The following is a 56,529-nucleotide window of genomic DNA, read 5'->3' as shown; positions in this document are numbered from 1 at the left end:
GAACTCGACGTCCTCCGGCGACTCGGCGAACCACAGGTCAGGGTCGGTACGACAGGGGATCTTGGCTTCGTCGATCAGGTCCATGATCGTCTTCGCCCCCATCTGCTTTCTCCTTCGATCGATCTTGATCTTTAGTCGGGCACCTCATAGGTGGTCGGAGGATCACGGACAAACAAGAAGGCCGCGGATCCTGTGTGCGGATCCGCGGCCTGGGGGCTGCTATGTGCCGGTCAGGTTATGACCGGAGCATCCCTCCAGGGTTGCGGACCGCACAGTCCACCCTTGGTGAGCTGGTTGGCCGGCAGTTCGATACGTCCTTCGTAGACAGGAGCGCCTGGTGCTGCGGCCACACCGACGTGGGCGCGCGCGTAGAAGGCGGAGGCCTGGCTACGGGCAGACTTCTCCTGCCGCAGCCTGGCGGGCCCATCGGCGAGCCTCACCAAGTCACGGCATGCGAAGGCGAGCCACTGCGTGGCCGACATCTGAATGCTGATCACCTGGACTCACCTTCTCTCTCTGGATCGTCGGAACAGACCTGTCCGACTCGCTTGACCATGACCCTAAACCGGGAAGCCGGGAAGGGGCAACATATTTTCTACCTGCGATTTCGCCTATTTCGTGAGGCGAATCATGGCTTCCTGGACGACCGAGACCACGAGGTCACCCGACGCGGTGTACATCTCACCCCGAGCGAGCCCCCGGGCCCCCGCCGACCACGGTGACTCCTGAGCATAGAGCAGCCAGTCGTCGGCCCTGAAGGGGCGGTGGAACCACATGGCGTGGTCGAGCGAGGCGCCCATGACGTTCGAGGCGCCCCAGGCCATGCCGTGGGCCAGCAGTATCGTGTCGACCAGCGTGAAGTCGGAGGCGTACGCGGCCAGCACCACGTGCAGGAGCGGGTCGTCGGGCAGGTCGGCGTGGTAGCGGAACCACACGTTGGTCTGCGCGCTGCGCAGCTCGGGGTTCTGGAACGCCTCCCACGTGAGCGGCGAGGCGTAGCGCGCGTCCACCGGCCGGGGGCGGGTGAACCACTCGCGCAGCTCCGGGTGGTCGCCGACGAGCTCGTACATCCGGTCCTGGAACGTCGGCAGCGTCTCCGGATCGGGCACCGAGGGCATCACCGAGGCCTGGTGCGAGACCCCCTCCTCGAAGACGTGGAAGGAGGCGGACATCGTGAAGATGGCCTTGCCGTGCTGGACGGCCACCACGCGCCGGGTGGTGAACGACCGCCCGTCGCGCAGCCGCTCGACGTTGTAGACGATCGGGATGGACGGGTCACCGGGGCGGATGAAGTAGGCGTGCAGCGAGTGCACGTTCCGGTCCTTGGGGACCGTGCGGCCGGCCGCCACCAGGGCCTGCGCCGCCACCTGGCCGCCGAAGACACGCTGGATGCGCTCTTCCGGACTCCTGCCGCGGAAGATGTCGAGCTCGATCTGCTCCAGGTCGAGCAGATCCAGGAGCTCCTTGAGCGCCGAGTTCACGTGTCCGTCCCCCTCGTGGTCACCGGTCCTCGGGACACGTTTCCCCTCATGGTTACCGGTCCCTGGGACAAGTTTGGCGTGTCGTCCATTCCACCCCATGAGGGGGTCTGGTCTGTCCGATGATGCCCCCGCCGGGTTTCGACTCCGTTACGAACCCCTGCACAGCGACAGGACGGCCTCGCCGTACCGGTCGAGCTTGACCCGGCCGACCCCGGCGATCGACAGCAGCTCCTGCTCGGTGACCGGCGCGCGCTCGGCGATGGCCTGCAGCGTCACGTCGGTGAAGATGACGTACGGCGGCACCTTGCCCTCCTTGGCCGTGGCCGTGCGCCACGACTTCAGGCGTTCGAGCAGCGCCTCGTCGTAGTCGGCCGGGCAGGTCGAGCAGCGGCCCAGCTTCTGCTCGGCGGCGTTCACCAGCGTCTTCGCGCACACGCGGCAGCTCACCGGCGCGGCCACCTGGCGGCGCTCGCGGGCGGACGGCGCCAGGCGCGGCGGGGACGAGGCGCGGCCGGTGAGGCCGTCGAGGAAGCGGGACGGGCGGCGGCTCTTGCGGCCTCCCGCCGCGCGGGCCAGCGCCCAGGAGATCGACAGGTGCTCCCTGGCACGCGTGATGCCGACGTAGAGCAGGCGGCGCTCCTCCTCGATCTGCTCGGGGGACTCCGCGTAGATGATGGGCAGCATGCCGTCGGTGACCCCGACGAGGAAGACGGCGTCCCACTCCAGGCCCTTGGCGGCGTGCAGCGAGGCCAGCGTGACGCCCTCGACGGGAGGCGCGTGCTGCTCGGAGGCGCGGCGCTCCAGCTCGGCGACGAACGCGGCCAGGTCGGCCCCCTCCGCCGCCATGTCCTCGGCCAGGTCGGCCAGCGCCTTGAGCGACTCCCACTTCTCCCTGGCCTTGCCTCCGCCGGGAGGCGCGGGCGTCAGGCCGACGCCGCCCAGGATGTGGTGGACCTCGGAGGCGAGGGGCTCGCCCGAGGCGGAACGGGCGGCGCCGCGCAGCAGCACGATCGCCTGGCGGATCTCGGGGCGCTCGAAGAACCGCTCGGCGCCGCGCAGCACGTACGGGATCTCCGCCTTGGTCAGGGCCTCCTCGTACGACTCCGACTGGGAGTTGACCCGGAACAGCACGGCGATCTCGCGCGACGGGACCCCCTTGTCGAGCAGCTTCCTGATGCTCCTGGCCACTCCGGCGGCCTCGGCGGGCTCGTCGTCGTACTCGTTGAAGCCGGGCTTCGGCCCGTCGGGCCGCTGGGCGACCAGCTCCAGGCGGTGCGGCGAGCGGCCCTTGGCGATCACCAGGTTGGCCAGGTCGACGACCTGCGGGGTGGAGCGGTAGTCGCGCACGAGCTTGATGACGGACGCCTTGGGATGCTCCACCCCGAACCCGGTCAGGTAGCGCGGGCTGGCGCCGGTGAAGGAGTAGATCGTCTGGTTGGGGTCGCCGACCACGCAGAGGTCGTCGCGGCCACCCAGCCAGGTGTCGAGCAGCAGCTTCTGCAGCGGGTTGACGTCCTGGTACTCGTCGACCACGAAGTAGCGGTACTGCTGGCGGATCTGCGCCGCCACCTCCTGGTGCTCGGTCATCACGGCCGCGGTCAGCTCCAGGATGGTCTCGAAGTCGACCAGGTGGCGCTCGCGCCTGATCCGCTCGTACGCCTCGTAGACGCGGCTGAGCTGCTCGGCCGGGACCGGCGGCGTACGGTGGTGCTTCGCGGCGGCGGCCACGTAGTCCTCAGGGCCGATCTGCGTGACCTTGGCCCACTCCACCTCGGAGGCGATGTCGCGCAGCTCCGAGCGCTCGGGGGTGAGCCGGAGGCTGCGGCACGCCTCGCCGAGGACGGGCAGCTTGGACTCGATGACCGACGGGGCCGCGCCGCCGATCACGCGCGGCCAGAAGAAGGTGAGCTGGCGCAGCGCCGCGGCGTGGAACGTGCGGGCCTGCACCCCGGGCGCGCCGAGCGCGCGCAGGCGCTGGCGCAGCTCTCCGGCCGCCCGCGTGGTGAACGTCACAGCCAGGACGCTCTGCGCGTCGACCACCCCGCTGCGCACCGCGTACGCGATGCGGTGGGTGATCGCCCTGGTCTTGCCCGTCCCCGCGCCGGCCAGCACGCACACCGGCCCGCGCACGGCCTCGGCGACAGCGCGCTGCTCGGGGTCGAGTCCGATCAGTACGTCGTCCGCGTCGTTCACCTGTGTATCCTCCCAGCCGCTGGCGGAGAACCACTTTATTCTGGCAACATGCGGGGCCGAACTATGTTCGTAAGCTAGTCGTCAACAAGATGCAAAGAACTGGTCTTTTCCCCCACAATGGGGCCCGACCATTGCATGGGGGAAAGGAAGGCCGTGCGAACTGCGGTTTCCGTGAGCGCTCTCGCGCTCGCTGCCGTCGCGCTCACACCCGTCGCCGCGAGCGCGTCCATGGAGCCGACCCCAGCTCCCACGGTGGACAACCCGGTCGACGCCGAGGGCATCGGCGGGTTGTCGGTGGAGACCGTCCAGTACGGCTCGCACAAGCGCCAGAGCATGGACATCTGGTGGACTCCCGACGGCCAGCAGCGGCCGGGGATCTTCCTCATCCACGGCGGCTGGTGGTCCAGCGGTGACAAGAAGTACATGAGGGAGATCACCCGCAGCTACGCCGAGCTGGGCTACACCGTCTTCAACCTCAACTACCGCCTGTCGGGCGACGCGGCTTGGCCCGCGCAGCGCACCGACGCGCTGGCCGCCATCGCCGCCGCGCGCAGGCACGCCGACCGGTACGCCTTCGACCCGAACAACTACGTCCTCATGGGATTCTCCGCCGGCGGGCACATCGCCGCGGCCGTGGGCACGTACGGCGACGGCATCGGCGGGCTCAAGGGCGTGGTGGGGCTCTCGCCGATCATCTCGCCGCTGCGCGCGTACTCCGACGGCGAGAAGGCCACCGACCCCAACAAGCGCAAGCTCCGCACGGCCGCGATCAAGCTGGCCGGCGGCTGCGCGCCCAAGGGCAAGTGCTCGCGGGTGTGGGCGAGCATGGAGGTGGCCTGGCACGCCAGTCGCAAGGACGCCCCGATGCTGACCATCCACTCCGAGAACGAGTTCGTGCCGCCGGTGCAGAGCCAGTTGCTCAGGCAGATGCTCGGGCAGGTGGGGGTGGAGGTGTCGGTGTTCACGCAGCCGGGCACGAACCACAGCTCGCCGCTCTACCGGGAGCCGGGAGTGGCCGAGCGGGTGCAGGCGTGGATCGCCGCCCGAATCGGGTAATCCGGGATTAGACGGGCACCGCGCGTTGTTGCACGGATCGCCTGTTTCCTGACCCTGGAGGGATCTCCCAAGATGGCGCTCACGGTCTACAGCACCACGTGGTGCGGCCCTTGCAAGCGGCTCAAGGCCCAGCTCACCCGCGAGGGCATCAGCTTCGACGACGTCGACATCGAGCGTGACCCGTCGGCGGCGGAGTTCGTGATGAGCGTCAACAACGGCAACCAGGTCGTGCCGACCGTCGTCATCGAGACCCCCAAGGGGCGCGTCGTGCGGACGAACCCCTCGGCCCTTGAGGTCAAGGCCCTGCTCGGAGCCTGACGGCTCACCAGTCGCCGGTCAGCTCGCCGCCGTACCAGGTCTCGATGAGGCGGCGGGCGATCGAGACAGGCGGCGGCAGGCGCAGCTCGCCCGACTCCAGCGCCCGCGCCAGCTCCTGCCTGGAGAACCAGTGCGCCTCGGCGATCTCCTCGGCGTCGGGTGTGAGCGCGGTGGTCACGGCCTCGGCGAAGAAGCCCAGCATGAGGCTGCGCGGGAACGGCCAGGGCTGGCTGCCGAGGTAGCGCGGGCCGGTGACGGCGATGCCGACCTCCTCGGCCACCTCGCGCACGACGGCTGCCTCCAGCGACTCCCCCGGCTCCACGAATCCGGCCAGGATCGACAGCCGCCCCTCCGGCCACTGCGGCCCGCGGGCCAGCAGGCAGCGGTCGGCCTCGTCGCGGATCAGCATGATCACCGCGGGGTCGACCCGCGGGAAGTGCTGGCTGGAGTCCTTCGGGCAGACCCGGATGTGACCGCCTGCCTGCACGACGGTGTGCGCGCCGCAGCGCGGGCAGAACTCGTGGGTGGAGTGCCACGCCTCCAGCGCGACGGCGTAGACCAGCAGGCCCGCGTCGCGGTCGCCGAGCAGGCCGCCGACCTGGCGCAACCCCGCGGCCACCGGCTCGCCCTCGGGGGTGTCGAGCAGGGACATCGGGATCGTCACGCGCCCGTTGACGTCGCCGTGCGGGATGCCGGGCAGCGGCGCTGCCACGGCGAAGTAGGCGACGCCGTCCTCGACGCCCAGGAGGTAGCGCTGCCCGGGCGGCGCGTCGGCGGGCGTGAACAGCACCGCCTGCACGTCGTCGCCCAGCCGCCGCACCAGCGTGTGACCGTCGTCGATCACCAGCACCTTGGTCGCGGGATCCGCCCAGGCCCGCTCCAGCCACCCATCGTCGGCGCGCAGGGCCGACGATCGGTCGATGGTCCCCCGCGCAAGCAGTAGCGGGCCGATGAGTTGCTCTTCCGCGGTCTCCACTGGTGCCGCCCCCTCCCGAGTCCCATGTCATCCTATGACCTCGCAGTTAGCCGGTGTTTACGGTATCCGCGCACCGTAGTGATCTCTGTGGGGCTAAGATTCGACGGGTTAGGTTAGCCTTACCTGATTCTTCGGGGGTGCCTTCGCGTTGCGGCTCTACCTGACCGCGCTCAAACCAACCGATTCCGTGACGGACGGCTTCCTGCCGGCGGCGCGGGCGCTGGGATGCGAGGTGACGATCCTCACCGACCGGCCGGAGCGACATCCGTCCGCGGTGTTGTGCGACGTACGGGACCCGCGCGCGCTGATCGACACGATCGAGCACCTCGGCAGGCCGGACGCGATCTTCTCCAACTCCGACCACCTGCAGACCGAGACCGCGCTGGCCGCGGCCTACTTCGGGCTGCCGGGCAAGGACTGGCGGGCGTGCGCCGCGGCGAAGAACAAGTTCCTGATGCGGCGCAGGCTGATGCAGGCGGGCGTCGAGCAGGTCTTCTCCGTACGGCTCGGGCCCGGCGACCCGGTGCCCGCGCAGGTGCCGTACCCCGTGGTGCTCAAGCCCCGCGAGGGGGTGGCCAGCGAGGACGTCATGCTGGTCGAGAGCGGCCTGGAGCGGGCCGTGGCCGAGGTCAGGCGGCGGCGGCCCGGCGAGGCGCTGGTCGTGGAGGAGTACCTCGAAGGGCCGCTGCGGACGCTGGAGACGCTGGGGGACGCGGACGGGCCGCGGGTGCTCGGCGGCTTCGGGACGACGCTGGGGGCGTTGCCGCACTTCGTCGAGGAGCGGCTCGACTGGGATCCTTCCGATGACTCCCAGGCGCACGTGCTGGCGGCGTTGCGGGCGCTGGGGGTCGGGTTCGGGGCCTGTCACACCGAGTACGCGGTCACCGCCGGCGGGCCGCGGATCGTCGAGGTGAACTACCGGGTGATCGGTGATCACTGCGACTTCCTGCTGGGGGACGTGCTCGGGGTGCCGGTGTTCGAGTGGATCCTGGGGGTGCATCTCGGAGGATCGGTGCCGGCCGTTCCGGAGACGTCCCGGTTCGGCACCGCGGTCAGCCTGGTCGCGGACCGGGCCGGAGTCGTCAGGGACGCGCCGGGGCACGAGTCCGTGGCCGCCGGTGACGTACGGCTGTGGCATCGTCCGCTGCGGGCCGTCGGCGAGGTCGTCGCGCTGACCAGGACGAACCGCGACTACCTGGGTGTGATCAGGGCCGTGGGTCCCAGCCGGGAGCGGGTGGAGGCCGTCGTGGAGGAGTACCGGGTCTCGCGGCCGTGGGTGGTCGAATGAGGTCGCGGGAGGCCTACCTGGCCGCTCGCGTGCTGAACGCCCTGCTGCGCGAGGACTACGGCGGGCTGGCCTCCCGCGTCACCCGGACCAAGGACGGGGTGGGGCTGCTGCTCGCCGACGGGCGGTGGGTGCGGCTCTCACCGGGGGTGTTGTTCCAGGACTTCGTGGTGGCCGCCGACGAGCGGCTGGGGCTGGAGCAGGTGCTGGAGACGCTGGTCGAGGTCTCGGCGCCGGAGGACTCCGAAGGGGTGGCGGCCTTCTTCGAGGAGTGCGTGGCCGCGCTGGCGGCGCTGGAGCTGCACGACGAGCGGGCGCACGAGGCGCCGCGGCCCTCCTACGAGACGGTGGCCGCTTCCGTGGATCATCCGGTCTATCCGACGTCGCGGGCTCGGGTGGGGCTGTCGGAGGGCGAGCTGCTGGCCTACGCGCCGGAGTTCGGGCCCTCGTTCGAGCTGCGGTGGGCGGCGGTACCGCGCCGCGCGCTCGCCCCGGGCTCCGCCGCGGCCCTTCCCGCCGACGTGGCGCCGGGTCTTCCCGTGGGGAGCGACGAGGTGCTGTTCCCCGTGCATCCGCTGAGCGTGGACGAGGTGCGGAAGATCGACGGGGCGCGGGTGCTGGACGAGGCGGCCCTGACCGTACGGCCGACGCTGTCCATGCGGACCGTGGAGGCCGGCCCGCGCCTTCACGTGAAGCTGCCGCTGCCGATCAGCACCCTGGGCGCCAGGAACCGGCGCTCGATCAAGCCGGGCACGCTCGCCGACGGCGCCAGGGCCGAGCTGCTGCTGCGGGAGCTGGCCGGCCCCGACGTGGTGCTCGCCGACGAGCAGGCGTGGGCGCACGCCGGGCACGAGTACCTCGCCTGGATGGTGCGGCGGCTGCCCGAGGGCCGGATCGTGCCGGTCGCCGCGCTGGCCGCCCCCGGCGTCCTGGGCGAGCTGGGCGACGTGCTGCCCGGCTACCTGCGGCTGCTGCTGCGGTGGAACGTGCGGCTGTTCGTCCGCTACGGCGTCGCGCTGGAGGCCCACCAGCAGAACCTGGCGCTGCTCTTCCAGGGCGACCGGCTCAAGCTGCTGGTCAAGGACAACGACGGGCTGCTGGCCTCCCCGTCGAGGCTGCGGGCCGCCGGCGTCGCGGTGCCGGAGTTCGCCGACGAGCGCATGCTGAACGACGACCCCCACGCCCTGGCCGACGTCTTCGTGACCATCACGCTGCACCTGGCGGCGGCCGCCGTGGCGTTCGGCGCGCTGCCGCACGACCGGGCCGCCGCGCTCCTGAGGGACACGCTGGCCGGGGCGCTCGACGAGTACGGCGACGACCCCATGGCCAGGCTCCTGCGCGCCAGGACGCTCGACGCGGCCAGGCTGACCGGCAAGTCCATGATCACCGCTGGCACGCTCGTCTCGAAACAACGTTCCGGGGCGCGCGACGTCAACAAGTTCTACGGCACCAGCGGGCCGAACTACCTGAGGAGAGCCTGAACATGCACGGACTGGCCATCGACGCGCCTTCCGGCCCTGCCGAGCAGGCGACGCTGGCGGCCCTGCTGCGCTGCTGCGTGCGGGAGGTGGCCGGGCCGCGCGGCCTGGTGTGGCCGGCTCCGCCGTACCTGCTGCTGCGGGTGGCGGGCACGCTGCTGCGGGCCCGCACCCACGGCGGGGCGGCGCTGCGCTTCGACGGCCCCGCCGAGAGGCTGGAGGCGGGCGCGTGGCGGCCGCTGGCGGCCGACGAGCTGGTCCGGCTGATCGAGGCCGAGTTGCAGGGGCACGACGGGCCTCATGAGCACAACGGGGAGTTCGCCGAGCAGGTGGCGGCCAGCAGGGACGCGGTGGCGGCCATCCTGCGGGCCAGGGCCGCCGCCGTGCCGCCCGCCGATCCGTGGCTGGCCTCGGAGCAGGCGCTCGTGTACGGACATCCGTTCCACCCCAGCCCCAAGGCGCGGGGCGGGGACGGCTGGCTGGCGTACGCGCCCGAGACGCACGCGCGGTTCCCCGTCAGGCTCCTCGGCGTGCCGGAGGACGCGCTGGCCGAGGGCGGCGACGCGTCGGTGCTGGACACCATGGGGCGCGCGCCCGGCGGCTACCGGGTGCTGCCGGCGCATCCGTGGCAGCTCCGGTTGCTGGGGCCGGTGCTCGGGACCGAGCTGATCGACCTGGGGCCAGGGCCGGCGGTGGTGCCGACCTCGTCGGTGCGGACGGTGTACGTGCCGGACGCGGAGGTCTGCCTGAAGTTCTCCCTGGACGTGCGGATCACCAACTGCGTACGGAAGAACGCCTGGTACGAGCTGGCCGGAGCCGTGGAGCTGACCCAGCGGCTCGCGCCGATCTTCGACCGGGTCTCGGCGGGCCACCCCGCGACCCGCTGGCTCCCCGAGCCGGGATACCGCTCGGCCGCGCTCGGCGCCAGGCTGCACGAGGGGCTGGGCGTGATCGTCCGGCGGAGCCCCTGGGCCGCCTGCTCCCCCGGCGTCACGCCGATCCTGGCCGGCGCCCTGGCCCTCGACGCGAAGGCGGCCGACCCGGTCGCGTGGTGGCACTCGTACGTGAAGGTCGTCGCGCTGCCGGTCCTGGAGCTGTACTTCGCGCACGGCGTGGTGCTGGAGCCGCACCTGCAGAACGTCCTGGTGGGCCTGGACGGCGACGGCATGCCCGCGGAAGCCGTCTTCCGCGACCTGGAGGGCACCAAGCTCGTCGCGGGCCGCCACGACCTCGGCGGGCTGCACCCGGAGGTGGCGCGCGCGCTCACCTACGACGCCGAGCGCGGCTGGGCCCGCGTGGTCTACTGCCTGCTGGTCAACCACCTCACCGAGATCGCCGCCACGCTCGCGGGCACGGACGACCACCTGCTGCGCGAGCTGTGGCGCGGCGCCAGGAGCCAGCTCGACCGGCAGGCGGCGGGCCTGGGGTGGCCGCTGCCGCTGTCGGACCTGCTCGCAGGCGCTCCGCTGCCCGCCAAGGCGAACCTGGGCGTGCGCTGGGCCAGGGCGGCCGACCGCGCCGCCGGTTACGTCCCGATCGCGAACCCACTCGCATGATCGGCTCCCGCGTCCTGACGGCCGCCGAGGCCCTGCCCGAGGCGCCCGCCTACCTCTACGACCTGCCCGCGCTGGACGAGCACGTCGCCTCCGTCCGGCGCGCGCTGGGCGGCGTCGAGCTGTACTACGCGGTCAAGGCCAACCCCGACGCCGAGGTGCTGCGGGTGCTGGCCGGGCACGTGGACGGGTTCGAGGTGTCGTCGGCGGGCGAGCACGCGCACGTCACCGGCCTGTTCCCGGACGCGCGGGTGGCGCTGGGCGGGCCCGGGAAGACCGACGCCGAGCTGCGCCTGCCGCACCACCGCCTGCACGTCGAGTCCCCGAACGAGCTGCGCCGCCTGCTCGGCACCGGGCTGGAGGCGGACGTGCTGCTCCGGCTCAACCCTGACCTGCCGGTCGAGGGGGCGGCGCTGACGATGAGCGGGCCGTTCGGGATGGACGAGGACGGCGTGGCGGCGTGCCTGCCGCTGTTCGGCGACCGCGTACGGCTGCGCGGCCTGCACACCCACCTGGCCAGCGGGCTCGACGCCGGGCAGTTGCTGGGGCTGGCGCGGCGATTGCTGGACAACGCCTACGACGAGGTCAACCTCGGTGGCGGGATGGCGGTGTCGTACGAGTCGCCCGGGTCCCGCTTCGACTGGGAGGCGTACGGGAAGGGGCTGGCCGCGCTCGGGCGGGGCAGGCGGCTGCGGATCGAGCCTGGCCGGGCGCTGACCGTCTACTGCGGCTACTACGTGACCAGGGTCGTGGACGTGAAGCGGGTGCGCGGGCAGGCGTACGCGATCCTGCTGGGCGGCACCCACCACCTGCGTACGCCGGCGACCAGGGGGCACGACCAGCCGTTCACCGTCCTGCCGGCGGGCAGGCCGGACGTGGCGGACGAACCGGTCACGCTCGTCGGCCAGCTATGCACCCCGAAAGACGTCTTCGCCCGAAATATCGTGACCTCGGTGGGCGTGGGAGACACCGTGGTGTTCGAGATGGCCGGAGCCTACGCCTGGAACATCTCGCACCACGACTTCCTCATGCATCCGAAGCCGGCTTTCCACCATCTACGAGCCTGACGCTCTCGATCAGCGCCACCAGCCCATCGGCGTCGAGCAGGTCGACCGGGCGCACGGTGCGGTTGGCCCGGACGTAGTGGAAGGCCGCCCCGACCTCCTCCAGCGGCACCTCCGCCAGGTGTGACCAGGCCAGCCGGTAGGCGGCGAGCTGCACGGAGGCGGCCCTGGCGGCCTTCTTGCCCCTCGGCGGCTGCCCGGTCTTCCAGTCGACGACCTCGTAGCCGCCGCCCGGCCGCTCGAAGACGGCGTCCATGCGCCCGCGCACCAGCCGATCGGCGATCATGGTCTCGAACGGCACCTCCAGGTCCACCGGCCGCCGGTCGGCCCACTCGCTCTGCTCGAACCGCTCCTGCAGCTCCGCCAGCCGCACGTCGGCCTCTTCGAGCTCCTCGTCGTACAGCTCCAGGTCGTCGATCAGCCGCTGCTGGTCCCACCGCGTCTCCAGCCACTTGTGGAAGGAGGTGCCCCGGCGGGCCAGCGGCGCGGGCTTCTTCGGCACGGGGCGGCGGATCCTGCGGGCCAGCTCGCGCGGGTCGGCGGCCAGCGTGACCAGCGACGACACGGTCAGCTTCACCGGCAGCTCCACCGTGGTGGACGCCCTGCGCCGGTGCAGCTCCCGCTCGCGCAGCAGCAGGTCCGTGTCACGCTGCCAGGCCCTCAGCCGCTCCTCCTCGAACGCCTTGACGGGCTCGTCCTCGTACGGCCCCAGCGTGCCCGCCAGCGCGTCCTCGACCAGGCGGGCGCCGTCGAGCACCGACTCGTAGCGCAGCCCCTCGGGCTCGACCGGCCAGGTGGCCGCGGCGGGCTCGGCCAGCAGCGGGTTGGTGGCCCCCTCTTCGAGGTCGTCGGCCCAGAACGAGATCCGGTCGGCGGTGTCGCGGATCTCCAGCAGGAAGTCGGACGGCTCCAGCGGCTTGGTCGCGCTGCCCCAGCGGTAACCCGAGGCGATCAGGTGGTAGTGGGCGCGCGTCACGGCCACGTACGCGAGCCTGCGCTCCTCCATGAGATCCCGCTCGCGGCAGTGCTCGTCGAAGGCCGCCAGCTCCTCCTTGCTCAGCCCGCCCAGCCGGGGCAGGTCGGCCGCGTCGCCGCGCAGCGCGTACGGGAGCTTGCGCGGGTTCTCCGTCCACCGGCTGTTCATCACCGGCGTGGCGGGGAAGATGCTGCCGGTCGCGATCGTGCCCTTCGAGCTCACGAGCTGCGACAGGCCGGGCACCACCACGACCGGCCACTCCAGGCCCTTCGAGGCGTGCACGGTCATCAGCTTGACGCTGTTGCTCTCGCCGACCCGGCCCGCCTCCAGGCCGAACTCCTCGCTCTCCGCCGCCTGGAGGTAGGCCAGGAACGCCCCCAGCGTCGGGTCCTCCGCGTCGCCCGCGAACCGGGACGCCGCGTCGAGGAACGCGTCGAGGTCGGCCCGCGCCGCGAACGCCCCCACCGTGCCGCTGCGCGCCGCCACCTCGATGTCCAGGCCGAGCCTGCGCTCCACCTCGCTGATCAGGTCGGGCAGCGGCTGCGCGGTGTGCGCGCGCAGGTGCCGCAGCTCCTGGGCGAGCGCCACCAGCCTGGTGCGGGCCAGCGGCGAGAACGGCTCCAGCCACTCCTCCCTGTCGGGCAGCTCGTCCAGCGCGTCGACCAGGCTGCCGCGCTCCTCGGCCAGGTCGGCAACCACCTGGTCGAGCGGGTCGTCCTCGCGGTGGCTCTCGCTCAGCTCGCGGGCCAGCGTGCGGGCGTGCTCGCCCAGCACCCGCAGGTCGGCGGGGCCGATCCGCCAGCGGGGCCCGGCCAGCAGCCTGGCCAGCGCGTCGCCCGCCGTGGGGTCGTACAGGACGCGGAGGGTGGCCACGATGTCGTTCACCTCGGGCACGGTCAGCAGGCCGCCCAGGCCCACCACCTCGACCGGGATGTCGCGCTCCTCCAGCGCCCTGCGGATCGCGGGGAACTGCGAGCGCTTGCGGGCCAGGATGGCGACGTCCTGGGGCTGCACGGCGAGCGTCTTCTTGCGCTCCTTCTCGCCCCAGGGCAGGCCGTCGGGGGCCGTCTCCTGGCCGAGGAGCCGGAAGACGCCCTCGGCGATCCACTTGGCCTCGTCCTCAGCGGTCTCGTGGAACGCGCAGGTGACGCGGCCCCGCTCGATCCGGTTCGCGCCGGGGACCAGCACGGGCACCTCGCGGGCCTCCATGCGCAGCGGGAGCTGTACGCGGGCCGCGACGTCGAGCACGCGGTCGCCGTTGCGGAAGCTGACGCTGAGCTGGCGGACCGGGGCCGGGTCGCCGGTGGCCGTGCGGAAGTCCTTCGGGAAGCGGCGCAGGTTGCCCGCGGAGGCGCCGCGCCAGCCGTAGATCGACTGGCACGGGTCGCCCACGGCGGTGACCGGGTGACCCCCGCCGTAGAGCGAGCGCAGCAGGACGAGCTGGGCGTGGCTGGTGTCCTGGTACTCGTCGAGCAGGACCACCGAGTAGCGGCCCCGCTCGATCTCGCCGACCTCCTTGTGGTTGGCGGCGATCCTGGCGGCCAGCGACATCTGGTCGCCGTAGTCGATGACCTCCCGGCCGCGCTTGAGCCGCTCGTACCGCTCGACCAGGGGCAGGAGCTGCTCCCTGGCCGCGTGCACGCTCAACGGCTTGCGCTGGGCCAGGGTCGTCCTGCCGGGGAGCACGGCGTGCCTGGCCTCCAGCCACTCCCCCACGCGCCGCACGTCGGCGGGCGAGCGCAGGTGCTCCGACAGCTCGCCCGCCAGCTCCAGCAGGGCGGCCGTGACCGAGGGCGGGCCCAGCTCGATCCTGTCCATCGGCCCGTCGTACATCGCCACCACCCGCGAGGCGAGCTGCCACGACACGGCGGGCGTCACCAGGCGCATGGTGGGCTCCAGGCCCTCGCGCAGCGCGTGGTCGGTGACCAGGCGGGCGGCGTAGGCGTGGTAGGTGGACACGGTGGGCTCGTTGTCGAGCGCGCCCGGCTCGACCAGCCCGGCCTCGGCCAGGCCGTTGAGCCGCTCCCGCACCCGGGTGGCCAGCTCCGCGGCGGCCTTGCGGGTGAACGTCAGGCCCAGCACGTTCTCGGGCTTGACCAGGCCGTTGGCGACCAGCCAGACCACCCGCCCGGCCATGGTCTCGCTCTTGCCCGAGCCGGCGCCCGCCATGACGACCATCGGCTCCAGCGGCGCCTCGATGACCGTCGCCTGCTCGGGGGTGGGCGGGAGGATGCCGAGCTTGCCGGCGAGTTCGACGGGGGTCAGCACACCTGGCCCCCGTTGTCGTTGACCGGGCAGCTCGCCCTGGCCGCGCAGGTGCGGCAGCCGTCGTTGACCTTGGCCTGGAAGAACGGGCCGGACATGCCGATCGCCACGGTGTCGACCAGGTCCTTGGCCCAGCCCGGGTCCTTGTCGTCGCCCAGCGCGCCCTGTGACTGCTCCAGCGCGTCGTTCTTGCCCGCCGCCTTGCCGAGCTGCACCAGCGCGGCCCCGCCCGGCTCCGTCATGCCGTGCCGGGCGAACGCGCCCAGCAGCGCGGCGAGCTGGTAGACGCCGAGCTGCGGATGGCGGTCGAGGTCGCCCGCCTTGGGCTTGGAGCCGCCCGTCTTGAGGTCGATGATCACCGCGCGGTTGTCGGAGTCGCGCTCCACCCGGTCGACGCGGCCCTTGATCTGGACGCCCTCCGACACCATCGCCGTGAACGCCTCCTCCAGGGCCACCAGCTCGCGCGGGTTCTCCTTGTGCCAGCGCAGGAACTTGCCGATCATCTGCTCGGCCACCTGGCGCTGCTTGCGGTTGTACCAGACGCCGCCGAAGTCGAGGTCGTTCCAGATCTGGTCGAGGCGGTCGCCCAGCAGGTCCTCGCTGGGCAGGTCGGTGGACGCCAGGACGGCCAGGGCGTGGATGATGTTGCCCAGGCCCTGGGCGGTGCTGGTGCCGGCCGCGCCGACCGCCGTCTCCAGCAGCCAGCGCAGGCCGCACTTGGTGAAGCTCTCGACCGCCGACGGCGAGATGCTGACGACGCCGTCCGGCCAGCTCAGCGGGCGGTCGTCGGAGATCGGGGTGAGCGCGTACCAGTCGTTGGGGTGGGCGCCCTGCACCCCGGCGGCGGCCAGGCGGGCGAGCTGCCGCGCCGCCTCGTGCCGCACCCGGCGCGGCTTGGTCGGGTCGGTCACCGCGCTGCGCAGGTCGGCCACCAGGGCGGACATGTTGAGCCAGCGGGCCCGGTCGTCGACCGTGGCCGACTCCACCGCGCCCGGCATCAGCTCCGACAGGAACCTGGACGGGCGCTCGTCGGTGTCCTCGCCCCCCACGGCCGTGACCACCAGCCTGCGCCTGGCCCTGGTGGCGGCCACGTAGAAGAGCCTGCGCTCCTCGGCCAGCATCTTGGAGACGAGCGAGGTCCTGTTCGGCTCGCCGCCCTCGACCACGTCGATGAGGTCCTCGGTGCCCAGCAGCGAGCCGCGCAGGCGCAGGTCAGGCCAGACGCCCTCCTGGACGCCCGCCACGACCACGACGTCCCATTCGAGGCCCTTGGAGCGGTGGGCGGTCAGCACGCGCACGGCGTCGCCGTCGGGGGCGCGGTCGGCCAGCGTGTCGCCGGGGATCTCCTGGGCCGCCAGGTCGTCGATGAACACCTCGGGGCCCGCCATGGGCATCCGGTCCACGAACCTGGCCGCGTGGTCGAACAGCGCCACCACGGCGTCGAGGTCGCGGTCGGCCTGCGCGCCCCTGGGGCCGCCCGACAGGCTCTGCTCGCTCCAGCGGGGGGCCAGGCCGCTCGCGTCCCAGATCGTCCACAGGAGGTCCTCCGCGGTGCCGTCGAGGTGCACGGCCTCGCGGGCGGCGGCCAGGAGCCTGGCCACGCGCTCGGCGGGGAGCGCCACGTGCGGCTCGACGCGGGTCAGCTCACGGATGTCCTTGATCGCGGCGACGAGCAGCTCGCCGGACGAGCGTGCCTTGAACGGCAGCCCCTCGACCTCCTCGACGGTCTCCACCGCCACGTCACCCTCGCCCCGCTCCTCCACACGCTCTTCCGCACGTTCGCCGGCCGCCTCCTCGGCGGGACCTCCGGGCTCAGCGGCCTCGGCGGCCTCGGCGGAATCGCCCGGGTCGCCGGGGTCGCCGGGGTCGCCGGGGTCGCCGGGGTCGCCCGCCTCACCGGCGGCCACCCCCATGGCCTCGTTCTCGGCGATCTTGAGGGCGCGGCGGAGGCGGCGTACGCCGATCATGTCCGTGCCCCCGAGCGGCCCCGTCAGCAGCTCCTCGGCCGTGCCCTCGTCGAGCTCGGACGGATCCAGCGCCACCCGCAACATCGTGAGCAGCGGGCGCACACCCGGCTCCTGCGCGATCGGCACCTCGTCACCGGCGATCATCGTCGGCACGCCGGCGTTGGTCAGCGCCCGCCGCAGCAGCGGCACCTGCCGCCTGGCCGAGCGGACCAGCACCGCCATCCGGTGCCACGGCACGCCGTCGATCAGGTGGGCGCGGCGCAGCGTGTCGGCCACGATCGCGGCCTCCTGGCTGGTGCTGTCGGCCAGCAGCACCCGCGCCTCGCCCGGCTCGGCGTCCGGCGGCGCGGCGAGGTCACGGTGACCATGCCGATGATCGGGCCGATGATCGGGCCGATGATCGGGCCGATGATCGGGCCGATGATCAGGCCAGTCCTCGGGATCCCGGCCGGGCTCCTGGGTCGGCGCGGGCGCGACGGGCAGCTTGGCGGCCACCCGGCGGGAGGCCTCCAGCAGGTCGGCCCCGCTCCTGCGGCACACGCGCAGCGCCAGCACCGGCGCCTCGCGGCCGTCGAGCGTCTTGAACCGCTCGGGGAACTTCATGATGCCCTGCACGTCGGCGCCCCTGAACCCGTAGATCGACTGGTCGGGGTCGCCCACCGCGACCAGGTCGCGGCCGTCGCCGGCGAGCTGCGCCAGCAGCAGCTCCTGCGCCGGGTCGGTGTCCTGGTACTCGTCGACGAACACGACGTCGTGCGCCGCCCGCTCGCGCTCGCGGATCTCGGGCCTGGCCAGCAGCGCGGTGGCGGCGCCGACCAGGTCGGCGTAGTCGTAGGTCTCCTCCGGGGCCAGGTCGAACCTGTCCTGGTAACGCTCGGAGAAGCGCCCGGCCGCGGCCCAGTCGGGGCGCCCGTGCAGCCGGCCGAGCGCGATCAGCCGCTCGGCGTCGAGGCCGCGCTCGCTCGCGCGGGACAGGAAGTCGCGCAGCTCCTCGGCGAAGCCACGCGTCTTGAGCGGCTCGCGCAGCGACTGGGGCCAGTCGGGGGCGCCGTACTCCAGCTCGCCGTGGAGCAGCCGCCGGATCTCCAGGAGCTGCTCGGGCCCGGTGAGCAGTCGAGGCGGCGCCTTGCCCGCCAGCACGCACTCGCGGCGCAGCAGCGCGTACGCGTAGGAGTGGAAGGTCATGGCCAGCGGCGTGCGCGTGGTGCGGCGCAGCCGGGCGGTGACGCGGCGGCGCAGCTCCTCGGCGGCCTTGCGGCTGAAGGTGAGGATCAGCACGCGCTCGGGGTCGACGCCGCGCCGCTCGATCCTGTCGACCACGCTCTCCACGATCGTGGTCGTCTTGCCGGTGCCGGGACCTGCGAGAACGAGCAGCGGGCCGCTCCGATGCCCGACCACGGCACGCTGATGCTCATCGAGCACAGGAGGAACATCGGGCCCCCCGCTGCCGCGCCGCACCAACCGCCAGGTCTGAGCACTCACAGCACTAGATTCCACCAGACCACAGGGGTAGATCGTGCCGACTTGCCCGGTCTCCCCTAGCGATCCGCCTACCGTATCGAGGCAAAAGTCGGATTTTCTTGCGACACGCCGGGCACTTTGTTCGCCAGGAGCTTCACGGATACCGCGATATATCTTGACTTATCCATGACGCGACATATCGTGACTGTCATGACAAAGGGCTACAGAGGCATGAGCATGGAGGGCCCGATCGCCCGCTGGTACGACGCCGGCAACAGCAGGGCCGCCTCCCGCCACGACGAGCAGGTCGCCCAGGTACGCCGGTACGCCTCCAAGGGCGCCAGGATCCTGGAGGTGGGCCCCGGCCCCGGCTACCTGTCGATCGCCCTGGCCAGGACGGGCGACTACACGGTCACCGGGCTCGACATCAGCGAGACGTTCATCGCGATCGCCCGCGGCAAGGCCCTCGACGCCGGCGTGCCGGTCGACTTCCGGCTCGGGAACGCCGCGGCCATGCCGTTCGACGACGACGCCTTCGACGTCCTCGTCTGCTTCGCCGCGTTCAAGAACTTCGCCGATCCGGCGGGGGCGCTGCGCGAGATGCGGCGGGTGCTCCGGCCCGGCGGGACCGGGCTGATCGTCGACCTGCGCAGGGACGTGTCCAAGCAGGCCGTCGACGAGGACGTGGCGCGGATGCGGATGGGCCTGGTGTCCAGGGTGTTCACCAGGTTCGCGCTGCGGTCGTTCCTGCCCCGGCGGGCGTACACGAAGGCGGAGTTCGAGGGGCTGGTCCCGGGGGCGGGGTTCGGCTCGTACGAGATCAGGCAGACGCCGCTGACGCTGGAGGTCGAGCTGCGGAAGTGACTTCGGCGGTTCGGGCACGTACGGAGCGTACGGACTTGTAACGTTGGGTCAACATTCCCTCGTGCGGGGGTCGATCGCATGCGCTGGCAGGTCCACTCCGAGAAGTCCGTCTACCTCGATCAGTGGCTCGACGTGCGGGTCGCGGACGTGGAGCTGCCCGACGGGCGCCACCTCGACCATCGCCTCGTCCGCACGGCCCCGGGTGCGGGAGCCGTCGTCACCGACGACAAGGACCGGGTGCTGCTGATCTGGCGGCATCGCTTCATCACCGACAGCTGGGCGTGGGAGATCCCGCTCGGGCAGGTGGACGAGGGCGAGATGCCGATGGCCGCGGCAGCGCGGGAGGTCGAGGAGGAGACCGGCTGGCGTCCGGGGGCCCTGCGGCCGCTGGTGGCGGTGCAGCCCAGCAACGGGTTCTCCGACGGGCTCAACCACGTCTACCGGGCCGACTCCGCCACCCGCGTCGGGGCGCCGTCGCATCCGTGGGAGGCGGAGCGCGTGGAGTGGGTGCCGCTGGCCAACGTCCGCAAGCTGATCGCCAGTGGCGACATCGTCTGCGGGACCAGCATCTCGGCGCTGCTGTACGCGTACACCGAGAGCCTGCCGGACGACATCGTGCTCAGGACCTCGGACCTGAGCTTCCTCTACGACTACGACCCCAAGAAGACCTACCCGCTGCCGGGAAACCTGCCCGACCTCTTCTGACCTCGCGGCGGGCACGCGAGGTCAGGAGAAGAGGCGGTCCACCACGCGGGCCGTGGCCTTGCCGTCGTCCCTGGGCGCGAACGTGGCGCGGAAGGCGTCGTAGCGGTCGGCGTGGGCCGCCGCCACCTCGTCGATCGAGCGCAGCGCCTCCACCACCTCGGCCGACGTCGACAGCAGCGGCCCGGGCGCCTGCTCGGGCAGGTCGATGTAGAGACCGCGCTTGGAGGCGTACTTGGCCAGGTCGTAGCCGTACAGCACGATCGGCTTGCCGGTGCTCGCGAAGTCGAACATGACCGAGGAGTAGTCGGTCACCAGGACGTCGGCCACCAGGAGCAGGTCAGTGATGTCGGGATAGGTGGTGACATCGCGGGCGATGTCGGGGACGGCGGGCATGGCCTGCATCGGGTGAGCGCGTACCAGGATCTCGTGGTCGGCGCCCAGCGCCTCGCGGGCCTTGGCGAGGTCCAGCTTCACCATGGCGTTCTTGCGGTCGTAGTCGCGCCACGTGGGCGCGTACAGGACCACGCGCTTGCCCGCGGCCAGCCCCAGCCGCTCGCGCACCGCCGCCGCGAGGGCGTCGCGGTCGGGCGAGTTGAGCACGTCGTTGCGGGGCAGGCCGCTCTCCAGGATCTCGCCCTTGTAGCCGAACGCCTTGCGCAGCACCGGCGTCGCCCAGGGCGACTGCGACAGCAGCAGGTCCCAGCCGCGCACCTCGGCCGCCTGGCGGTGCCAGATGGGCGGGCGGGGGTCGCGCTGCATGTGGGGCTGGTCGTTCCCGATGAGCTTGGCGGGTGTGCCGTGCCAGGTCTGCAGCACCACCTGGTCCTCGCGCGCCCGGAACCAGGCGGGCAGGAAGGAGTTGGTGACGATGTGGCGGGAACGCGCCAGCGCCTCGTGGTGCTCGCGGCTGCCCGCGCGCACGACGGTGGCGCCGCCGGGCGGCACGAAGGCGCCGTCCTTGACGATCCAGATGTGCTCGCGGTCGTCGCCCCTGCGCAGCCGCTCCTCGTAGATGGCGCGGACGCTGTCGGAGAAGTGGCGGCCGTCGTTGACGACGTAGACGGTGCTGTCTCGCAGCGGCTCGCTGCGCTGGGCCGGGTAGAAGACGCGGCGCAGGACGTGCGTGCCGGCGACGCCGCGCTCCTCGGCGGGCCTGGACTCCTCCACGGTGATCACCGGCACGTCGAAGCGGGTCGAGATCATGCGGAAGACGTGGCCGCCGAGCGTGCGCGGGTCCTCGTCGAGGCCGGCCAGGGCCGCGTGGTCCATGCGCAGCGGGACGATCTCGCCGGACGGGTGGCGCAGCGACATGTTCCACGTGCCGGAGGCCAGCGGCACGGCCTCGCCGAAGCGGTCCATGGACGCGGGCTCCACGCGGACGGAGAACTCCTCGCCGGACCGCTCCATCGGCAGCAGGTACGACAGCCCGGACCGGTGGCGCAGCGTGAGCGTGCGCGGGCCGGGGGCGTCGGGATAGTGGCCGCGCAGGAGCAGCGCCTGGCCCTCCCAGACCGCCGAGGTGATCACCGGGCGGATGCGGTGGGCGGAGACGACGACGCGGTCGCGGCGGTCGCCGAGCACGGTGATCTCGCGATCGCCCACCGGCGTGCGGGTCTCGACCAGGTCGGCCAGCATGACGGAGGCCGCCGGGTCGCCCTTGGGCTCGACCCAGAGCCGCCGGCCGTCCTTCTCCTGCAGCAGGGCCGGCACGGCCAGGCCGACCACGACCTGGGTGCCGTCGCCGGACGGCGTGAACTCGGCGGCGATGCGGTGGCCGCCCAGCCGGGCGTGCCCCTTGGTGACCTGCCTGTCGGGCAGGGAGATCCTCAGCTCCAGCCGGTCGCCGTCGAGCGTCACGCCGGTCAGCTCGGCCCTGTTGGGCTGCAGCACGAGCTGCAGCGCCCGGTCGGAGGTCCAGACGGGCCTGACCCACCAGCCGGGCTTCAGCCTGAGCCCGGCGGGCCGCTCCGGACGGCCGATCGAGGAGCCGCGCAGCAGGCCCGTGGCCCGCGCGCCCCGGCTCCAGAACACGATCTCGGCCCGCCACGTCGTGGCGTCGGGCACGGAGGGGCGGTGCCGCATGCGGCGGCGCACGCCGGACACCACGCCGCGCACCGCGCCGCGCCAGCGCAGCGGCCACGGGCTCAGCTCGGCGGCGAAGCCGGACCAGTCGTAGTTGCAGCCGGGCTCGCGCGCGCCGTGCGTGGCCTCCGGGGCCAGGACGCGGCGGGTGCGCAGGCGGATCGGCGGCAGCCAGCGCGGCCCGCGCAGCACCACCGTGGCCCGGTTGAACCTGCGGCTGCGCACCGACAGGCCGGCGAGGTAGGCGAAGCCGCTCACGCGCAGCTTGCCGCCGGCCCAGACGATGTCATCGATGTGGGTGACCGGCACCAGGTCGGAGCGGCGCAGGCGGTAGAGGTCGGGCGGCAGCTCGTCACGGAAGGGCAGGTCGGCGTACCAGCTCAGGCCCTTGCGGATGCGCTTGGACGGCTCGGCCGCCGCGGTGACCACCTTGGCGAGCGTCTCGCCCTCGACGAGCTCCTCGTCGGGACGGTGCTCGATCAGGTGGCAGATGACGCGGCGGGCGACCGGAAGGTCACGTTTGACGCGCGCGTCCACGCCTTTGAGGTAGGGACGGACGAGGTCGAGCATTTCCCGCCGCCGCGCCGCGCCGCGCTTGACCGCGAGGTCGATGCGGGCCCCGAGCGGGCCGCTGAGCACCTCGTTGTCGAACGCCGCGTCGCGACCGCCGGGGCCGACCGCTCGCATGACCGCGTCGAAGGGCTCGCCACGATCGCAGAGATCCTGGACAGCCTTCAGGCGGTCGGCGAGCGAATCGCCGCCCTGGCTCTGGGCTGTGACGCCGGTTGCCATAGGGGAGGCACCGCCTTTCGGGCCGCCATCAGTGTTCTGCCCATGGTAATGGGAGTCACATGTCACAGAATCGCCCGTTCAGCGAAACCGCAGGTCAGGTGGGTTACTGAAAATCGGCTGAACGCCCGTCCCAGCGGGCCCGGCGCATGTCCGCCCGCTCGCCGCGCAGCGGGGTGCCCTCCTCGCGCCAGTGGGCCAGGCATCGTTGCAGGTGGTCGGGGGCGGCGGCGGTGCCGTCGGCGTGGACGACGCGCCACCACGGCACGCCGCCACCCCACGTGCTCATGACCTTGCCGACCTGGCGGGGGCCGCCCTCGCCGAGATACTCGGCGATGTCGCCGTACGCCATGACCTTGCCGGGCGGGATGCGTTCGACCAGGTCGAGCACCCGCTCGACGAACGGGTTCACGGGCTCCATGCGGCGGGACCGGCGTCGATGATCTCCTCGAACTTGCCGATCTCGACCACGCCTCCGGCCGCCGAGACCTCGATGACTCCCTCGTTCAGCAGGTACTCCTCGCCGTCCTCGCCCATCAGCCGGCCGCCGAGCGCGGTGGACAGGCGCAGGAGCTGGGCGACCTGCCAGTCGGAGCCCGGCTCGCCGACGAGCTGGCCCTGCCAGCTCGCCACGGCGTGCACGCCGCCCGCGTGGCCGATCACGATCTCGTCGGATCCGCGCAGCTCGAAACCGGCCGGCGCGATGGCCTCCGCGAGCTCCGCGAAGGCGAGTGGTGACTCACGCACCACCCGCAGCTCGTATCCCATGGAGCGGGACCATAGCGGATCTTCCTCCTCAACGAGAATCGCACTCGGTCACCTCCCCTCTCGCCGGTCGGCACGGCCCTTCCGCACACTCGTGGCGGTCACTCCTGCTTGCGCTGGTTGAGCACCACGATCGCGCCGCAGAAGGCGACCAGCGCGATCAGCACGCCGCCCCCGTACAACCACAGCCGCAGCGGGTCCGCCCCCGGCCGCGTCGGCACGGGAGAGTCCTCGCCTCGCCCGAAGTGCTCCATGCCGGGCACGACGCTGCGCTTGGCGCCGGTCAGCCGCTCGGCGGCGTTCAGCGCGGCGGCGGCGTCCACGACCCCGAAGCCGGTCTGGTCGTCGTACCCGGCGGCCGGCCGTCCCCTGGCGCCGGCCACCAGGGCCTGGGCGACCTGCTCTGGCCGCAGGCCCGGGTGGCGCGACTTGATCAGCGCGGCCACGCCCGCCACGAGCGCGGCGGCCGAGCTGGTGCCCTCCGACAGCTCGTAGCCGCCCTCGCGCTTGACCACGGGCACCTCGACGCCGGGCGCGGAGACCATGACGGACATGTTGTCGCTGCTGAACGTGGCCCGCCTGCCCTGCTTGTCGGTGGCCGCCACGCCGATGACGCCCGGGTAGCCCGCCGGGAAGCTCCAGTAGGAGGTGCCCTTCTCCTTGGCGTACGGGGTCTGGCCGTCGTTGCCCACGGCGGCGACGAGCACGACGCCCTTGCCGAGCGCGTACGAGACGGCCTCGCGCTCCGACCGCAGCGGCCCGTAGGAGCCGATCGACATGCTGACGACCTGGGCGCCGTGGTTGGCGGCGTACCGCAGCGCGCGGGCGAGCGGGCTCTCGGCCGTCGTCCCCTCGCCCTCGACCGGCGGCACGGCGAAGCCGGGCTCGTCGTCGATGACCATCGGCAGCGACAGGATGCGCGCTCCGGGCGCGACGCCGATGAAGCCGTCGTCCGCGCCGGAGCCGGCGATGAGCCCGGCCATGGCGGTGCCGTGCCTGCCGGGCGGCAGCTCGCGCTCGATCGTGCCGGAGGTCATGTCGGGGCCGCTGTCCACCCGCCCCTTGAGCTCCTTGACCCCGGTGTCCACGGCGCTGTCGACGACGGCGACGGTGACGCCCTCGCCCTTGGTGACGGACCAGGCCTGCTCGACGTTGAGCGCGTCGAGGACCCACTGCTGCTGGTCCCTGACGGGGTCGGCGGTGGTGGCCCCCGAGAACGCGAGTATCGCGGCCGCGAGCACGCGTACGGCGGTCAGCACACGTTCCCCTGGGTGCAGGGCGGCACCTTGGGCGGGTCCGCCAGGAAGTAGGCGATCTGGTTGCCGATGGACTTGGCGGCCGGCCACAGCTCGCTGTGCAGGATCTCCTCCGGCGGGACCGCGGCCCTGGTGCGCCCGTCGGCGTAACCGCCCGTCGAGAACACGATGTACGGCCCCGCGCCCACCCAGCCGGTGCGCTGGCGCTGGTCGGGGCCGAAGCGCTCGCTCACCGTGCCGGGGAAGGCCACGGGCAGCACGCCCACGCGGTCGTCCTGGGTGAGCTCCTCGCCGGCCGAAATCCGCGACGCCTCGTCCTTCAGCACGGCCACGCCGACGGTGAACACGAAGGAGGCCGTCTGGTCCATGTACGTGGCCCGCAGCATCGTGACGCAGCCGTGGCTCTGGAGAACCCCGGCCACGGCGACGTCCGCGGCCTTGCCGCAGTCGGTCTCGGGGGCGATGCCGACCCGCCTGGCGTACTGCTGGGCGCGGTCGAGCCCGAGGTACTTCACCTCTTCGGGGAAGACCCCTGTGGCGGGCCACGCCTGCCACCGGCGGGCGATCTCCTCCTGCTTGTACTGGTCCTGCTCGTCGGACGTCAGCGGTCGCGAGCGCGTCTCGGTGAACAGCCCTACGGTGCCGAGCAGCACGACGACGGCCGAGACGGCGATGATGACGCCGAGCAGCGCCACGAAGACGCGCCGGTAACGGATGCCCTGCCGCAGGACGAGCAGCTCGGCCCGTTCCCTGGCGGCCGTGCGCCTGCGCGAGTCCGCCGCCGGCCACGAGCGCACGCGTGACCGGCGGCCGGTGGGGGCGCCGAGCGGATTGTTCCGCTCCGGCGCGGCTTCTCCCCCGGCGCGCGGCAGCCCTGTCGTCGACCTACGTGCCTTCACCACCGCCTCGTTCCCGCATCGGCTTCGTGTCTATTTCGTCCCCCTAAGGTGGGAGATCATGCCTCTTGTGAGATGTGTGCCCGGCGTACGCGCCTGACCAGGATGAATATGACCGCCAGGGCCGCCAGCGCGCCGGCGGCGGCTCCGGCGGCGATCGCCGCGTACACCGTGACCCGCTGCTCGTCCCTGACGACGACCCGCACCGGACCCGCCGGTCCGCCCGCCACCGGGCGGGACGGGTCCTGGGCCTCGGCGCCCGTGGCGGTCTCGGTGTGGCGGGCCAGCAGGGAGGCCTCGGTCAGCGCCCTTGCGGCGTTGACGACGCCGAATCCGGTCCCGGTGTCGTAGCCGCCGGGTGGCCGGTCGGTGGCGCCGGCGGCCAGGGCCCGCGCCACGAGCGGCGGCGACATGTCCGGATATCTAGCCTTAATGAGGGCGGCGACCCCCGACACCAGCGCGGTCGCCTGGGAGGTGCCCCTGCCGACCCAGTACTCGCCGCCGGGGCCCGCGCCCATGATGTCCACGCCGGGCGCGGCCACCAGCACCGAGGCGTTCCAGTTGGAGAACGAGGCCCGCCGCAGCCGCCGGTCGGTCGCTCCGACCGAGACCACCCCGGGGAAGGCCGCCGGGTAGGAGTAGGGAGCGAAGTCGGCCTCGACCTGCCGGTCTCCGTCGTTGCCCGCGGCGGCGACGAGCACGACGCCCTTGGAGATGGCGTAGCGGACGGCCGCCCGCTCCTCCCGGGTCGCCAGCTCCTTGGAGATCGACATGTTGATCACGTCCGCCCCCTCGTCCACCGCGTAGCGGATGCCCCGGGCCACCACGTTCTCGAAGCGCTCGGCCGAGTTGAACTCGCGGAAACCCGGCTCCTCGTCCTCGAGGATGACCCTTACAGACAGTACGTCCGCATCGGGCGCGACGCCGATGATCCCCCGTTTTCTTCCGGGCCCGTGGCCGTGGCCGGCGATCAGCGAAGCCATGTACGTGCCGTGCAACCTGCTGGGAGGCGTGCCGGGCGGGTTCGCGCCCTCGGTGAAATCCCTGCCCTCGCGGACCGAGCCGGCCAGATCGCGATGGCCCGGATCGACGCCGGAGTCGAGCACGGCCACCGTCACGCCGGCGCCCGTGCTGGAGCGCCAGGCCTGGGTCAGCGCCAGCGTCTCGATCACCGCCTCCTGCCCGCCGCGAACGTCGTCGGCCCGCGCGGGAGGCGCCGTGAACAGCAGCACCCCGGTCACCGCGACCGCCATCCAACGCCTGCCCGCTTTCAGCACCGCCACTCCTGGGAGCCGCAGTCGGGCATCCTGGGCGTGCTCAGATCGGTCAGCACGCGCTCGGACAGCTCGGTGGCGAAGGCGAAGATGGCCGGCCGCTGCTCGCCCACCGCCTCCGCGGGCCTGCCGTCCACCTGCCCGGCGGTGGTCAGGACGAGGTACGGCCCCGCCTGCCGTACGGACCCCGCCTGGCGCACGCCCGGCGTGAACCGGTCGGAGAGCGTGCCGCGGAAGGCCAGCGGCCGCAGGCCGGGGGCGGGTTTGCCGGTGTCGGCGAAGGCGGACCTGGCGCGCACGGCGCCCAGCTCGTCGCGCAGGGCGACCACGCCGACCGTGACGAGCACGCCGCGCAGGGCATCGATGTACGTGGCCCGCAGCACGCCGCGGCAGCCCGCCTTGCGCAGGGCCCTGACCGCCTTGGTGTCCACGGAGTCGCCGCAGGAGGTGCGCGGCGAGATGCCGATCCTGCTGGCACGTTCCTGCCCGCCCTGCTCGGCGGAGTACGGCAATGTGGCGGGGAAGATACGGCCCGTGGGCCAGGTGCGCCAGCGGTCGGCGACCTCCCGCTCCGCCGCGGCCCGCAGCTCGGCGGTCGTGGGGCCGCGGGTCAGCTCCGTGCCCGCCGCGCTGCCCGCCACCCCGGCGGCCACCGCGCAGATCAGCGTCAGCGCGGAGGCCACCACGAGTGTCGGCCACGGGCGGGCGGAATTCACGGCATCGACCTTAACCGGGACGCCCCGGCGCAAACTCCTTAATAGCTGGGCAGGCTCGGATCGACGGTCTTGACCCAGCTCAGCACGCCGCCGCCGACGTGGACGGCGTCGGAGAAGCCCGCGCTCTTGACGACCGCGAGAGCCTCGGCGGAACGGGCGCCGGACTTGCAGTGGAGCACGATCTTCTTGTCCTGCGGCAGCTTCTCCAGGGCCGAGCCGTTCAGGAACTCGCCCTTCGGGATCAGCGTGGCGCCGGGGATCGAGACGATCTCGTACTCGTTGATCTCACGGACGTCGACGACGTAGATGTTCTCGCCGCGGTCCATCATGCCCTTGAGCTCGAGCGCGGTGATCGTGGAGCCGCTGGCCGCCTCGGCGGCCTCGTCGGAGATCGCGCCGCAGAACGCCTCGTAGTCGTCGAGCAGCTCGGTGACCGTCGGGTTCTTGCCGCACAGCACGCACTCGGGGTCCTTGCGGACCTTGACGTCGCGGTACTTCATCTCCAGGGCGTCGTAGATCATCAGGCGGCCGACCAGCGGGTCTCCGATGCCGGTGAGCAGCTTGATGGCCTCGTTCACCTGGATCGAGCCGATGGACGCGCACAGCACGCCCAGCACGCCGCCCTCGGCGCACGACGGCACCATGCCGGGAGGCGGGGGCTCCGGGTAGAGGCAGCGGTAGCACGGGCCGTGCTCGGCCCAGAAGACGCTCGCCTGGCCGTCGAAGCGGTAGATCGAGCCCCAGACGTACGGCTTGCCGAGCAGCACGGCCGCGTCGTTCACCATGTAACGCGTGGCGAAGTTGTCGGTGCCGTCGACGATGAGGTCGTAGCCGGAGAAGATCTCCATGACGTTCTCGGTGGTCAGCGCCGTGTTGTGGATCACGACGTCGACCAGCGGGTTGATCTCACGGACCGACGCCGCGGCGCTCTCGGCCTTCAGCCTGCCCACGTCGGACTGGCCGTGGATGATCTGGCGCTGCAGGTTGGACTCATCGACCACGTCGAAGTCGATGATGCCGAGGGTGCCAACGCCCGCCGCCGCGAGGTACATCAGCGCGGGCGAGCCCAGGCCCCCGGCGCCCACACACAGCACCTTGGCGTTCTTCAGCCGCTTCTGCCCCGCCATGCCCACGTCGGGAATGATCAGGTGGCGTGAGTAGCGGCGCACTTCGTCGACGGTCAGCTCATCGGCCGGCTCGACCAGCGGTGGCAACGACACTTTTCTACGCTCCCATTTCAGGGGGTCTTATCTCACAGTGAAACCTAGCTGGGCAGTGGGGCATTCCCCAATCGAGTCTCACCGATCAGACGGCGTGCTTCCGCCGCCACGACCTGCGGCATCTCCATCATCGCCACGTGCCCCGCTGTCGGCAGCAGCACAAGCCTGACCTGCCGGAACGTACGGTACGCCTTCCTGGCCATGGCCGGGCGCACCAGGCGGTCGTGGCGGCCGTGAATGATCAGGGTGCGTGCCTGGATCTTCGCCGCCTGGTCCCAGAGCGTGTGCCTGCGGCGGAAGTACTCGGCCACGATGCCTCGGGCCGAGGCGACCATGGCCTTTCCCGCGTACGGGAGGTCGTCGCGCCTGCGCTGCTCCTCGATGGCGTCGCGCAGGCGCAACGGGTGCACGGCGTCCATGTTGGCCCAGACCACGGCCATGGAGGCGGTGATGCGCTGCTCCGCGGGGACCAGGGTCAGCCTGGCCGCCACCCACTCGCCCAGCAGGGGGATCGCGGCCGCGGCCACGCGGAGGGGGCCGTACCTGGGCAGCAGGTCGGGCAGGGCCGGGGAGACGAGAGTGAGCGAGCGGACCAGCTCCGGCCGGGTGGCGGCGACCTTGACGGCGACGGCGCCGCCGAGCGAGTTGCCGAACAGGTGGGCCGGGCCCGTGTGCTCCAGCAGCCCGATCACGGCCCTGGCGTGGCCCTCGATCGTGTAGTCGCCGTCGGCGGGCGCGGGTGAGAAGCCGGCGCCCGGCAGGTCGAGGGCATGGCCGGTGACGAGGTCCTTGAGCTCGCCCATGAGGTCGGTCCAGTTGGTGGCGGAACCTGCCAGCCCGTGCACGAACACCGCCTGCTCGGCGGGGCCGGCCGGGGTGGACCGGACGTGCACCGAGCCGATCATTCGCCCTGGCCAGTGTGGGATCGGCGCCGCGGTCATCTCGTCTCCTCCTTGTCGCTCTTCGAACGTCTCTTCCCGTTCATCAACGATAACCATCGCCCCCAGACGGGGTCTGGATTCCGTACAGAGCGGTTATTTACCGGAGGTTTCTGGCAGCACGGGAGATACGTCTCACACGTGCACAGGGGGTACCGCCATGCTCACGTCCCGTATCGTCGCCGCACTCGTGGCCGCGGCGCTCGCGGCGGGCGGCCTCGTGGCCGTCTCCGCGCCCGCGAGCGCCGGGGACCGCCGCGGGTGCACGTACCGCGTCGTGCGGGTCAAGACCCGGCTCAACGTCCGGGTGGAGCCGGGAGGGCGGATCGTGGACAAGCTGTATCCGGGCGACCGTACGTGGGGCGGGTGCGCGAAGTCCGGGAGGTGGCGGCGGATCCACGGGACGGAGATCGGCCGCAAAGGGTTCGCCTTCGGGCACTACCTGAAGAAGATCGGCAGGCGGTAGCCGCCCGGTTCGGGATACGACATCCCAAAGAGTGGGGCAAATGCCACACTTGATCGTTTATCGACATCACTCTGGGAAATCAATACGGCACTCAGCGTGACAGATTCGCTCGTCCGTCCGCCATGGCGGGCGAGCCGGCGACTCGTCACGTGAATGCGGCAGGCGGGCACAGGGGCAGCTCATTTCGCCCCGGCAATTGTGCCGGCCACAGCAATGACGGCGAGAATTCCGGCATTTCCTTTCGCCGTGCGAATTTCACGCCGGAGCGCCGCGCCACCGCATGCGCGGCACATCACCACCTTCATCACCGCCGCCGGTAGCACATGGACACGGCCGGCGAGTCGCTCGTCGCCACGCGCGCTCGCCACTCCAAATGCGACGCAATCGGACATATCCTCTCATTTCATTTGATAAATGTTTAATGCGAGCAATAAGATTGTTAATGTAGAGCAAAATGGAGTCGTATCTGTTTGCCCGTGCACCGCCCCGGAAATGACTTTCGGTGGATGAGCCTTCAGCAGCCGTCCAAGATCTGTTTCCTGGCAATGCCGGAAACGCCGAGAACGGGGCAATCGATCCTTTAGGGGGAAACACAATGCCCAAGCTCAAGAGTGTTATCGCAGGCCTCGCCATCAGCACGGCGCTGACCGGCGGCATGGTGGGCGCGGGCGCGGCGACGACCGCGGCCAGCGCGACCACCCAGTTCAGCACCGGCACGTCCATCCGCACGGACGACGGCTGGGGCTGGGGCCGTCGTCACCACCACCACCACCGCCACCACAACCACCGCTGCGGCAGGGGTCACCACGGCGGCGGCGGCTGGGGCTGGGGCTGGGGCGGCCGGCGCCACCACCGTGGCCAGGTCTGCATCGTCATCCGCAACCACAACCACAACGACAACGGCGCCCGCCACCACCACAACAACCACAACGACGGCGAGCGCTGGTAATTGACCGTGCGTCAATGACGCAAGGAGTTCTCGGGGGCGGCCTGATTAACCGTCGCGGCTGGGCCTGAGGTTCATTTCTCCTCGTCTCCACGGCAAACTTGGTGAGGGCTCTCCCGGCATCAGCCGGGGGGCCCTCGCTGCGTCGCGTCCCGGTCCGGTTTCGGGCCGGGATTTCGGCGTCTGCCGGCGGCTCGGCGAGGCATGCCTTATGCGACGGCCTTGCGTTGGACAAAAACGGACAATTCCGGTTTGTCGCCCTTTAGGTGGGAAATATGCACAGTGCGGGTGACTTGCTAGTCGTCACCCGTAACGGGGCAATCGAATCCTTTAGGGGGAAAACGCAATGCCCAAGCTCAAGAGTGTTATCGCAGGCCTCGCCATCAGCACCGCGCTGACCGGTGGCGTGGTGGGCGTGGGGGCCGCCACCACCACCGCCAGCGCCGACGCCGCCACCCAGGTCAGCACCGCCGGATCCGTCCTCGCAGGCAACCACTGCGGATGGGGCTGGCGCCGCTGCGGAGGAGGCTGGGGCTGGGGGTGGAACCGCGGTAAGAGGTGGGGCCACCGTCACCACGGCCACGGCCGGATCCGGGTCGTCATCGTCAACAAGAACTACAACAACAACGGTCACCACCACCGTGGTGGTCGGTGGTAGAACCCTTGGCTGACGAGCCCGCCGTAAGGCGATGAGCTCGGGCCGCACGTGAGCGAGTGCCCGTGTTCGCCGGGAAACGACATCCGCCCTCTCACCAAGAACGGACGTCAAACCGGGGGACGCGGGCACTTCGCGTGTCCGGGGTCGGTGCTCATACGCCCCGCGAAACCGCACACCCCAGCAGGCACCCCACGAAACCGCACACCCCAGCATGCACCCCACGAAACCGCGCGCCGCAGCACGCGTCTCTTGAGACTGAGCAGCATGCGGACCACGCAACGGCTCCACCAGGGCGTACACCCGCAGAACGGCACCTCGCATCATGCGCCCGCCGATACGCCCCGGCACAGCACACGCAGCACACCTCACCAGGTACGCACCGCGGATGGGCCTTGCGCGTCACTGCTCGGCCGCCCCCCTCCGCACAGCGCGACCGCAGCCGCGAGAGCGCCCGCCTCCTACCGCCGCCCCGGCCAGGAACCGTCTCTCCATGTCCGTCGCGAGCCCGCCCCTTGAAAGGCCGGCAACGACGCGACAAGGGCTCCCCGGTCGAAACCGGAGAGCCCTCGCGAAAAGCGCCATGGAGACTAGGAGAAAATCCTGCGCCATTAACGCCCGGTGATTACCAATTCGTGTTGTTGCCGTCCGTGCGGCGCTCCTGACGCGGCTCCTGACGCGGCTCCTGACGCGGCTCGTGCCGCGGCTCGTGGTGCGCCGGGTTGCGGTTGAAGTTGTGGTTGTGAACCTTGACCTTCACCCTCATGCGGTGGTTGTGGTGACGCCGGTTCCAGCCCCAGCCCCACCCGCAGCGCCGCCAGCCCCAACCGCAGTGGTTGCCGGCGAGGACGGAGGAACCGGTGCTGACCTGGGTGGCGGCGTCGGCGCTGGCCATGGTGGTGGCCGCACCCACGCTGACCACGCCACCGGTCAGAGCCGTGCTGACGGCCAGACCGGCGATAACACTTTTGAGCTTGGGCATTGCGTTTTCCCCCTAAAGGATCGATTGCCCCGTTCTCATCGTTTCCGGATTACCCGAAAACAGCTCTTGGATGGCTTCTGGAAGAGCTATCCACGATGTGTCATTTCCGGCAGATGCCCGGGCAAACAGCCACGACTCCTTTTTGCTCTGCATTAAGAATCTTATTGCTTGCCTTAAAGAACTATCCAATGAAAAAGCACCACTTATCCGTATATGTACCAGTTCGCCACACCTCGCGCCCCGGCTACGATGATCGAGCGTGGGGACGGACTGGGTGCCTGCGGCGGTACGCGATCTCACCGGCCCCGCCGAACTGGACGCGCTGATCCGCATGCACGCCCGCCTGTCCCACGCCCTCGGCCGCACCCTCCGCACCGACCCGCCGCAGGACATCGGCCACGACACGGCGCTGCTCAGATGGCGGGACGCCGACGCCCGGCTGCGCGCCCTGCTGATCCTCGAAACGGACGCGGACGGGGCCCACCCGTCCCACCGGGTGTCCGTCATCGGCGCCAACCGCCTGTTCCCTCCCGAATGGCGGCAGGCGGCCTGGACGTCGCTGAGCCCCGCGCAGCTCGCCGAGTGGTCGCCCAGGTGGCGCCACTGGCACGCCTCGATCTCGGCCGGCCGGTTCCGGCACTATCCGGCTCGCCTGCGCACCTGGGAGACCTGCGGTGACCTCGCCGAGTTCCAGGCCGACCTCACGGCGACGGTGGACGCCACCGAGGCGCGTACGAACGCGTGGACCCGCAGGCCCGCGTTCCTCCAGGCCCGCCGCCTCGTACGGGCCCTCCCGCCCCCGCCCTCGGTCCCCGCTCCGGGCCCGCCCCCGGCCACGCCCGGCGACGATCTGCCGATCCCCGGTCAGCGGGCTCATGCGGAGGCAGTGGCGGGGCACCTGGCGCTGCTGGAGCACGCGGCACGCGAGTTCAGCCGTACGGTGCCGGGCCCGTACAAGCGCGCCCTGCGCCTGTCGGCGGCGGCCGAGCCGGGGGCGGACCCATGGCTGGAGGAGTTCTTCGACTGGCTGGAGCCGGTCGTGCGCTCGCGCCGCGGCCTGTACCTGTGGGTCTGAACGGCCGACGCGGCGCACAGGCCGAGCAGCAGCGTTCAGGCCGGGCGGCGGCGCACAGGCGGAGCGGCGGCGCTCAGGCGGACTTGCGGGTCTTGCGCTTGGGCGCGGCCTTCTCCTCGTCCTTGGCTTCCTTGTCGTCCTTGGCGTCCTTCGCCGACTTGCCGGCCGCCTTCTTCGGCTTGGCCGGCTCGCCGCCGCGCTCCCGCTTGGCCGCCTCGACGCTCGCCCGCAGGGCCGCCATGAGGTCCACCGCGGGCCCGGCCTCTTCCTCCTCGCGGGCCGGGATGACCTCCTTGCCCGCCACCTTCGCCTCGATCACCTGCTGCAGCGCCTCGCGGTAGGTGTCGTGGTACTCGGACGGGTCGAAGTCGGACTCCATGGTGGTGATCAGCGACTCGGCCATCTTGAGCTCCTGGGCGCGGACCTCGATGTCCTCCTCCAGGAACGCGAAGTCGGGCGTGCGGATCTCGTCCGGCCAGAGCATCGTCTCCAGGACGAACACCCCGTCCCTGACCCGCAGCGTGGCCAGCGACTCGCGCTGCCTCAGCGCCACCTTGACCACCGCGACCTGCCCGGAGCTCTCCAGCGCGTTGCGCAGCAGCACGTACGGCTTGGCGCCCTGCGCGTCGGGCTCCAGGTAGTACGACTTGGCGAAGTAGATGGGATCGATCTGCTCGGCGGGCGCGAACTGCAGCACGTCGATCCTGCGGGACGAGCTCAGCGGCAGGTCCTCGAAGTCCTCGTCCGTGAGCACGACGATCTCGCCCGAGGCCAGCTCGTACCCCTTGGCGATGTCGGCGTAGGCGACCTCTTCGCCGTCCTGGGTGCACACCCGCTTGTAGCGGATCCGGCCGCCGTCCTCGCGGTGGACCTGGTGGAACGTCACGTCCTTCTGCTCGGTCGCGGAGTAGAGCTTGACCGGGATCGTGACCAGCCCGAAGGAGATCGCACCCTTCCAGATGCTGCGCATGGGGCACCCCTCAGCTCTCAACCGGCCCGGCATTGGGCACATACCCGTCATGGGGCAACCAATGCCATACCCAATCGAACCGATGCTCGCCGTACCTGGGGAACTACCCTTCGATCGCGATCTGTACGGGCTCGAGGTCAAGTGGGACGGCATCCGCGCCCTCATCCATCTTGACGGTGGGATGCGGGTGACGGGGAGGCATGGAGCCGAATACACGCGGAGATATCCGGAAATTTCCGGGTTCGGCTTGAAGAACGCGATCATCGACGGCGAGGTCGTGGCTCTCGACGAGCACGGCCGGCCCAGCTTCGAACGGCTCCAGCACCGCATGCACCTGACCGACCCCGAGCCGGTCATGCTGGAGCTGTACCCGATCACGTACATGCCGTTCGACCTGCTCTACCTCGACGGCACGCCGCTGTTCGACCTGTCCTACCGCGACCGCAGGGCGCTGCTGGACGAGCTGGACATCGGCGCGCCGCCGTACTTCCCCGGCGAGTCCGACCTGCTCTCCGCCACGTACGAGCAGGGCCTCGAAGGCGTCATCGCCAAGCGCCTCGACTCCCCCTACCGCTCGGGCGTCCGGTCACCCTGGTGGATCAAGGTCAAGAACCTGGCCACGCGCGAGGTCGTGATCGGCGGCTGGAAGCCCGGCAAGGGGCGGCGCGCGGGCGGGGTCGGGTCGCTGGTCATGGGGGTGTTCACGGGCGCGGGGCTGACGTACGTCGGGCACGTCGGCACGGGGTTCACCGACGCGGTGCTGGACGAGCTCCACCAGGTGCTGCGGCCGCTGGAGATCCCGCGCAGCCCGTTCATCAACGAGGTTCCGTGGAGGAATCGATGGGTTAGGCCTGATCTGGTCGGGGAGGTGGCCTACACGATGTGGACCGACGAGCAACGGCTGCGGCACCCGGTGTGGCGCGGTCTGCGTCCCGACAAGCTCCCCTCGGAGGTGACGCCATGAAGGTGCCGGTCAAGGTGGACGGGCGCGAGCTGACCCTGAGCAACCTGGACAAGGTCCTCTACCCCGACTACGGCTTCACCAAGGCCGAGGTCATCGACTACTACAGCCGCATCGCGCCCGTACTGCTGCCCCACCTGCGGGGCCGCCCCCTGACCGTCAAGCGTTACCCGAACGGCGTCACCGGCCAGTTCTTCTTCGAGAAGAACGCCCCCGAGCACACCCCCGGCTGGGTCAGGCGGGTGAACCTGCCCGCCCCCGGCAGCACCAAGAACCGCGAGACCATCGACTTCGCCGTCGTGGACGACCTGCCCACCCTCGTCTACTACGCCAACCTGGCCGCCCTGGAGCTGCACGTGCCGCAGTGGCGCGTGGACGAGGACGGCCAGGCGCTGCCGCCCGACACGCTGGTGTTCGACCTCGACCCGGGGGCGCCCGCGACGATCGTCGAATGCACCCGGGTGGCGGTCATGCTGCGCGACGTGCTGAAGCAGGAAGGCCTCAAGGCCCTGCCGAAGACCAGCGGGAGCAAGGGCATGCAGCTGTACGCGGACTGGGACTGCCGCGAGGAGCCGTCCGCGTACGCCAAGAGGCTGGCCCAGGTTCTGGAGAAGGAGCATCCGGACCAGATCGTCAGCGTGATGACGAAGAAGCTGCGGCCTGGCAAGGTGTTCATCGACTGGAGCCAGAACAACCCGGCCAAGACCACCGTCGCCCCCTACTCCCTGCGGGCCAGGGAGCAGCCGACGGTCTCGACCCCGCTGACGTGGAAGGAGGTCGAGAGCTGTGAACACCCCGAGGACCTGGTGTTCACCGCGCCCGACGCCCTCGCCAGAGTGGAGAAGCGCGGCGACCTTTTCGGCCGGGCGTAGGCTGGTTGGCGTCCGGACCGAGAGGGGGACTCGAACATGTCGGAGATGGACATACGCGGGGACGAAGGCCCCTACACCGATGAGGAGGGGGAGAGGTCGCTCGAGACGCCGGAGGCCGACGCCGTGGAGCAGCATCGCGAGGTGCTCCAGAGCACCGGGCGGCTGCGGCGCGAGCTGCCGCTGGACGTCGATCCGGCGGACGCGTCCGACCAGGACCGCGTGGTCGATCTCGACGACGACGACTATCGCTGAGCCGATCCGGCGTCCAGCCGAGGCCGCTCCGGCGTCGGCCCAGGCGCCGGACCGATGCCGGAACGGGGTCGGGCCGAGCGCCGGACCGGAACCGGGCCGGTGCCGGAACGGTGTGGGGCCGAGCGCCGGACCGGAACCGGGCCGATGCCGGAACGGTGTGGGGCCGAGGGCCGGCCGATGCCGGTTCGCCACCGGGCCGGTGCCGGGCTCGGTGGCCGTGACCTGCGCGGAGGCCGCCCGTGACCGGCGTCCGCCGCCGACGCGTAACCTACCGGCACGTAGGATGTGCGCTGCGTGCGACGCAGCACACGCACAGCCCGCCTGAGAGACCAATGGAGACCCGCGTGACCGCAACCCCGGATGCCAAGCCCCGGGGCACCCGGCTGCCCCGACTGGCCCGACGCCGGCAGCTTCTGAGCGCCGCGCAGGAAGTGTTCGTGGAGAACGGCTATCACGCGGCCGCCATGGACGAGATCGCCGAGCGGGCCGGGGTCAGCAAGCCGGTGCTCTACCAGCACTTCCCCGGCAAGCTGGAGCTCTACCTGGCGCTGCTCGACCTCCACGTCGACGACATGGTCAACCGCTGCCGCGAGGCGCTGGCCTCCACCCACGAGAACAAGCTGCGCGTGCAGGCCACCTTCAGCGCGTTCTTCGACTTCGTCTCCAGCCAGGGCGAGGCGTTCCGCCTGGTGTTCGAGTCCGACCTGCGTAACGTCGCCCCGGTGCGGCAGCGGGTGGAGCGCTCGCTGCGCGAGTGCGCCGAGATGGTCAGCGAGCTCATCCAGGAGGACACCGGGTGCACCAGTGACGAGGCGCATCTGCTGGGGGTCGGGCTGGTCGGCATGGCCGAGGTGAGCGCCCGCTACTGGGTCACCACGCAGGGCTCGATCCCGAAGGACGCGGCCGAGCAGCTCATGGCCCGGCTGGCGTGGCGGGGCATCAGCGGTTTTCCGCGTACGGCATAACCCGTTCGCTGGGCGCGATCATTCGCCCTATCTCGGGGCCGGACCGGCGACGATGGGGAGTGAGCCAGCCCGTCGACTAGGGAGCCCACGATGGAAGTCAAGATCGGCGTACGCTCCGTACACCGCGAACTCGTTGTCGAGACCGACCTCAGCGCCGAGCAGGTCGAAGAGGAGATCAGGAACGCCCTGTCCGTAGATCGCGGCGGCGTGTTCGCGATCACCGATGTGAAGGGCAGGCGGGTCGTGGTGCCGGTGGCCGCGCTCGGGTTCGTCGAGATCGGCGAGGACGAGGCCAGGCCGGTCGGATTCGGCGGCACGCTCTAACAGCTCAGCTGGGCCGGGGGGTACGGCTGTCCGCCGTACCCTTCACGAGCCCTGCCCCGGCGGGCTCAGCTCCTGGGACGAGGCCCCGTCAGGCGGCAGCCGCGGGGCCGCCGGTCCCTGACTACGGCATCACACCTCGGGTCGGTGGCCGGGCAGCGCGTGCTCTCCCTCCGCAGCACTGCGCGGGTGGTCCAGTGATTCGGCCCACATCTGGTCAAGGAACCGTCGTAGCGGCGCGAGGCCCTCATGACGGCACGCTACAGCCCTGGCCTCCTCCGCGCCGCCCGATGGCAAGACCCGCCCGGCTGCCCCGCTCAGATGCCCATCGCCGCCATGCGCTTGTTGTGCGCCTCGGTCAGCTTGGCGAAAAGCCGGGAGATGTCCGTTTGGCCCTCCTGCTGCGACTCCATCAGCAGCAGCGCGAGCTCCGGCCGCGCCGAGGCCACCTGCTGCCCCTGGCTGAGCGCCTCGCCGACCAGCCGCCGCGCCCACAGCGCCAGCCGCCCGGCCGCCGCCGGCTCGGCCTCGATCCCGGCCCTGACCCGCTCGACGGCGAACTGCGAGCGCTCGCCGTCCACCAGCACCTCGTCCACCAGCTTGACGAGCGACGGGTCGAGCAGCCGGGCCGCCTCGCGGTAGAAGTCGAGCGCGATGCCGTCGCCCACGTACGTCTTGACCAGCGCCTGGAGCCAGTCGGCCGGCCGGGTCTGGGCGTGCCAGGCGTCGAGCGCGCCCACGAACGGCGACATCGCCTCCCCCGGATCGGCCCCGAGCTCGGCCAGCCGGTCGCGCAGCAGGCGGAAGTGGGCGAACTCGGTGACGGCCAGCTCGCTCAGCGCCGCCCTGTCGGCCAGGGAGGGCGCCAGGGTGGCCGCGTCCTCCGTCATCCGCGCGTACGCGCTGAGCTCCGCGTAGGCCAGCACACCGAGCAGGTCGACGACTCCAGGAGACTCCTTCATGGAAGGCAGCGTACTTCGCAGAATCTTCGGGAACATACGCGAGCTCGGTCAGCGTTGTGGTATCGAGTACACTGCTCTGTGAAAGTGCGACCGCACTGTGTTAATTCGGGGGATTCCCCCGATTACCCCCCGATTCCCCGGGTGCGCGGTCGCGATGACGCGAGAGGGCTGGCTCTACCGCGAGGACCCACGACACGGGGGCTGTTTTCCGCCCGTCGGTCCCGGCAGGCCCGCCTTCATTTGAGACTGAGGCAGGCCACGCTGACGACTTTCCGAGACCTCGGAGTCACACCAGAGATCGCCGATGCCCTTGAGACCGAGGGCATCGTCACACCGTTCCCCATCCAGGAGATGGCACTCCCGCTCGCGCTGAGCGGCCAGGACCTGATCGGCCAGGCGCGCACGGGCACGGGCAAGACCTACGCGTTCGGCATCGCGATGCTCCAGAGCATCGGCAAGCCGCGCAAGAACCGCAAGAAGCCCCGCGGGCTGGTCATCGTGCCGACCCGCGAGCTGGCCACGCAGGTCAGCGAAGACCTCGTGACCGCGGCGGGCAAGCTCGGCTCCCGGGTCCTGACCGTGTACGGCGGCCGCGCGTACGAGCCGCAGATCGAGGCGCTCAAGGCCGGGGTCGACGTCATCGTCGGCACCCCCGGCCGTCTGCTCGACCTGGTCAAGCAGAAGCACCTCGACCTGAGCCAGATCACCACGCTCGTGCTCGACGAGGCCGACCGCATGCTCGACCTGGGCTTCCTGCCCGACATCGAGCGCATCTTCAAGCTGATCCCCGACCAGCGGCAGACGATGCTGTTCTCGGCGACGATGCCGGGCGAGATCGTCGCGCTGTCGCGCAAGTACCTCAACCGCCCGACGCACGTACGCGCCGAGCACGAGAGCGGCGAGGGCGAGACCACGCCGCAGGTGCGCCAGATCGTGTGGCGCACGCACCGCATGGACAAGATCGAGATCCTCGGGCGGCTGCTGCAGGCCGACGGCCGCGGGCTCACCATGGTCTTCTGCGAGACCAAGCGGGCCTGCGACATGGTCGCCGAGCAGCTCGACACGCGTGGCTTCGCGGTCGCGGCCGTCCACGGCGACCTCGGCCAGGGCCAGCGCGAGCAGGCGCTGCGGGCCTTCCGCAACGGCAAGATCGACGTGCTGGTGGCCACCGACGTGGCCGCCCGCGGCATCGACATCGACGACGTCACCCACGTGGTCAACTACGACTGCCCCACCGACGACAAGACCTACGTGCACCGCATCGGCCGTACCGGCCGGGCCGGGCGCACGGGGATCTCGGTCACGTTCGTGGAGTGGGAGGAGCTGACCCGCTGGAAGATGATCAACCAGATGCTCGGGCTCGACTTCGCCGAGCCCGAGGAGACCTACTCCACCTCGCCGCACGTCTACTCCGAACTGAGCATCCCCGAGGGCACCAAGGGCGTGCTGCCGCACGCCGCCCGCTCGCGCGCCGGGTTGTCGGCCGAGCGCCTCGAGGACCTCGGCGAGACCGGCCGGACCCGCACGCGTGGCGGGCGACGCCGGGAGGAGCGCGAGGAGCGTCCCGCCCGTACGCCCCGCCAGCGCCGCCGCACCCGCGGCGGGAAGGAGCTGGAGGAGTCCGCACCCGTCGAGAGGCCGGAGGTCGAGCTCGTGGATGCCAAGACGGAGGAGACTCCGGCGATCTTCACTACGGACGAGATCCAGGCGGCCAACGAGCCCAGGCGCACCCGTACGCGCAGGGGCGCCGCCTCCTCGGCCATCGAGCAGGCGCTCGCCGACGCCCCTGAGGCGCCGGTCGAGCCCACCCGCTCGCGCCCCGTGGAGGAGACCGTGGAGGCGCCTGCCGCCACGCGCAGCCGTACCCGCAGGGCTCCCGCCGAGGAGGGCGTGGAGGCCCCGGCCAAGCGCACCCGCACGCGCAGGGCCGCGGCTCCCGCCGAGGCGGAGGCCGTCGAGCGGGAGGCCGTCGAGCGGGAGGCCGCTCCTGAGCCCCGGACGGCGCCCGCCGTCGCGGAGCGCCAGGCGCCCGCCGTGCCGCCCGTCGCCTCGCCGGAGTTCGAGCCGGGCTTCCTGACGACACCGCCTCCGCCGGTGCGCAGGGAGCCGGAGCGGATCATCCCGCCGAGCCCGTTCACGGTGATCTTCCAGTCGCCGGACCTGGCTTCGGACGACGACGACATCGCCCCGTCGGCGGCGACGGAGCGCAAGCAGCAGCGCCGCCAGTCCCGTGGCGGCGGTGGCGGCAACCGCCGCCGCGCAGGCTGACCGCCCGGCGCGCGTGGGCTGACACGCATCACGCGCGCGGGGCAGCGAACGGCACGTCGCACACGTCGCAAAGGCGCGCACCCATCCAGGGTGCGCGCCTTTGCGCATGGTGCAGGCCGCTCCCAGAGTGCGCGCCTTTGCGCATGGTGCGGGCCGTCGGCACCGCTTCTCCGGATCCTTCGGCTGCCTCCGCGAGACGGGCGGGCCGCAGGCGAGCCGGAGGAGCCGCGTGCGCCCCTCGCGCGGCAATCACCCCACCGGAGCGGTCCCGGCGCCGCAGGGGGCCGCTCAGCGCCGTCTACGAGCCTCTGGCGGCGCTCCCTGGCACCGGCCGGGGTGGAGCGGGCGCGGATCCCCGGCCCCAGGAGCCGGAATCACCCGCGGCGGCACCCGGAATGGGCGCCACGTGGCCGAAGACCCTCCGCACGTCGTCCCACGAGGCGGCGGGGCCGGATCTCGGGATCGCGCAAACCTCACATCTCCTCAGAACTCGCACCAGCGTAGTAGGCATGCCGGTGTCGAGGCGCTGACCTCTGGGTATTGTTGCCCCACGTGAGTACGCCGCGATTCCTCGACCTGCCTCCAGGCGTCACACCACAGAAGATCGAGACGCCACAGGGCACGTTCGCGGCCCTGGAGGCGATTCCGGTCAGTGGTGTGGTTGAGCGCTGGCCCGCGCTCCTGGTCCCCGGCCTGACGGGCAGCAAGGAAGACTTCATCGCGGTCCTGATGACGCTGGCCCAGTCGGGCCGCCGGGTGGTGGCGATCGACCTGCGCGGCCAGTACGAGACCGCGGGCCCCGACGACCCCGCCGCCTACACGTGCGCGGCGCTCGGGGCCGACGTCGACCTGCTCGCCCAGGTCATCGGCGCCGGCGACCCCCTCCACCTGGTGGGTCACTCGTTCGGCGGGCTGGTGGGCAGGGAGGCGGTGATCGACGGCCGCACGCGGTTCGCCTCGTTCACGCTGATGGGCTCGGGCCCCGGGGCGATCGAGGGCAGGCGGGCCCGCAACGGCAGGAAGATCATGGACGAGGTGCCGTCGCTGGGCCTGGAGGCCGTCTGGCAGTCCAGGTTCGAGCCCGAGGCGCTGGCGCAGGACGTGTCCGACGAGATCCGGGAGTTCCTGCACAGGCGCCTGCTCGCCAACTCCCCCACGGGCCTGTCGTGCATGGCCGAGCAGGTGCTGTCCATGCACGACCGCACCGACGAGCTGCGCGAGATCGAGGTGCCCACGCTCGTCCTGTACGGCGAGCACGACGACGGCTGGCCGCCCGAGCTGCAGTCGGAGATGGCGGCCAGGCTCGGGGCCGACTGCGTGGTGGTGCCGGGCGCGGTGCACTCCCCCGCCGTCGAGGCTCCGGAGACGACCGCGGCGGCCCTGGTGCGGTTCTGGAACGCGGCGGAGCAACACTTCTTGGACATAAGGTCCAATGCGGTGTAACCCTGTACTTACTATGGAAGACATCGTCGTCCAGCCGCCGCAGAGCGCGACCTGGCAGGTGCACCTCGACCGTTCGATGTGGGTGGGCGGGGTGCGCGGCCTCATGCTGCAGGCGCTGCACCCGCTCGCCATGCTGGGCGTCTGGCAGAACTCCAACTTCCAGGAGGACCCGTTCGGCCGGCTGCGCCGCACCGCCGACTTCGTGGGGCGGGTGACGTTCGGCAGCCCGCGCGAGGCCGACGAGATCGGCAGGCGGGTGCGCGGCATCCACAAGGCGCTGCGCGTCCGCGATCCCGAGACCGGCAGGACCCACCGGGTGGACGATCCCGAGCTGCTGCTGTGGGTGCACTGCGCGGAGGTGTCGTCGTACCTGGAGGTGGCCAGGCGCGGCGGGCTCGGGCTCAGCGAGCGCCAGGCCGACCGCTACCTGTACGAGCAGCGCAGGAGCGCCACCTACGTCGGCCTGCACCTCGACGACGTGCCCGGCTCGTGCGCCGAGATGGACGCCTACTTCAAGCAGCTGCGCCCCAGCCTGCGCGTGACGCCGGAGGCGGCCTCGACCGTGCGGTTCCTGCTGTGGCCGCGGCTGCCGCGCGAGCTGCGCGTGCTCTCGCCGGGCAAGCCGGCGTACTTCCCGTTCGGCGCGCTGTGCTACTACACGCTGCCCGGCTGGGCCAGGCGGATGTACGGCGTCCTGCCCGAGGTGCCCCGGGCCACGGTCACGGCCGCGCTGAAGGCGTTCAGGCTGGGCCTGAACTCGCTGCCCGAGCCCGTGCACGACCGGGCCTTCATGCCCGCCACCAGGCAGATGTTGCGGGCGTCGAGGGAGCGGCTGGGGGCGGCGGGCTACGACGTCGGCAAGGGGCTCAAGGGCCTGACCGATCCTCGCCGCTGGCCGGGCCGGGCCGCCTGACGGGCAGCAGCACGGCCCCTGCCAGCACCACCGCCGCGGCGCCCGCCATGAGCCAGGCGCCGCCGCCCAGCCCCGCCCGGTCGAACAGCACGCCGAGCAGCACCGACGCGGTGCCCGCGCCGACGTACCTGGACGCCTGGAAGACGCCCACCGCGGCCCCGGTGTCGCGCCGGTCGGCGTGCACGAAGACCAGCGAGTTCAGCGCGAACTGGGTGAAGGCCGCCGAAACGCCCAGCAGTGCGGCGGCCACCAGGACGGGCCACACCGTACGCGCCAGGAGCATCGCGCAGGCGCCGGCGAGCAGCAGCGCCGAGCCCGACACCAGCACCGCGCGCAGCCCGGCCCGCCTGGCCAGCGTCACCGCGAGGGGCGTCGCCACGATGCCGAGCCCCGCCAGCGGCAGCACGAGCAGTCCCGCGACGTGCGCGGGCAGGCCCGCCGCGCTCTGCGCCCACAGCGGCACCGCGAAGAACGCCACGTAGAAGACCACGTTCCCGAGCGCGAACTGCCCGCAGGTGGCCAGCAGCCCGCCGCTCAGCCGGGGCAGCAGGGCCTCCCGGGCGCCGTCCACCCGCACCTCGGGCAGTGTGCGCAGCGCCACGGCCAGCGCGAGGGCCGCGAGCGGCACGTTGACCAGGAAGATGGCCCGCCATCCCCACAGCGCGACCAGGAACCCACCGAGCACGGGCCCGGCGGCGGCGCTGGCGGTGAGCGCCATCGAGATCGTCGCGATGACACGCGGCGGCGGCCTGCCGTCCTCGCCCGGCATCACGGCCTGCACGATGGCCATGCCCGCGGGCATCGTCGCGCAGCTCCCGAACGCCTGCAGCAGCCGCACCGCCACCAGCGCGGCGAACGACGGCGCCAGCGCGGCCAGCACCCCGGTGACGGCCATCGTGACCAGCCCCGCGCAGAACACCGGCCGCGGCCCGAACCGGTCCGCCAGCGTGCCCATCAGCGGTGGCACCATGATCCCGACCAGGTAGAAGCCGGCCGCCAGCCAGGTCACCGCGGCGATCCCGACGCGGAACTCGGCCTCGATGTGGGCCAGCGCGACGGCGATCATGGATGAGTTCAGCGGGTTGAACAGCGAGCCCAGCGCCACCACGGCCGGTAAGTGCCCCACAGGTTTCACATGGGGTGCATAACCGCTATTCGGCCAGACCATCCCAAGGTTGGCGTTCGGGGCCGGCGGCCTGGCCCTCGGGGCAGTGGCGGCGGAAGTCGCACCAGGAGCAGATCGGCCCCGGGCTGGGCGCGAACAGCTTGTCGACGTCGCCGGGCACCTCGGCGGGGCCGATCGTCTGGCGCTCGCCGGGAGGCCGGCGCGGCCCGGGCCGCGCGCCCACGGCGCCCCGGTAGCGGTCGTCCGCCTCCGACGCCTCCATGGCGACCTCTTCGGCGCGGCTCAGGTGACGGGCCAGGGACTCCTCGGTGTGCCGCCACTCCACGATCTCGCCGGTCGGCAGGTGGTGCAGCTCGACCGTGCGGCACGGGGTGCGCATCATGGCCGAGGCCGCGACGGCGTACGCGGCCAGGGCCAGCGAGGAGCGGGCGTCGTCCTGCGTGAGCGGGCGGCGGCCGGTCTTGTAGTCGACCACGACCAGCTCGTCGCCGCGCCGGTCGAGCCGGTCGATGCGGCCGGACAGGGCGATGACCCTGGTGCGGGTGGCGACCGTGCGCTCGACGCCGACCGGATCGTCGGACGGATCCAACGTCGCGACATATCCGGACACGAGGTCGCGGGCCCGTCCCAGCCAGCGTCCCGACTGCTCCGCGTCCCTGAACCCCTCGGTGATCCACCCGTTCGTGAGCAGGATGGACGCCGTCAGCGGGGTCCTGCGGTCGTACGGCTCCCGCCACCAGCCCGCCAGCGCGTTGTGCACGCTCGCGCCCACGCTGTTGTGCGCCCAGGCGGGCCCCTTGGACGGCTGCGGCCGGTCGAGGTAGGTGAACCGGTAGCGGCGGCGGCAGTCGAGCCAGGTGTTCAACCGCGACGGCGTGCACGAATAGAGCCGCCGCGGCATCCCTTCCAGCGGTAGCTGGCCCTGGACGGTCACCTAGTCGTCGCCCAGCTTGATCCCGGAGATCTTCGTGCCGTCGGTCAGCGGCCCCTCGCTCTCGGCCTCGGTGTCGACGCGGGTCAGCGAGCCCGAGACCCAGTCGTCGAAGTGCGGCTCCAGGTCGCCGATCGTGACCTCGTCGCCGTGCGCGGCCAGCACCCGCGTGTCGCCGGGCAGCGTGAACAGCCGCCCGCCGATCGAGGTGAGCTGGTCGGCCAGGGCGGGATACTCGCCGCCCAGCTTGCCGGGGCCGTCGGCCTGCAGGGCCTTGCCGGTGAACACGGCCCCGAGCGCCTCGCAGTAGAGCGACACGCCGCCGGGCGAGACGCCGGGCGTCTCCATGACGTCGAGCTGGACGTCGGCCACGCCGAAGATGCCGTCGTCCTCCATGTCGATGTCGGGCCAGGTCTCGCGCCAGGTCTCCCGCCACAGGGGCTTGTCCTTGGGGTGCAGGGCCACGACGGCCTCGTCCCTGCTGGCCACCTCGATGGCGGCCCCCACGTGGTCGGGCAGGCCCGCCGTGCAGATGACGGCCAGCACCTCCCGCTCGCCGACCTGTTCCAGGATCTTGTCGGCGTCACGCGAGGCGTCGATGACGATCACCTCGTCGTCGTCACCCACGATCCAGGTATTGTTCTCGACCTTGTGCTCGGTGCCGTCGATGTCGACGACGCCTTCGGTCACCACTCGCTCGATACGCGCTGTCACGCCTCCGAACTCTAGTCCGTTCCCCTGACAGCGCGAATCGCTAATCTTCGAGTCTTGGGGAAAAGGCTCCGAACGGCACGTCCAGCTCGTGGTCACGGGCGTCCAGCAGCGACAGCTCCGCCAGCGCGATCATGCATCCGGCGTCGGCCGGCCAGGCGATCGCCCACAGCCAGTTGCCCATCGCCTCGCCCGCGTAGACCGCGCGGTCGTCCTGGCCGTCCACGCACCACAGCGCGGTGGGGTGGCCGAGCACGGCGATCTTCGCGTTGGGCGGGCCCGCGTCGAACCCCTCGCCGGGGTCGGGCCCGTCGAGCCCGGCGAACGCGGCGCCCAGCCCGATGCCCGGTTCCTCGGCGATCAGCACCAGGTCCGCCGGTCCCTCCATCAGCGACGGCCCGGTCAGCGCGACCAGGCTGGCGCGCGCGCCGGTGCGCTGATCGCCCACCTCGCCGAAGCCGGTCACCAGCCAGCCGGCAGGCAACGGCCAGGGCAGCCACACGGGCACGACTGAGCTCTTGCGTATCGCCTCTAGCGCGGTGCTGGTCGGCGGCCACGGAGGCTGATACGGCAGGACATCGCCGTGCGTGTCACATCGAAACGCACTAGACCAGGCGCTCGGCCCGTGAAGCGGGCCAAAGCACCGTGGACAGGTCGGAGCCGCTCTCACAACTACCCACGGTGCTTTCTCCGGCACGGCCACGTCAAGGCCGGTGCCCGTTATCCCGTCGTAATCTTGGTCATGTGCGCGTAAATTGTGTGGGCGCGATCATCTTCGACGCCGCCGACCGGCTGCTTCTCGTCCAGCGGGGACGCCCGCCCGGCATGGGGTCGTGGTCCCTTCCCGGGGGGCGGCTGGAGCCCGGTGAGAGCGATGAGGCCGGAGTGCGCCGGGAGGTGCTGGAGGAGACCGGGCTGCGCGTGCGGGTGGGCCGGCTGGCCGGCACGGTGGACCGGCCAGGGCCCGGCGGGGTCACGTACGTGATCCGCGACTATCTGGCCACCGTGTCCGCCGGGACGCCCGCCGCGGGGGACGACGCGGCGGACGTGCGGTGGTGCGACCGCGCCGACCTGGATCGCCTGCCGCTGTCGGAGGGCCTGCTGGCGGCCCTGACCGAGTGGGACGCGCTCCCCGGCCGGTAGCCCTACCTGCTCGACGTCAGGCTCGACGTCCACAGGATCAGGTGGTCGGCGCTGTAGGTCGTGGACCGGCCGAGCGCCACCACCTCCGCGCCGTCCACGGCCACCGCCGACAACCACTGCGTCCCCTGGCCCGCCAGGCGGTCCTTGGTGAGCGCCATGCGGTTCCACGACAGCCCGTCCTGCGACGTCCAGGCCGCGCTGTCGCCCTCGCCCGGCACGCCGTGCCAGCCGACCGCCACCAGCCCCTCCTGCGCCGCGGCCAGGTCGTACACCGCCGCCGCCCGGTCGGCGGGCAGCCAGGCCGTCTCCCAGGTCTCGCCCTCGTCGTCCGAGACGGCGGCGAACGCGCGCCGCGCCCCGTTCGTCAGCGCCGTGCCGATGGCCACCAGCTTGCCCTGGTAGGCGGTGATCCGCCGGAGCCCGGCCGAGGTGGCGTCCGGCGGGGACACGCTCTTGCGCGCGGCCCAGTTGACGCCGTCCTCCGAGTGCCAGACCACGGTGCGCTCCTGGTCGGCGCTGCCGGAGCCGCCCACGGCCACGTACCCGTCGCCGCCGGCGATGGCGTCGTGCACGCGCACGCCGGCGCCGCCCTGCGGCAGCTTGCTGGAGCGGGTGTACTTGCGCATGTCCGGCGTGAACCACATGGCGGCGGTGACCGTGCCCGACTGGTCCCTGGACTGCCCGGCCAGCACGTAGCCCTCCTTGCCCGCGGTCACCACGTCGGTGCGCAGGTAGGGATGGTCCTGGCGGCGGGCCAGGCCGCCGGTGACGTCGACCCGCTTCCAGCTCTCGCCGTCGGCGGAGGTGACGAGGAGGGGGTCGGTGACGCCGACGTTCGGCTCGGTGCCGCCGACCGCCAGCCAGCCGCGGCTGCCGTACGCGACGTCCTCCAGCGTCTGCCTGCCGGTGCCGCCCAGGCTCATCGACTTCCAGCTCTGCCAGTTCCTGATCGTCCACAGGCCGGCGTCGCCCGACGCGGAGCCGACGGCCACGTACCGGCCGTCGTGGCCGGCCAGCGCGTTCGTCTCGCGGGCGATCCTGGTCAGGCCCTCCACCTCGCCGAGCTGCACGCGCGCGGCGTCGCCGCGCGGGGGCGCGGCCATGAGCACGAGCTGGTTGTCGACGTCGGAGGCCGCGCGGTCGCCGCCGGCGAACAGGGTGCCGCCGTCGGAGATGGTGAACCCGCGCAGCGTCGCGCCCGTCAGGTTGCCGAGATCGGCCCGTTTCGTCCACGAACGCCCGTCCGTGGTGGTCAGCACCGTGTACGTGCCCATCACGCCCGGGCTGATCGCGGCCACGCCCGACGGGTAGGAGATCACCGACTCCACGCCGACGCTCTCGGCCGCCAGGCCGCCGATGGAGCCGCACTGCGACCACTGCGCCCCGGTCGGCGAGCAGTAGACGCGTACGTCGCCCTCGACCGTGCGCCGCCGCGTCGGCACCAGCACGAACCGTTTCGGCAGCACCGCCACCGTCCCCGCGCGGGGGTCGGTGGCCTCGGGGAGCTGGAAGCCGGTCGCCTGCCAGTCACGCCCGCCGTTCGCCGAGCGCAGCACCCGCGATCCCTCGCCGTCCGCGGGTACTCCGACGGCCACGACCGTGTCGCCCTTGGCCACCACGGCCTTGAGCTCCCGGACTCCCAGCTCCCTCGTCTCGACGCGCTCCCAGGCCCGGCCCTCGTCGGAGCGCCAGGCCGCGGGTCCCGTGCCGCCGTCGTCTCCCGTCGTACGCCCCACGGCGACGAACCCGGACCCGGTCCGCGCGATGTCCTCGATCCGGTCACCGGCGCGGAACGCGGCCAGCCCCGACGCCTCCACGGCCGTCCAGCTGTAACCGTCGGCGCTGGTCCACAGGCCGCGCTCGCCGGTGCTCTCGTCGCCGCCGCTGGCCAGCCACCGGCCCTCGCCGCCGACCACGTGCCGCACGATGGCCGTGGAGGCGCCGTTGACCTGGCCGAGCCGCCAGTTCTTGCCGCCGTCCGGGGAGAACAGGAAGAGCGGGCGCGGGGTGGGGCTGGTCGTGTCGCTGCCGACCGCCACCACGGCGCGGCCCACCGAGGTCATGTCGTTGAGCTTCTGGTCGGTGCCGACGCCGGCGGCGGGGACCGTGAACAGCTCGTCGCCCGAACGTCCGGTGCCCGCCTCCAGGCGCAGGCCGGCGGCCTCGTCGTCGCTCCACTGCCAGACGAGCACGCCGGTGGCCACCAGGACGGCGGCGGCGACGGTCAGGACGAGCGGGATGGCCCTGGTGCCCCGGCGGGCGGGGCTGGATCTGCGTACGGCGGCGGGGGCCGGGCCCCTGTGGTGCCGGCCGCCGGAGCCCTGCGCGCCCACGGGGGCGGTCGCGACCAGCAGGTCCGGCCTCGTGGGGCGGCCCGCGGGGGGCCGTCCGACGCGCCGCACCTCGGTCTCGTCCCGCTCACCGGGCTCCCCGCGGTCCTCCTCCGCCTCCTGGCGGGCCTCGGCCGGCACGGGATACACCAGCCGGTACGGCGGTGTGCGGTCCCGCCGCTCCCCGTTGCCCGCCGGGGCCTCCTGGTGCGGAGACCCGGCGGCGGGCGCCGCCGCGTCGCCCTCGGGGCGCGGGCGGGGCACGCCATCGGGGCGGGGCGCGTCTTCAGCGTCCGGGCGAGGCGCGTCGGCGCCGTCCGGGCGGGGACTCCCGGTGGCGCCCGCCTGAGGCGCGTCGGGCGCGCCCGCCTGGGACGCGGCCGCCTCGGGGCGGGGCGCGTCGGAGGCGTCAGGCTGCGGCGTGGCGGTGTCCTGGCGGAGCGGGCCGCCGGCGACCAGCTTGTCGGGCCGGTTGACGACGCGGCGGCGCCGGCGCGGCTCGTCCTCGGGCTCGGCCGTCGGCGAGGTGTACGGCCTGCGCCCCTTGGGCGGCTCCTGCGGCTCGTCGTCGGGGACGGGAGCGGCGAACGGCGGCATGCCCCAGGGCGAGGTCAGCGGTAAACCCCTGGCCCGGTCGTCGGTGGGACCGGGCGGCGAGTGGCGGATCCTGGGCTCTTCCGAAGGGGAACGGGGTTCGGACGCGCCCTCGGAGCGAGGGTCGTCGTCTTCAGGCGGTCGCCGTGGCGGTTCACTGGGGCCGGAGGCCACGCGCCGTACCTCCTAGTCGAGCTCGTCGTACAGGCAGATCGAGGCCGCGTTCGCGGACCGTTCCAGGGCGGCTCGGAGGGTCCCGCGCCGTCCCGACAGCATCCAGACCAGCATGACTCAGCCGGAATTACGAGACCTCTCTAGCGAGATTCCCGGCACCCTGCGCCGGATTTATTCCGAAATAGTCCTGATTGACTGCTTTTTAGCTAGATACATCACACCAAACGCATACACCCCGAGCTGCACCACGGTCCCCGCCAACGACTGCCACGGCACCGGCGTCTTCGCCTGGTCCAAGGCGTCCTCCATGTCCCCCGCCGCCGCGCTGATCCCGAAGGCCACCACGTTGTTCACCACGTGCAGCGCGATCGGCGCCTCCAGCCCGCCCGTCCGCACCGCCAGCCACGCCATCACCGCCCCGAACGCGAACACGTCCACCAGCCCCGCCCAGGAGTACCCGTGCAGCGACGCGAACAGCGCGGACCCGATGAGGATGCCCCACACGGGGTTGCGCACGTGCGCCCCGACGGCCTGCATGAACCAGCCGCGGAAGACGTACTCCTCGGCCGCGGCCTGGAACGGCACCAGCAGCACGATCACGATGAGCAGCGGCAGGAAGACCGGCCACCCGGCCCAGCCGAACATGCCGGTGTCCACGCCGGAGATCGACAGGGCGAGATACTGCGCCCCCTGCCCGAGCGCCAGCGCCAGCACGCCCAGCGCCGCGCACCGCGCCATCCAGGACCAGCGCAGCCGTCCCACCACGGACGAGAGCGTGCCCGGGCGGCGCCGCTGGACGAGCGCCGCGGTGCCCTGCACGAGCAGCAGCACGGGCGCGATCGACAGGAGCGTCATGGCCAGCCCGTACGGCGTGCCCCGCGGCACCCCCGTCTCGGGGTTCACCGCCTCGGGCAGGGCGAAGAGCTCCGTCCCCAGCATGAAGCCGATGACGACCACGACGCCGATCGCCAGGAACCCGGCGCCGACGATCAGCGTGCCGACGATCGCCCGCCACGGACGCACGCCCGGGATCGCGGCGAGCTGGTCGAACCGGGCCCCGCGCGGAACGGCCACGAACCAGGGCGGCGCCTGCTGCGGGTACGGGTACCCGGCCGCCTGGGGACCGTACGGAAATGGGGGCCCCGGATTTTCCTGCATCTCTCTATTCTGTCCGCTTGATGCGCATTAGTTCACAGACGGTCCACCGTTTTAGGCGGATGCTCGGAGTCGTAGGCAATTCGACCCTGGGAGCAGTCCATGTCAAGGCTGGGACCTGTCATCACCCTCGCGGCGGGAGCAGTGCTCGCCCTGGGGCTCGGTGTCGCCAGCACCATCGCGACACCCGCGGCCGAGGAAACGGCCGCCAACACCGCTGCTGAAGCACCTCCCGTGGAGGAGAGCTCGGCGGCGCCGTCGCCCTCCCCCTCGCAGACGGCGGCCAAGAAGATCGCCAAGGCCGACTACGGCGGCCGGGTGGAGGGCAACGGCGCCCTCATCGCCATCTCGATCAGGAACGGCAAGGCCATCGGCTACTTCTGCGACGGCAGGACCGAGGCCTGGTTCAAGGGCTCGGAGTCCGACGGCGAGCTCCAGCTCAAGGGCGTGGCGAACGCCGGCTCCAAGGTGACGGCCGAACTGGGCGGCGGCCGCGCCGAGGGCTGGGTCTCCGTCGGCGGCAGGAAGTGGGACTTCACGGCCCCCACGGTGGTCAAGCCGTCGGGCCTGTACCGCGCCACCGCGATCGTCAGGGGCGCCAGGCTGCGCGCCGGCTGGATCATGATCAAGAACCCGAACGGCGGCTACTACCAGGTCGGCGCCGCCTTCGCCGGGGAGGAGCAGCTCGACATCCCGCAGCTCGACAGCGCGCAGCCCACCGCCCCCGTCACCGTGGACGGCACCACGGTCAACCCCGAGGACGTCGACGGCTTCATCGAGGAGATGCAATGACCGCCACCTACCAGCAGCGCCGCTCCCCCAGCGCGACCACGTTACTGGTGCCGCTGCTCGTCGGCGGTCTGGTGGTGCTCGCGCTCGGCGTCTACGGGCGGGCTCACACGCCGACCGGGTTCGCCGTCGGCGTGGCGGGCTTCTCCGCGGCGCTGCCGATGAAGGTGTGGCTGACCACCGGCGCGTTCGTGCTGGCGATCGTGCAGGTGGTCTCGGCCCTGTCGATGTGGGGCAAGCTCGGGATCACGATCCCGCCCGCCGTGCACCGCTGGTCGGGCCGGCTGGCGTTCGTGCTCACGATCCCGGTCGCCTTCCACTGCCTGTACGCCCTCGGCCTGCAGTACGACGTCCCGCGCGTGCTCGCGCACTCGCTGCTCGGCTGCTTCTTCTATGGCGTGTTCACCGCGAAGATGCTGGCCCTGCCCAAGCGCGACACGCCGGGCTGGACGCTGCCGGTGCTCGGCGGGCTGGCGTTCACGGCGCTCGTGGGTCTCTGGCTGACCTCGTCGTTCTGGTTCTTCACCGCCGTCGGCTTCAAGGTGTGAACCTCTTCGTACGGCTCAGCCCGGCCGCCCGCCCCTTGGCGGCCACGACGAGCGCCATCTTCCTGGAGGCCTCGTCGATCATCTCGTCGCCCAGCATGACCGCGCCGCGCTTCTCGACGGTGGTGTAGTACTCGTACGCCTCCAGGATGAGCTCGGCGTGGTCATAGTCCTCCTGCGCCGGCGAGAACACCTCGTTGGCGGCGTCCACCTGCGAGGGGTGCAGCACCCACTTGCCGTCGAACCCCAGCGCCGCCGCCCGCTGCGCGACCCTGCGGAAGCCCTCGACGTCCTTGATCTGCAGGTAGGGGCCGTCGATCACCTGCAGGTCGTGCATCCTGGCCGCCATGAGGAGCCGCATGAGGATGTAGTGGTAGGCGTCGCCCTCGACGTAGCCGGGCGGCTGCTCGCCGACGACGAGGGTGCGCATGTTGATGGAGGCCATGAAGTCGGCGGGGCCGAACACGAGCGTCTCCAGCCGCCTGGACGACCCGGCGATGGCGTCGGCGTTCACCAGGCCGCGGGCGTTCTCGATCTGCGCCTCGATGCCGATGCGGCCCACCTCGTAGCCCATGGTCTTCTCGATCTGCGTGAGCAGCGTGTCCAGCCAGACGACCTCGGTCGGGTCCTGCACCTTGGGCAGCATGAGGCAGTCGAGGAACGCCCCCGCCCCTTCGACGATCTCGATCACGTCGCGGTACGTCCACTGGGTCGTCAGGTCGTTCACCCTGACCACGCGGGTCTTGCCCGACCAGTCGCCCTCGCGCAGGGCCGTCACGATGTTGGCCCGCGCCGCCTCCTTGGCCAGCGGCGCGACGGAGTCCTCCAGGTCGAGGAAGACCTCGTCCACGGGCAGGGTCTGGGCCTTCTCCAGGAACCGGGGGTTGCTGCCTGGCACGGCGAGCACAGAACGTCGTGAGCGCATGCGCACACGCTACTGGTCAGCCCGTGAAGCCGTTCGCCTGGAGACAGGCGACGAGACCGTCGACCCCGCACGGCTCGACCCGGACCCGTCACAGCACGTGGTAGGCGCGGCTCCCCGGGATCTCCTCGATCACCGGCCCCGGCAGCCAGCCCGTCACCCTGCCCACGACGACCAGCTCGGCGGCCTCCCGCGCCAGCGCCTCGGGCGTGTCGTACGGCTGGAAGTCCAGCGTGTCCTGGTACAGCACCTTCGTGTCCAGCGGTCCCGTGGGCTGCTCGGAGGCGCAGCCCATCGGGGGGGCCGTGGACGTGGCGGCGCCGCAGCCGGTCGCGAGCGCGAGGGCGAGCACGGCGGAAATCGTTCGCATGTCCTGGAGACGAGATCGTGGCGGCGGCGGTTCGCCGGTTACAGTCACATCTGTGAGCGACGACAAGACGGCCATCGAGGAGGGCGCCAAGAAGTCCGGCATCCTCTGGCTCACCCTCGACCGTCCACGCCTGGCCTGGCACGCCTGGCACGACGGCGCGATCTACCTCGTGACGGGGGGCGAGGAGCAGCGGCTGCCCGGGCTCGACGCGCTCGACCGGGTGCGCGTCACGCTGCGCAGCAAGGACAACGGGGCCAGGCTGGTGGAGTTCGAGGCCGCCGTGTCGGCCGTCGACCAGGCCGCGGCGGCCGACGCCGTGGCGGTGCTGGCCAAGGAGCGGCTCAACGCCCGCGACAGCGAGCACCTCACCGAGCGCTGGGCCCGCGAGTCCACCGTCTGGCGGCTCACCCCCGAACGGTGACCGCCTCCGGCTCCGCGACGACCGCCGGCTGAGCGGTGGAGGTGGCGGTCTGGGCGAGCAGCGCGCCCGACAGCACCAACAGGCCGCCCAGGATCTGGAACCCGCCCAGCGTCTCGCCGACCAGCGCCCAGGCCACGATGGCGCCGCCGATGACCTCCAGCGACGCCACGGTGGCGCCCACCGCGGCCGACAGCCGCCGCACGGCGTTGACGCCCAGGATGTAGGCGATCACGGTGGCGATCAGCACCATCCACAGGTACGCGCCCAGCACCGGCAGCCGCAGCCCGCCCTCCGGCGCGGCGGTGACCGTGAAGGCGTCCCACGGGATGTTCCACGGCCGGGCGAACGGGATCAGCACCAGAGCCGCCCCCGCCATGCCCCAGGCGATCAGGCCGAGGGGGTCGATGTCGTCGCCGAAGCTATCGTTCATCAGGAAATATCCGGCGCAACACGCCCCGGCCAGCAGCCCCAGCATCAGGCCCAGCGCGTCCAGCCGCAGGCCCTGCCACGCCTCGACGACGATCGCCAGGCCCACGACCGCGACGACGGCGCCCACGTACGCGGCGCGCGCGAGCCGTACCTTGCGGATGACCCGCACCCAGGCCACCACCATCACCGGCGCCATGAACTCCAGCAGCAACGCGATCCCCACCGGCAGCCGCGTGATCGCCACGAAGTACAGCGCCTGCACCCCGGCCACGGCCATCACCGCGTACAGCGCGAAGAACGGCAGCCTGGAGCGGGGGATGCGCAGCGCGCGCGGCCTCACGAGGGCCAGCACGGCCAGGAGCAGCAGCCCCGCGCCGGCCATCCGCGTCCACACGGCCTCGATCGGCGCCAGCCCGGCGGCGATGAGGTACTTGGCCATGGGCCCCGAGAACGCGAAACAGCACGAGGACACGAACGCGAGCGCGAGCCCCGCATACCTCATCGCACACCACCCACCACGTAATCACCGTTTAGCAGGTTTGATACTGACATGTCGGGCAGTGCGGGTGCAATGGGATACCAGCACCTCCCGGGCGGACGGGACCGCACTGTTAGCCTGGCCACGTGAAGATCTTCGTGGCCCGGCTTCCCGGGACCCCGGTCTTCGACCCGGCGGGCGACCTGATCGGCCGGGTCAGAGACGTCGTGGTCGGGCTGCGCATCGGCCGGCGCCCCCGGGTGCACGGCTTCGTGGTGGAGGTGCAGCCGCGCCGCCGGGTGTTCCTGCCGATCACCCGGGTACGCCGCATCGAGGCGGGCTCCGTGGTGTTCACCGGGCGGCTCAACATGCGCAGGTTCGAGCAGCGCGCCTCCGAGACGCTGGTCATCGGCCAGATGCTCGACCTCACCGTGCGCGTGGGCGACGAGCCCATGACGGTGTACGACGTGGGCATGGAGGAGCTGAAGCCGTCCAACTGGGAGATCACCAAGGTCGCCGTCTACAAGGGCAGGCGGCGCGAGCCGCGCACGGTCGGCTGGGGGGAGGTGTCGGGGTTCGACACGCTGCAGAAGGACCAGGGGGCGGCCGGCCTGATCGCCGCGTTCGAGTCGCTGCGGGCCGCCGACATGGCCAGCGCGCTGCACGACCTGCCCACCAAGCGGCGCATCGAGATCGCCCGCGCGCTGCACGACGACCGGCTGGCCGACGTGCTGGAGGAGCTGCCGCCCGACGACCAGATCGGCATCCTCGGCACGCTGGAG

At 71.8% G+C, this 56,529-nt stretch carries 53 protein-coding genes (2 of these 53 only partly in view); 25 read left to right on the top strand and 28 right to left on the bottom strand.

Going from position 1 to position 56,529, the window contains the following annotated elements; all coding sequences use genetic code 11:
- The 3 genes from HD597_RS58285 to HD597_RS58275 form a co-directional block, all read right to left on the bottom strand.
- Positions 1-102, bottom strand: the 5' portion of a protein-coding gene (locus tag HD597_RS58285) for a WhiB family transcriptional regulator (protein WP_125636897.1). The gene continues 168 nt to the left of window position 1, outside the view; 102 of the gene's 270 nt are visible here — the first part of the coding sequence; the start codon lies at positions 100-102; the stop codon falls past the left edge of the window.
- A 509-nt stretch (positions 103-611) separates the two neighbouring features.
- Complete coding sequence (tesB, locus tag HD597_RS58280; RefSeq protein WP_253757410.1) at positions 612-1,481, bottom strand: acyl-CoA thioesterase II; 870 nt, start codon at positions 1,479-1,481, stop codon at positions 612-614.
- A gap of 147 nt (positions 1,482-1,628) precedes the next feature.
- Positions 1,629-3,674 (bottom strand): ATP-dependent DNA helicase UvrD2, encoded by a 2,046-nt coding sequence (locus tag HD597_RS58275; RefSeq protein WP_253757408.1) that lies wholly within the window; start codon positions 3,672-3,674, stop codon positions 1,629-1,631.
- A gap of 153 nt (positions 3,675-3,827) precedes the next feature.
- Here HD597_RS58275 and HD597_RS58270 point away from each other — a divergent pair, with 153 nt between their 5' ends.
- Complete coding sequence (locus tag HD597_RS58270; protein ID WP_253757406.1) at positions 3,828-4,730, top strand: alpha/beta hydrolase; 903 nt, start codon at positions 3,828-3,830, stop codon at positions 4,728-4,730.
- Between the two features lie 72 nt (positions 4,731-4,802).
- Positions 4,803-5,048 carry a glutaredoxin domain-containing protein gene (locus HD597_RS58265; RefSeq protein ID WP_253757404.1) on the top strand — a complete coding sequence of 82 codons (246 nt, stop codon included), beginning with the start codon at positions 4,803-4,805 and terminating at the stop codon, positions 5,046-5,048.
- Positions 5,049-5,052: 4 nt separating this feature from the next.
- Here HD597_RS58265 and nudC read toward each other — a convergent pair whose 3' ends face one another.
- On the bottom strand, positions 5,053-6,024 hold the full coding sequence (gene nudC, locus HD597_RS58260) for an NAD(+) diphosphatase (protein ID WP_253757402.1): 972 nt from the start codon (positions 6,022-6,024) through the stop codon (positions 5,053-5,055).
- 148 nt (positions 6,025-6,172) lie between these two features.
- Between nudC and HD597_RS58255 the strand changes: the two genes are divergently transcribed.
- From HD597_RS58255 to HD597_RS58240, 4 genes are read left to right on the top strand one after another with little or no spacing between them, the layout of a single operon-like run.
- Positions 6,173-7,312: an ATP-grasp domain-containing protein gene (locus HD597_RS58255; RefSeq protein WP_253757400.1), complete on the top strand. Its 1,140-nt coding sequence runs from the start codon at positions 6,173-6,175 to the stop codon at positions 7,310-7,312.
- The gene (locus HD597_RS58250) at positions 7,309-8,790 is read left to right on the top strand and encodes an IucA/IucC family protein (protein WP_253757398.1); all 1,482 of its coding nucleotides are present in this window, start codon (positions 7,309-7,311) and stop codon (positions 8,788-8,790) included. Before HD597_RS58255 ends, HD597_RS58250 begins: the two co-directional genes overlap by 4 nt.
- 2 nt (positions 8,791-8,792) lie before the next feature.
- Entirely contained in the window at positions 8,793-10,343 is a 1,551-nt protein-coding gene (locus tag HD597_RS58245; protein WP_276083289.1) for an IucA/IucC family protein, read from the top strand.
- On the top strand, positions 10,340-11,407 hold the full coding sequence (locus HD597_RS58240; RefSeq protein WP_253757396.1) for a type III PLP-dependent enzyme domain-containing protein: 1,068 nt from the start codon (positions 10,340-10,342) through the stop codon (positions 11,405-11,407). Before HD597_RS58245 ends, HD597_RS58240 begins: the two co-directional genes overlap by 4 nt.
- On the opposite strand, the gene HD597_RS58235 is transcribed toward HD597_RS58240, so the two are convergent.
- Both HD597_RS58235 and HD597_RS58230 read right to left on the bottom strand, forming a co-directional pair.
- Complete coding sequence (locus HD597_RS58235) at positions 11,367-14,648, bottom strand: ATP-dependent helicase (RefSeq protein WP_253757394.1); 3,282 nt, start codon at positions 14,646-14,648, stop codon at positions 11,367-11,369. The genes HD597_RS58240 and HD597_RS58235 overlap by 41 nt on opposite strands.
- Positions 14,642-18,034 (bottom strand): ATP-dependent helicase, encoded by a 3,393-nt coding sequence (locus HD597_RS58230; protein ID WP_253757392.1) that lies wholly within the window; start codon positions 18,032-18,034, stop codon positions 14,642-14,644. The genes HD597_RS58235 and HD597_RS58230 overlap by 7 nt, the downstream gene beginning before the upstream one ends.
- 249 nt (positions 18,035-18,283) lie before the next feature.
- Here HD597_RS58230 and HD597_RS58225 point away from each other — a divergent pair, with 249 nt between their 5' ends.
- Together HD597_RS58225 and HD597_RS58220 are read left to right on the top strand one after the other, a co-directional pair.
- A complete protein-coding gene (locus tag HD597_RS58225; RefSeq protein ID WP_253757390.1) occupies positions 18,284-18,937 on the top strand; it encodes a class I SAM-dependent methyltransferase in 654 nt (217 codons plus the stop codon).
- A 78-nt stretch (positions 18,938-19,015) separates the two neighbouring features.
- Complete coding sequence (locus HD597_RS58220) at positions 19,016-19,642, top strand: NUDIX domain-containing protein (protein ID WP_308210916.1); 627 nt, start codon at positions 19,016-19,018, stop codon at positions 19,640-19,642.
- A 21-nt stretch (positions 19,643-19,663) separates the two neighbouring features.
- On the opposite strand, the gene HD597_RS58215 is transcribed toward HD597_RS58220, so the two are convergent.
- From HD597_RS58215 to HD597_RS58175, 9 genes are all read right to left on the bottom strand, one after another.
- Positions 19,664-22,516 (bottom strand): CDP-glycerol glycerophosphotransferase family protein, encoded by a 2,853-nt coding sequence (locus tag HD597_RS58215; RefSeq protein ID WP_253757388.1) that lies wholly within the window; start codon positions 22,514-22,516, stop codon positions 19,664-19,666.
- Positions 22,517-22,619: 103 nt separating this feature from the next.
- Positions 22,620-22,934 (bottom strand): MGMT family protein, encoded by a 315-nt coding sequence (locus HD597_RS58210; protein ID WP_253757386.1) that lies wholly within the window; start codon positions 22,932-22,934, stop codon positions 22,620-22,622.
- On the bottom strand, positions 22,922-23,281 hold the full coding sequence (locus HD597_RS58205) for a hypothetical protein (RefSeq protein WP_253757384.1): 360 nt from the start codon (positions 23,279-23,281) through the stop codon (positions 22,922-22,924). Before HD597_RS58205 ends, HD597_RS58210 begins: the two co-directional genes overlap by 13 nt.
- A gap of 98 nt (positions 23,282-23,379) precedes the next feature.
- A complete protein-coding gene (locus tag HD597_RS58200) occupies positions 23,380-24,537 on the bottom strand; it encodes a S8 family serine peptidase (protein ID WP_253757382.1) in 1,158 nt (385 codons plus the stop codon).
- Positions 24,531-25,433, bottom strand: a complete 903-nt coding sequence (locus HD597_RS58195) for a hypothetical protein (RefSeq protein ID WP_253757380.1) — start codon at positions 25,431-25,433, stop codon at positions 24,531-24,533. Before HD597_RS58195 ends, HD597_RS58200 begins: the two co-directional genes overlap by 7 nt.
- A 56-nt stretch (positions 25,434-25,489) precedes the next feature.
- Complete coding sequence (mycP, locus tag HD597_RS58190; protein WP_253757378.1) at positions 25,490-26,683, bottom strand: type VII secretion-associated serine protease mycosin; 1,194 nt, start codon at positions 26,681-26,683, stop codon at positions 25,490-25,492.
- A 17-nt stretch (positions 26,684-26,700) separates the two neighbouring features.
- The gene (locus tag HD597_RS58185; RefSeq protein ID WP_253757376.1) at positions 26,701-27,420 is read right to left on the bottom strand and encodes a hypothetical protein; all 720 of its coding nucleotides are present in this window, start codon (positions 27,418-27,420) and stop codon (positions 26,701-26,703) included.
- 38 nt (positions 27,421-27,458) lie between these two features.
- Positions 27,459-28,640 carry an adenylyltransferase/sulfurtransferase MoeZ gene (gene moeZ, locus HD597_RS58180; RefSeq protein WP_253757374.1) on the bottom strand — a complete coding sequence of 394 codons (1,182 nt, stop codon included), beginning with the start codon at positions 28,638-28,640 and terminating at the stop codon, positions 27,459-27,461.
- A gap of 44 nt (positions 28,641-28,684) precedes the next feature.
- Entirely contained in the window at positions 28,685-29,581 is an 897-nt protein-coding gene (locus HD597_RS58175; RefSeq protein WP_253757373.1) for an alpha/beta fold hydrolase, read from the bottom strand.
- A gap of 157 nt (positions 29,582-29,738) precedes the next feature.
- On the opposite strand from HD597_RS58175, the gene HD597_RS58170 reads away from it, so the two are divergent.
- Positions 29,739-30,044 (top strand): hypothetical protein, encoded by a 306-nt coding sequence (locus tag HD597_RS58170; protein ID WP_253757371.1) that lies wholly within the window; start codon positions 29,739-29,741, stop codon positions 30,042-30,044.
- A 179-nt stretch (positions 30,045-30,223) separates the two neighbouring features.
- Here the strand turns inward: HD597_RS58170 and HD597_RS58165 are convergent, their stop codons facing one another.
- Complete coding sequence (locus HD597_RS58165) at positions 30,224-30,436, bottom strand: hypothetical protein (protein ID WP_253757369.1); 213 nt, start codon at positions 30,434-30,436, stop codon at positions 30,224-30,226.
- A gap of 203 nt (positions 30,437-30,639) precedes the next feature.
- On the opposite strand from HD597_RS58165, the gene HD597_RS58160 reads away from it, so the two are divergent.
- Positions 30,640-30,993: a hypothetical protein gene (locus tag HD597_RS58160; RefSeq protein WP_253757367.1), complete on the top strand. Its 354-nt coding sequence runs from the start codon at positions 30,640-30,642 to the stop codon at positions 30,991-30,993.
- 343 nt (positions 30,994-31,336) lie between these two features.
- Positions 31,337-31,648 carry a hypothetical protein gene (locus HD597_RS58155; RefSeq protein WP_253757365.1) on the top strand — a complete coding sequence of 104 codons (312 nt, stop codon included), beginning with the start codon at positions 31,337-31,339 and terminating at the stop codon, positions 31,646-31,648.
- A gap of 622 nt (positions 31,649-32,270) precedes the next feature.
- Here HD597_RS58155 and HD597_RS58150 read toward each other — a convergent pair.
- Positions 32,271-32,627 carry a hypothetical protein gene (locus tag HD597_RS58150; RefSeq protein WP_253757363.1) on the bottom strand — a complete coding sequence of 119 codons (357 nt, stop codon included), beginning with the start codon at positions 32,625-32,627 and terminating at the stop codon, positions 32,271-32,273.
- A 259-nt stretch (positions 32,628-32,886) separates the two neighbouring features.
- On the opposite strand from HD597_RS58150, the gene HD597_RS58145 reads away from it, so the two are divergent.
- Positions 32,887-33,702 (top strand): hypothetical protein, encoded by an 816-nt coding sequence (locus tag HD597_RS58145; RefSeq protein ID WP_253757361.1) that lies wholly within the window; start codon positions 32,887-32,889, stop codon positions 33,700-33,702.
- 73 nt (positions 33,703-33,775) lie between these two features.
- Here the strand turns inward: HD597_RS58145 and ku are convergent, their stop codons facing one another.
- Positions 33,776-34,672: a non-homologous end joining protein Ku gene (gene ku, locus HD597_RS58140; protein WP_253757359.1), complete on the bottom strand. Its 897-nt coding sequence runs from the start codon at positions 34,670-34,672 to the stop codon at positions 33,776-33,778.
- 49 nt (positions 34,673-34,721) lie between these two features.
- Between ku and ligD (HD597_RS58135) the strand changes: the two genes are divergently transcribed.
- From ligD (HD597_RS58135) to HD597_RS58115, 5 genes are all read left to right on the top strand, one after another.
- On the top strand, positions 34,722-35,636 hold the full coding sequence (ligD, locus tag HD597_RS58135) for a non-homologous end-joining DNA ligase (protein WP_308210915.1): 915 nt from the start codon (positions 34,722-34,724) through the stop codon (positions 35,634-35,636).
- Positions 35,633-36,505: a non-homologous end-joining DNA ligase gene (gene ligD, locus HD597_RS58130; RefSeq protein ID WP_253757355.1), complete on the top strand. Its 873-nt coding sequence runs from the start codon at positions 35,633-35,635 to the stop codon at positions 36,503-36,505. Before ligD (HD597_RS58135) ends, ligD (HD597_RS58130) begins: the two co-directional genes overlap by 4 nt.
- A gap of 45 nt (positions 36,506-36,550) precedes the next feature.
- A complete protein-coding gene (locus tag HD597_RS58125; RefSeq protein WP_253757353.1) occupies positions 36,551-36,757 on the top strand; it encodes a hypothetical protein in 207 nt (68 codons plus the stop codon).
- 344 nt (positions 36,758-37,101) lie between these two features.
- On the top strand, positions 37,102-37,722 hold the full coding sequence (locus HD597_RS58120; RefSeq protein WP_185100948.1) for a TetR/AcrR family transcriptional regulator: 621 nt from the start codon (positions 37,102-37,104) through the stop codon (positions 37,720-37,722).
- Between the two features lie 90 nt (positions 37,723-37,812).
- Positions 37,813-38,046, top strand: a complete 234-nt coding sequence (locus tag HD597_RS58115) for a DUF3107 domain-containing protein (protein WP_080045270.1) — start codon at positions 37,813-37,815, stop codon at positions 38,044-38,046.
- 314 nt (positions 38,047-38,360) lie between these two features.
- Here HD597_RS58115 and HD597_RS58110 read toward each other — a convergent pair whose 3' ends face one another.
- Complete coding sequence (locus HD597_RS58110) at positions 38,361-39,005, bottom strand: ferritin-like fold-containing protein (protein WP_253757351.1); 645 nt, start codon at positions 39,003-39,005, stop codon at positions 38,361-38,363.
- Between the two features lie 351 nt (positions 39,006-39,356).
- On the opposite strand from HD597_RS58110, the gene HD597_RS58105 reads away from it, so the two are divergent.
- The 3 genes from HD597_RS58105 to HD597_RS58095 all read left to right on the top strand — a co-directional run bounded on the left by HD597_RS58105 (position 39,357) and on the right by HD597_RS58095 (position 43,629).
- Positions 39,357-41,273 (top strand): DEAD/DEAH box helicase, encoded by a 1,917-nt coding sequence (locus HD597_RS58105; RefSeq protein WP_253757349.1) that lies wholly within the window; start codon positions 39,357-39,359, stop codon positions 41,271-41,273.
- 552 nt (positions 41,274-41,825) lie between these two features.
- A complete protein-coding gene (locus HD597_RS58100; protein ID WP_253757347.1) occupies positions 41,826-42,716 on the top strand; it encodes an alpha/beta fold hydrolase in 891 nt (296 codons plus the stop codon).
- Between the two features lie 13 nt (positions 42,717-42,729).
- Entirely contained in the window at positions 42,730-43,629 is a 900-nt protein-coding gene (locus HD597_RS58095) for an oxygenase MpaB family protein (RefSeq protein WP_253757345.1), read from the top strand.
- Here HD597_RS58095 and HD597_RS58090 read toward each other — a convergent pair.
- The 4 genes from HD597_RS58090 to HD597_RS58075 all read right to left on the bottom strand — a co-directional run bounded on the left by HD597_RS58090 (position 43,583) and on the right by HD597_RS58075 (position 47,067).
- The gene (locus tag HD597_RS58090; protein ID WP_253757343.1) at positions 43,583-44,755 is read right to left on the bottom strand and encodes an MFS transporter; all 1,173 of its coding nucleotides are present in this window, start codon (positions 44,753-44,755) and stop codon (positions 43,583-43,585) included. The two genes, HD597_RS58095 and HD597_RS58090, sit on opposite strands and share 47 nt — an antisense overlap.
- 25 nt (positions 44,756-44,780) lie before the next feature.
- A complete protein-coding gene (locus HD597_RS58085) occupies positions 44,781-45,620 on the bottom strand; it encodes a RecB family exonuclease (protein ID WP_308210914.1) in 840 nt (279 codons plus the stop codon).
- Between the two features lie 69 nt (positions 45,621-45,689).
- Complete coding sequence (locus HD597_RS58080) at positions 45,690-46,400, bottom strand: MBL fold metallo-hydrolase (RefSeq protein ID WP_253757341.1); 711 nt, start codon at positions 46,398-46,400, stop codon at positions 45,690-45,692.
- Between the two features lie 40 nt (positions 46,401-46,440).
- The gene (locus HD597_RS58075; protein ID WP_253757340.1) at positions 46,441-47,067 is read right to left on the bottom strand and encodes a DUF6758 family protein; all 627 of its coding nucleotides are present in this window, start codon (positions 47,065-47,067) and stop codon (positions 46,441-46,443) included.
- Positions 47,068-47,156: 89 nt separating this feature from the next.
- On the opposite strand from HD597_RS58075, the gene HD597_RS58070 reads away from it, so the two are divergent.
- Positions 47,157-47,540, top strand: a complete 384-nt coding sequence (locus HD597_RS58070; RefSeq protein WP_253757339.1) for an NUDIX hydrolase — start codon at positions 47,157-47,159, stop codon at positions 47,538-47,540.
- Between the two features lie 2 nt (positions 47,541-47,542).
- Here HD597_RS58070 and HD597_RS58065 read toward each other — a convergent pair whose 3' ends face one another.
- Together HD597_RS58065 and HD597_RS58060 are read right to left on the bottom strand one after the other, a co-directional pair.
- Positions 47,543-50,467 (bottom strand): DUF6242 domain-containing protein, encoded by a 2,925-nt coding sequence (locus HD597_RS58065; RefSeq protein ID WP_253757338.1) that lies wholly within the window; start codon positions 50,465-50,467, stop codon positions 47,543-47,545.
- A gap of 342 nt (positions 50,468-50,809) precedes the next feature.
- The gene (locus HD597_RS58060; protein WP_253757337.1) at positions 50,810-51,796 is read right to left on the bottom strand and encodes a CPBP family intramembrane glutamic endopeptidase; all 987 of its coding nucleotides are present in this window, start codon (positions 51,794-51,796) and stop codon (positions 50,810-50,812) included.
- 99 nt (positions 51,797-51,895) lie between these two features.
- Between HD597_RS58060 and HD597_RS58055 the strand changes: the two genes are divergently transcribed.
- Entirely contained in the window at positions 51,896-52,585 is a 690-nt protein-coding gene (locus tag HD597_RS58055; protein ID WP_253757336.1) for a hypothetical protein, read from the top strand.
- Positions 52,582-53,130 (top strand): DUF6529 family protein, encoded by a 549-nt coding sequence (locus HD597_RS58050; RefSeq protein ID WP_253757335.1) that lies wholly within the window; start codon positions 52,582-52,584, stop codon positions 53,128-53,130. The genes HD597_RS58055 and HD597_RS58050 overlap by 4 nt, the downstream gene beginning before the upstream one ends.
- Here HD597_RS58050 and HD597_RS58045 read toward each other — a convergent pair.
- Both HD597_RS58045 and HD597_RS58040 read right to left on the bottom strand, forming a co-directional pair.
- Positions 53,120-54,052 carry an HpcH/HpaI aldolase/citrate lyase family protein gene (locus HD597_RS58045; protein ID WP_253757334.1) on the bottom strand — a complete coding sequence of 311 codons (933 nt, stop codon included), beginning with the start codon at positions 54,050-54,052 and terminating at the stop codon, positions 53,120-53,122. The two genes, HD597_RS58050 and HD597_RS58045, sit on opposite strands and share 11 nt — an antisense overlap.
- 88 nt (positions 54,053-54,140) lie before the next feature.
- Positions 54,141-54,419 (bottom strand): hypothetical protein, encoded by a 279-nt coding sequence (locus tag HD597_RS58040; protein ID WP_253757333.1) that lies wholly within the window; start codon positions 54,417-54,419, stop codon positions 54,141-54,143.
- A gap of 52 nt (positions 54,420-54,471) precedes the next feature.
- Here HD597_RS58040 and HD597_RS58035 point away from each other — a divergent pair, with 52 nt between their 5' ends.
- On the top strand, positions 54,472-54,840 hold the full coding sequence (locus HD597_RS58035; protein ID WP_253757332.1) for a hypothetical protein: 369 nt from the start codon (positions 54,472-54,474) through the stop codon (positions 54,838-54,840).
- On the opposite strand, the gene HD597_RS58030 is transcribed toward HD597_RS58035, so the two are convergent.
- Complete coding sequence (locus tag HD597_RS58030) at positions 54,824-55,771, bottom strand: EamA family transporter (RefSeq protein ID WP_253757330.1); 948 nt, start codon at positions 55,769-55,771, stop codon at positions 54,824-54,826. The genes HD597_RS58035 and HD597_RS58030 overlap by 17 nt on opposite strands.
- A gap of 122 nt (positions 55,772-55,893) precedes the next feature.
- On the opposite strand from HD597_RS58030, the gene HD597_RS58025 reads away from it, so the two are divergent.
- Positions 55,894-56,529 carry the 5' portion of a magnesium transporter MgtE N-terminal domain-containing protein gene (locus tag HD597_RS58025; RefSeq protein WP_253757328.1) on the top strand. Its footprint extends 621 nt past the window's final position, so only the first 636 of its 1,257 coding nucleotides appear in the window; its start codon is at positions 55,894-55,896; its stop codon lies beyond the right edge, outside the window.

The sequence above is a fragment of the Nonomuraea thailandensis genome, assembly GCF_024172165.1.
Lineage (GTDB): Bacteria > Actinomycetota > Actinomycetes > Streptosporangiales > Streptosporangiaceae > Nonomuraea > Nonomuraea thailandensis.
This window is presented reverse-complemented; position numbering and strand designations above follow the sequence as displayed.

What these genes read in the sequence shown, in the direction of transcription:
- mycP (WP_253757378.1), bottom strand. Translation starts at nt 26,683, where the DNA reads ATGGCGGTCGCGGTGACCGGGGTGCTGCTGTTCACGGCGCCTCCCGCG.
- HD597_RS58095 (WP_253757345.1), top strand. Translation starts at nt 42,730, where the DNA reads ATGGAAGACATCGTCGTCCAGCCGCCGCAGAGCGCGACCTGGCAGGTG.
- HD597_RS58055 (WP_253757336.1), top strand. Translation starts at nt 51,896, where the DNA reads ATGTCAAGGCTGGGACCTGTCATCACCCTCGCGGCGGGAGCAGTGCTC.
- HD597_RS58175 (WP_253757373.1), bottom strand. Translation starts at nt 29,581, where the DNA reads ATGACCGCGGCGCCGATCCCACACTGGCCAGGGCGAATGATCGGCTCG.
- HD597_RS58045 (WP_253757334.1), bottom strand. Translation starts at nt 54,052, where the DNA reads ATGCGCTCACGACGTTCTGTGCTCGCCGTGCCAGGCAGCAACCCCCGG.
- HD597_RS58170 (WP_253757371.1), top strand. Translation starts at nt 29,739, where the DNA reads ATGCTCACGTCCCGTATCGTCGCCGCACTCGTGGCCGCGGCGCTCGCG.
- HD597_RS58060 (WP_253757337.1), bottom strand. Translation starts at nt 51,796, where the DNA reads ATGCAGGAAAATCCGGGGCCCCCATTTCCGTACGGTCCCCAGGCGGCC.
- HD597_RS58160 (WP_253757367.1), top strand. Translation starts at nt 30,640, where the DNA reads ATGCCCAAGCTCAAGAGTGTTATCGCAGGCCTCGCCATCAGCACGGCG.
- HD597_RS58065 (WP_253757338.1), bottom strand. Translation starts at nt 50,467, where the DNA reads ATGCCGCCGTTCGCCGCTCCCGTCCCCGACGACGAGCCGCAGGAGCCG.
- HD597_RS58220 (WP_308210916.1), top strand. Translation starts at nt 19,016, where the DNA reads ATGCGCTGGCAGGTCCACTCCGAGAAGTCCGTCTACCTCGATCAGTGG.
- HD597_RS58240 (WP_253757396.1), top strand. Translation starts at nt 10,340, where the DNA reads ATGATCGGCTCCCGCGTCCTGACGGCCGCCGAGGCCCTGCCCGAGGCG.
- HD597_RS58150 (WP_253757363.1), bottom strand. Translation starts at nt 32,627, where the DNA reads ATGCCCAAGCTCAAAAGTGTTATCGCCGGTCTGGCCGTCAGCACGGCT.
- HD597_RS58215 (WP_253757388.1), bottom strand. Translation starts at nt 22,516, where the DNA reads ATGGCAACCGGCGTCACAGCCCAGAGCCAGGGCGGCGATTCGCTCGCC.
- HD597_RS58155 (WP_253757365.1), top strand. Translation starts at nt 31,337, where the DNA reads ATGCCCAAGCTCAAGAGTGTTATCGCAGGCCTCGCCATCAGCACCGCG.
- HD597_RS58165 (WP_253757369.1), bottom strand. Translation starts at nt 30,436, where the DNA reads ATGTCCGATTGCGTCGCATTTGGAGTGGCGAGCGCGCGTGGCGACGAG.
- HD597_RS58250 (WP_253757398.1), top strand. Translation starts at nt 7,309, where the DNA reads ATGAGGTCGCGGGAGGCCTACCTGGCCGCTCGCGTGCTGAACGCCCTG.
- HD597_RS58125 (WP_253757353.1), top strand. Translation starts at nt 36,551, where the DNA reads ATGGACATACGCGGGGACGAAGGCCCCTACACCGATGAGGAGGGGGAG.
- HD597_RS58050 (WP_253757335.1), top strand. Translation starts at nt 52,582, where the DNA reads ATGACCGCCACCTACCAGCAGCGCCGCTCCCCCAGCGCGACCACGTTA.
- HD597_RS58105 (WP_253757349.1), top strand. Translation starts at nt 39,357, where the DNA reads ATGGCACTCCCGCTCGCGCTGAGCGGCCAGGACCTGATCGGCCAGGCG.
- HD597_RS58225 (WP_253757390.1), top strand. Translation starts at nt 18,284, where the DNA reads ATGACAAAGGGCTACAGAGGCATGAGCATGGAGGGCCCGATCGCCCGC.
- ku (WP_253757359.1), bottom strand. Translation starts at nt 34,672, where the DNA reads ATGCGCAGCATCTGGAAGGGTGCGATCTCCTTCGGGCTGGTCACGATC.
- HD597_RS58265 (WP_253757404.1), top strand. Translation starts at nt 4,803, where the DNA reads ATGGCGCTCACGGTCTACAGCACCACGTGGTGCGGCCCTTGCAAGCGG.
- HD597_RS58245 (WP_276083289.1), top strand. Translation starts at nt 8,793, where the DNA reads ATGCACGGACTGGCCATCGACGCGCCTTCCGGCCCTGCCGAGCAGGCG.
- ligD (WP_308210915.1), top strand. Translation starts at nt 34,722, where the DNA reads ATGGGGCAACCAATGCCATACCCAATCGAACCGATGCTCGCCGTACCT.
- HD597_RS58115 (WP_080045270.1), top strand. Translation starts at nt 37,813, where the DNA reads ATGGAAGTCAAGATCGGCGTACGCTCCGTACACCGCGAACTCGTTGTC.
- HD597_RS58030 (WP_253757330.1), bottom strand. Translation starts at nt 55,771, where the DNA reads ATGAGGTATGCGGGGCTCGCGCTCGCGTTCGTGTCCTCGTGCTGTTTC.
- HD597_RS58205 (WP_253757384.1), bottom strand. Translation starts at nt 23,281, where the DNA reads ATGGGATACGAGCTGCGGGTGGTGCGTGAGTCACCACTCGCCTTCGCG.
- HD597_RS58040 (WP_253757333.1), bottom strand. Translation starts at nt 54,419, where the DNA reads ATGCGAACGATTTCCGCCGTGCTCGCCCTCGCGCTCGCGACCGGCTGC.
- HD597_RS58210 (WP_253757386.1), bottom strand. Translation starts at nt 22,934, where the DNA reads ATGGAGCCCGTGAACCCGTTCGTCGAGCGGGTGCTCGACCTGGTCGAA.
- ligD (WP_253757355.1), top strand. Translation starts at nt 35,633, where the DNA reads ATGAAGGTGCCGGTCAAGGTGGACGGGCGCGAGCTGACCCTGAGCAAC.
- HD597_RS58110 (WP_253757351.1), bottom strand. Translation starts at nt 39,005, where the DNA reads ATGAAGGAGTCTCCTGGAGTCGTCGACCTGCTCGGTGTGCTGGCCTAC.